Source organism: Streptomonospora alba, assembly GCF_000826685.1.
Taxonomy (GTDB): domain Bacteria; phylum Actinomycetota; class Actinomycetes; order Streptosporangiales; family Streptosporangiaceae; genus Streptomonospora; species Streptomonospora alba.
This window is the reverse complement of record NZ_JROO01000028.1, coordinates 56,630-114,300: the sequence shown is the minus strand read 5'-3', so window position 1 is coordinate 114,300 and position 57,671 is coordinate 56,630. Positions and strand designations below refer to the sequence as shown.

44 protein-coding genes (1 of these 44 cut by a window edge) are annotated in these 57,671 nt (G+C 71.5%); 16 read left to right on the top strand and 28 right to left on the bottom strand.

What is annotated here, in order from left to right; translation table 11 throughout:
- On the bottom strand, positions 1-1,696 hold the 5' portion of the coding sequence (locus LP52_RS14925; RefSeq protein ID WP_040274212.1) for a bifunctional acetate--CoA ligase family protein/GNAT family N-acetyltransferase. The gene continues 1,025 nt to the left of window position 1, outside the view; only the first 1,696 of its 2,721 coding nucleotides appear in the window; its start codon is at positions 1,694-1,696; its stop codon lies beyond the left edge, outside the window.
- 247 nt (positions 1,697-1,943) lie between these two features.
- Between LP52_RS14925 and LP52_RS14920 the strand changes: the two genes are divergently transcribed.
- Positions 1,944-2,834 (top strand): carbohydrate kinase family protein, encoded by an 891-nt coding sequence (locus LP52_RS14920; protein WP_052809865.1) that lies wholly within the window; start codon positions 1,944-1,946, stop codon positions 2,832-2,834.
- Between the two features lie 8 nt (positions 2,835-2,842).
- Here LP52_RS14920 and LP52_RS14915 read toward each other — a convergent pair whose 3' ends face one another.
- From LP52_RS14915 to mbhE, 9 genes are all read right to left on the bottom strand, one after another.
- Positions 2,843-3,754, bottom strand: a complete 912-nt coding sequence (locus LP52_RS14915; protein ID WP_040274209.1) for a MerR family transcriptional regulator — start codon at positions 3,752-3,754, stop codon at positions 2,843-2,845.
- Between the two features lie 332 nt (positions 3,755-4,086).
- Positions 4,087-6,282, bottom strand: a complete 2,196-nt coding sequence (locus LP52_RS14910; protein ID WP_040274208.1) for a RecQ family ATP-dependent DNA helicase — start codon at positions 6,280-6,282, stop codon at positions 4,087-4,089.
- Positions 6,283-6,383: 101 nt separating this feature from the next.
- Complete coding sequence (mnhG, locus tag LP52_RS14905) at positions 6,384-6,749, bottom strand: monovalent cation/H(+) antiporter subunit G (RefSeq protein ID WP_040274207.1); 366 nt, start codon at positions 6,747-6,749, stop codon at positions 6,384-6,386.
- Positions 6,736-7,014, bottom strand: a complete 279-nt coding sequence (locus LP52_RS14900) for a monovalent cation/H+ antiporter complex subunit F (RefSeq protein WP_040274206.1) — start codon at positions 7,012-7,014, stop codon at positions 6,736-6,738. The genes mnhG and LP52_RS14900 overlap by 14 nt, the downstream gene beginning before the upstream one ends.
- Positions 7,011-7,631 carry a Na+/H+ antiporter subunit E gene (locus LP52_RS14895; RefSeq protein WP_052809864.1) on the bottom strand — a complete coding sequence of 207 codons (621 nt, stop codon included), beginning with the start codon at positions 7,629-7,631 and terminating at the stop codon, positions 7,011-7,013. The genes LP52_RS14900 and LP52_RS14895 overlap by 4 nt, the downstream gene beginning before the upstream one ends.
- Entirely contained in the window at positions 7,628-9,157 is a 1,530-nt protein-coding gene (locus tag LP52_RS14890) for a Na+/H+ antiporter subunit D (RefSeq protein WP_040274205.1), read from the bottom strand. The genes LP52_RS14895 and LP52_RS14890 overlap by 4 nt, the downstream gene beginning before the upstream one ends.
- Complete coding sequence (locus tag LP52_RS14885) at positions 9,154-9,528, bottom strand: sodium:proton antiporter (protein WP_040274204.1); 375 nt, start codon at positions 9,526-9,528, stop codon at positions 9,154-9,156. Before LP52_RS14885 ends, LP52_RS14890 begins: the two co-directional genes overlap by 4 nt.
- Positions 9,525-10,166 (bottom strand): MnhB domain-containing protein, encoded by a 642-nt coding sequence (locus tag LP52_RS14880; protein ID WP_040274202.1) that lies wholly within the window; start codon positions 10,164-10,166, stop codon positions 9,525-9,527. Before LP52_RS14880 ends, LP52_RS14885 begins: the two co-directional genes overlap by 4 nt.
- Positions 10,156-12,804, bottom strand: a complete 2,649-nt coding sequence (mbhE, locus tag LP52_RS14875; protein ID WP_238580928.1) for a hydrogen gas-evolving membrane-bound hydrogenase subunit E — start codon at positions 12,802-12,804, stop codon at positions 10,156-10,158. The genes LP52_RS14880 and mbhE overlap by 11 nt, the downstream gene beginning before the upstream one ends.
- A gap of 500 nt (positions 12,805-13,304) precedes the next feature.
- Between mbhE and LP52_RS14870 the strand changes: the two genes are divergently transcribed.
- From LP52_RS14870 to LP52_RS14855, 4 genes are all read left to right on the top strand, one after another.
- Positions 13,305-15,803, top strand: coding sequence for a DNA gyrase/topoisomerase IV subunit A (locus tag LP52_RS14870; protein WP_040274200.1), 2,499 nt, complete (start codon positions 13,305-13,307; stop codon positions 15,801-15,803).
- A gap of 129 nt (positions 15,804-15,932) precedes the next feature.
- Positions 15,933-16,436, top strand: coding sequence for a beta-class carbonic anhydrase (locus tag LP52_RS14865; RefSeq protein ID WP_040274198.1), 504 nt, complete (start codon positions 15,933-15,935; stop codon positions 16,434-16,436).
- A 68-nt stretch (positions 16,437-16,504) separates the two neighbouring features.
- Positions 16,505-16,831 carry a tetratricopeptide repeat protein gene (locus tag LP52_RS14860; RefSeq protein WP_040274196.1) on the top strand — a complete coding sequence of 109 codons (327 nt, stop codon included), beginning with the start codon at positions 16,505-16,507 and terminating at the stop codon, positions 16,829-16,831.
- Positions 16,832-16,946: 115 nt separating this feature from the next.
- Positions 16,947-18,068 (top strand): L-cysteine desulfhydrase Cds1, encoded by a 1,122-nt coding sequence (locus tag LP52_RS14855; protein WP_040274194.1) that lies wholly within the window; start codon positions 16,947-16,949, stop codon positions 18,066-18,068.
- 36 nt (positions 18,069-18,104) lie between these two features.
- Here LP52_RS14855 and LP52_RS14850 read toward each other — a convergent pair whose 3' ends face one another.
- Positions 18,105-20,210: a DNA gyrase/topoisomerase IV subunit B gene (locus LP52_RS14850; RefSeq protein ID WP_040274192.1), complete on the bottom strand. Its 2,106-nt coding sequence runs from the start codon at positions 20,208-20,210 to the stop codon at positions 18,105-18,107.
- Positions 20,211-20,928: 718 nt separating this feature from the next.
- Between LP52_RS14850 and LP52_RS14845 the strand changes: the two genes are divergently transcribed.
- Positions 20,929-21,153 carry a DUF7455 domain-containing protein gene (locus LP52_RS14845; protein ID WP_040274190.1) on the top strand — a complete coding sequence of 75 codons (225 nt, stop codon included), beginning with the start codon at positions 20,929-20,931 and terminating at the stop codon, positions 21,151-21,153.
- A 155-nt stretch (positions 21,154-21,308) separates the two neighbouring features.
- Here LP52_RS14845 and LP52_RS14840 read toward each other — a convergent pair whose 3' ends face one another.
- Positions 21,309-22,106, bottom strand: a complete 798-nt coding sequence (locus LP52_RS14840) for a GNAT family N-acetyltransferase (RefSeq protein WP_052809863.1) — start codon at positions 22,104-22,106, stop codon at positions 21,309-21,311.
- 292 nt (positions 22,107-22,398) lie between these two features.
- Between LP52_RS14840 and yaaA the strand changes: the two genes are divergently transcribed.
- Positions 22,399-23,196: a peroxide stress protein YaaA gene (yaaA, locus tag LP52_RS14835; protein WP_040274188.1), complete on the top strand. Its 798-nt coding sequence runs from the start codon at positions 22,399-22,401 to the stop codon at positions 23,194-23,196.
- A 614-nt stretch (positions 23,197-23,810) separates the two neighbouring features.
- Here yaaA and LP52_RS14830 read toward each other — a convergent pair.
- Positions 23,811-25,514 carry an RNA polymerase sigma factor gene (locus LP52_RS14830; RefSeq protein WP_040274257.1) on the bottom strand — a complete coding sequence of 568 codons (1,704 nt, stop codon included), beginning with the start codon at positions 25,512-25,514 and terminating at the stop codon, positions 23,811-23,813.
- A gap of 412 nt (positions 25,515-25,926) precedes the next feature.
- The gene (locus LP52_RS14825) at positions 25,927-27,978 is read right to left on the bottom strand and encodes a SpoIIE family protein phosphatase (RefSeq protein WP_052809862.1); all 2,052 of its coding nucleotides are present in this window, start codon (positions 27,976-27,978) and stop codon (positions 25,927-25,929) included.
- Between the two features lie 656 nt (positions 27,979-28,634).
- Here LP52_RS14825 and LP52_RS14820 point away from each other — a divergent pair.
- Both LP52_RS14820 and LP52_RS14815 read left to right on the top strand, forming a co-directional pair.
- Positions 28,635-28,892: a hypothetical protein gene (locus LP52_RS14820; protein ID WP_040274186.1), complete on the top strand. Its 258-nt coding sequence runs from the start codon at positions 28,635-28,637 to the stop codon at positions 28,890-28,892.
- Between the two features lie 237 nt (positions 28,893-29,129).
- A complete protein-coding gene (locus LP52_RS14815; protein ID WP_040274255.1) occupies positions 29,130-30,680 on the top strand; it encodes a hypothetical protein in 1,551 nt (516 codons plus the stop codon).
- Positions 30,681-30,750: 70 nt separating this feature from the next.
- On the opposite strand, the gene LP52_RS14810 is transcribed toward LP52_RS14815, so the two are convergent.
- From LP52_RS14810 to LP52_RS14795, 4 genes are all read right to left on the bottom strand, one after another.
- Positions 30,751-31,533, bottom strand: coding sequence for a tyrosine-protein phosphatase (locus LP52_RS14810; protein ID WP_040274185.1), 783 nt, complete (start codon positions 31,531-31,533; stop codon positions 30,751-30,753).
- 94 nt (positions 31,534-31,627) lie between these two features.
- Complete coding sequence (locus LP52_RS14805; RefSeq protein WP_040274182.1) at positions 31,628-32,356, bottom strand: nucleotidyltransferase family protein; 729 nt, start codon at positions 32,354-32,356, stop codon at positions 31,628-31,630.
- A 77-nt stretch (positions 32,357-32,433) separates the two neighbouring features.
- Entirely contained in the window at positions 32,434-34,872 is a 2,439-nt protein-coding gene (locus LP52_RS14800; RefSeq protein ID WP_040274176.1) for an AAA family ATPase, read from the bottom strand.
- Between the two features lie 111 nt (positions 34,873-34,983).
- A complete protein-coding gene (locus tag LP52_RS14795; RefSeq protein ID WP_238580930.1) occupies positions 34,984-35,595 on the bottom strand; it encodes a ribonuclease HII in 612 nt (203 codons plus the stop codon).
- Between the two features lie 270 nt (positions 35,596-35,865).
- On the opposite strand from LP52_RS14795, the gene LP52_RS25805 reads away from it, so the two are divergent.
- From LP52_RS25805 to LP52_RS14780, 3 genes are all read left to right on the top strand, one after another.
- On the top strand, positions 35,866-36,528 hold the full coding sequence (locus tag LP52_RS25805) for a hypothetical protein (protein WP_157036336.1): 663 nt from the start codon (positions 35,866-35,868) through the stop codon (positions 36,526-36,528).
- A 74-nt stretch (positions 36,529-36,602) separates the two neighbouring features.
- On the top strand, positions 36,603-37,244 hold the full coding sequence (locus tag LP52_RS14785) for a hypothetical protein (protein WP_040274173.1): 642 nt from the start codon (positions 36,603-36,605) through the stop codon (positions 37,242-37,244).
- Between the two features lie 181 nt (positions 37,245-37,425).
- Complete coding sequence (locus LP52_RS14780; protein ID WP_040274172.1) at positions 37,426-37,617, top strand: hypothetical protein; 192 nt, start codon at positions 37,426-37,428, stop codon at positions 37,615-37,617.
- Positions 37,618-37,785: 168 nt separating this feature from the next.
- Here the strand turns inward: LP52_RS14780 and LP52_RS14775 are convergent, their stop codons facing one another.
- Together LP52_RS14775 and LP52_RS14770 are read right to left on the bottom strand one after the other, a co-directional pair.
- Positions 37,786-39,219, bottom strand: a complete 1,434-nt coding sequence (locus tag LP52_RS14775) for an SPFH domain-containing protein (protein WP_052809860.1) — start codon at positions 39,217-39,219, stop codon at positions 37,786-37,788.
- Positions 39,216-40,931, bottom strand: coding sequence for an SPFH domain-containing protein (locus LP52_RS14770; protein ID WP_040274171.1), 1,716 nt, complete (start codon positions 40,929-40,931; stop codon positions 39,216-39,218). The genes LP52_RS14775 and LP52_RS14770 overlap by 4 nt, the downstream gene beginning before the upstream one ends.
- Positions 40,932-41,254: 323 nt before the next feature.
- Here LP52_RS14770 and LP52_RS14765 point away from each other — a divergent pair, with 323 nt between their 5' ends.
- Entirely contained in the window at positions 41,255-43,372 is a 2,118-nt protein-coding gene (locus LP52_RS14765) for a hypothetical protein (RefSeq protein ID WP_193789990.1), read from the top strand.
- 94 nt (positions 43,373-43,466) lie between these two features.
- The gene (locus tag LP52_RS14760) at positions 43,467-43,775 is read left to right on the top strand and encodes a hypothetical protein (protein WP_040274170.1); all 309 of its coding nucleotides are present in this window, start codon (positions 43,467-43,469) and stop codon (positions 43,773-43,775) included.
- Positions 43,776-43,832: 57 nt separating this feature from the next.
- On the opposite strand, the gene LP52_RS14755 is transcribed toward LP52_RS14760, so the two are convergent.
- The 5 genes from LP52_RS14755 to LP52_RS27315 form a co-directional block, all read right to left on the bottom strand.
- Entirely contained in the window at positions 43,833-44,261 is a 429-nt protein-coding gene (locus tag LP52_RS14755) for a CBS domain-containing protein (protein WP_040274169.1), read from the bottom strand.
- Between the two features lie 145 nt (positions 44,262-44,406).
- Positions 44,407-45,594 (bottom strand): beta-1,3-glucanase family protein, encoded by a 1,188-nt coding sequence (locus tag LP52_RS14750; protein ID WP_040274167.1) that lies wholly within the window; start codon positions 45,592-45,594, stop codon positions 44,407-44,409.
- A gap of 404 nt (positions 45,595-45,998) precedes the next feature.
- A complete protein-coding gene (locus LP52_RS14745) occupies positions 45,999-48,833 on the bottom strand; it encodes a vitamin B12-dependent ribonucleotide reductase (RefSeq protein ID WP_040274165.1) in 2,835 nt (944 codons plus the stop codon).
- A gap of 109 nt (positions 48,834-48,942) precedes the next feature.
- Positions 48,943-49,440, bottom strand: coding sequence for a transcriptional regulator NrdR (nrdR, locus tag LP52_RS14740; protein ID WP_040274163.1), 498 nt, complete (start codon positions 49,438-49,440; stop codon positions 48,943-48,945).
- Positions 49,441-50,321: 881 nt separating this feature from the next.
- Positions 50,322-50,981 carry a LysM peptidoglycan-binding domain-containing protein gene (locus LP52_RS27315; protein ID WP_052809859.1) on the bottom strand — a complete coding sequence of 220 codons (660 nt, stop codon included), beginning with the start codon at positions 50,979-50,981 and terminating at the stop codon, positions 50,322-50,324.
- Between the two features lie 337 nt (positions 50,982-51,318).
- Between LP52_RS27315 and lexA the strand changes: the two genes are divergently transcribed.
- A complete protein-coding gene (gene lexA, locus LP52_RS14730) occupies positions 51,319-52,086 on the top strand; it encodes a transcriptional repressor LexA (protein ID WP_040274161.1) in 768 nt (255 codons plus the stop codon).
- 297 nt (positions 52,087-52,383) lie between these two features.
- On the top strand, positions 52,384-53,463 hold the full coding sequence (locus LP52_RS14725; RefSeq protein WP_040274160.1) for an alpha/beta fold hydrolase: 1,080 nt from the start codon (positions 52,384-52,386) through the stop codon (positions 53,461-53,463).
- A 29-nt stretch (positions 53,464-53,492) separates the two neighbouring features.
- Here the strand turns inward: LP52_RS14725 and LP52_RS14720 are convergent, their stop codons facing one another.
- From LP52_RS14720 to leuS, 3 genes are all read right to left on the bottom strand, one after another.
- Entirely contained in the window at positions 53,493-54,323 is an 831-nt protein-coding gene (locus LP52_RS14720) for a hypothetical protein (RefSeq protein ID WP_052809858.1), read from the bottom strand.
- A gap of 156 nt (positions 54,324-54,479) precedes the next feature.
- Complete coding sequence (locus LP52_RS14715; RefSeq protein WP_052809857.1) at positions 54,480-55,130, bottom strand: hypothetical protein; 651 nt, start codon at positions 55,128-55,130, stop codon at positions 54,480-54,482.
- Positions 55,131-55,133: 3 nt separating this feature from the next.
- The gene (gene leuS / locus LP52_RS14710) at positions 55,134-57,629 is read right to left on the bottom strand and encodes a leucine--tRNA ligase (RefSeq protein WP_040274159.1); all 2,496 of its coding nucleotides are present in this window, start codon (positions 57,627-57,629) and stop codon (positions 55,134-55,136) included.
- Between the last annotated feature and the right edge of the window lie 42 nt (positions 57,630-57,671).

Genomic DNA, 57,671 nt, shown 5'->3' with positions numbered 1-57,671 from the left:
CACGCGCCCGCATCACCTCGGCGACGTCGTCGGAGATGGGGGTCAGGGCTGGGATGAACACCACGACCACGGAGTCGACGGAGTCGTCGGCGAGCAGCTCGGCCAGCGCCCTGTCGAAGTCCTCGGCGGTGGCGGTGGGCCCCAGCGCCATGGGGTCGCGGGGCTTGAGGCCCTGGCGCACGGAGGCGTCCTTGGCCAGCAGGCCCAGCGAGTCGGAGTTGCCGACGATGCCCATCCGCGGCCCGGCCGGCAGCGGCTGGTAGGCGAAGAGCTGTGCGACGTCGAACATCTGGGTGATGTCGTCCACGCGCACCACGCCGGCCTGCTCGAACAGCGAGGTCACCGCGTAGTCGGGCAGCGAGAGGGCGCCGGCGGCGTGGCCGCTGGGCACCCCCGCGGAGCCGCCGCTGCGCACGGCCACCACCGGCTTCTCCTTGGCGAGCCGGCGGGCCAGGCGGGTGAACTTGCGCGGGTTGCCCAGCGACTCCAGGTACTGCAGCACGACCTTGGTGGCCGAATCCTCCTGCCAGTACTGCACGAGGTCGTTGCCCGAGACGTCGGCGCGGTTGCCGGCCGAGACGAACGTCGACAGTCCCATGCCGCGTTCGGCTACGCGCTGCAGGATCGCCCGGCCCAGCGCACCGGACTGGGAGAAGAACCCGATGGGACCGCGCGGCGGCACGTAGGGGGCCAGGGTGGCGTTGAGCGAGACGGCGGGGTCGGTATTGGCGACGCCGAGGCAGTTGGGGCCGATGACCCGCATCCCGGCGGCGCGCGCGGTGCGGACGAGTTCGTCCTGGCGTTCGCGCCCCTCGGGCCCGGCCTCGCCGAAGCCGGAGCTGACGACCACGAGCCCGTGAACGCCCTTCTGCGCGCACTCCTCGACGACGTCGACGACCATGTCGGCGCGTACGGCCACCACGGCCAGGTCGACCGCGTCGGGCACGTCGATGATGCTGGCGTAGGCGCGCACGCCCGCCACGGCCTTGGCGGTGGGATGCACGGGGTAGACCGGGCCCTGGAAGTCGCCGGCGAGCAGGTTGCGCAGCACCGACTGGCCGATGGTGTGGGCGGTGCGGCTGGCGCCGATCACCGCGACCGAGCCCGGGAAGAGCAGGCGCGCGATGGAGCGCGACTCCGCGCGCTGCTCACGGGCGCGCATGACCTCTTCGGCGTCGTGCGTGGGCTCGAGGTCCAGGGTGAGGCGGATGACCCCCTCGTCGAAGGACTGCTGGGCGGTGTATCCGGCCTCGCGGAAGACGTTGATCATCCGCCGGTTCTCCGGCAGCACGTCGGCGATGAACCGCTGTACTCCGCGCTCCATGGCGGCGGCGGCGATGTGCTCCAGCAGGACCGATGCCAGCCCGCGGCCCTGGTGGGCGTCCTCGACGACGAAGGCGACCTCGGCCTCCTCTGGGCCCACCTTGTCGTAGCGCACCACCGCCACCATGACGTCGGAGATGGTGGCGATGAGCGCCACGCGGTTCTCGTAGTCGACGTTGGTGAAGCGCTCGACGTCGCGCGAGGAGAGTTTGGGATAGGGCGCGAAGAAGCGGTAGTAGATGGTCTCCGGCGACAGGCGGTCGTGGAACGCGCGCAGGAGATCGCCGTCATCGGTGGTGATGGGGCGAAGGTGCGCGGTGCCGCCGTCGGTGAGGACCACGTCGGCTTCCCATTGGTTCGGGTATGACTGCACGGTTTGAGCCTATTCGAGTCGTCGGCGGGCGTGGCGCAGGTCACGTCGCCCGGCCCGATACCGCTTCGCGGTCGGGCTCGCGAACGAGTTTCGGGCAGCAGGTCCGATATCACGCAGCTCTGCCACTTCGTTACCCGACGTCTCCCTCTAACCTGTTAACGTCTGTCAGCACACAGGCTCTTCGGGCATGGTCGCGCATAGTCCCCCATATCGGGACCGCAAGGTGGTGGGCAAGGCAATGGCACGAGTGGTCGTGATCGGCGATCTCATGACCGACAGCGTCGCACGGGCGTTCTACCCTCTCGCGCGTGGGAGCGACACACCTTCCTCCGTGCAGACCTACGGCGGCGGTTCCGGCGCCAACGTGGCCGCGTGGCTGGCCATGGAGGGCATCGACACCATCTTCGTCGGTCGTCGCGGATCCGACATCACCGGCCGCACCCGCGAAATGGAACTCATGGGCTACGGGATCGACTCCCGGCTGGTCATGGACCCCGAGCGGCCGACCGGGACCTGCGTCGTCATGATCACCCACAAGGGCGACCGCACGATGCTCAGCGACCCCGGCGCCAACGCCCGCCTGCAGCCCGAGGACCTGCCCCGCGACGTTTTCGGTCCGGACGGCCACCTGCACGTCTCCGGCTTCACCCTGATCAACCCCGACTCCCGCCGCGCCGGCCGGATGGCTCTGCGGATGGCCCGCGAGTCCGGGATGTCGATCTCGGTGGACGGCGGCTCGCACGCCCCGCTGGAGCGCGCGGGCGCGGAGAACTTCCTGGACTGGACCAACGGGGCCCGGCTGCTGTTCGCCAACCCCCACCAGGCCAAGGTGCTGACGGGCAGGGAGGATCCCGAAGCCGCCGCCAAGGTGCTCACCGCCTGGTTCCCCAACGTCGTGATCAAGCTGGGCGACGAGGGCGCGCTCTGGGGTTCCAAGACACGCGACGACACCGAGCAGGTGCCGGCCGAGCCGGTGGAGCCCTCCCCCGGGTCGATCGGCGCCGGCGACGCGTTCATCGCGGGGTTCCTGCCGCCCTGGCTGGTCGGCAAGCACCCCAAGGACGCCCTCGCCCGCGCCCAGAACCTCGCCGCCCGAGCCCTCCACCAGCCGGGCGCGCGCCCCGACCTGGGCGACTAGGCCGTGTTCTAGGTAGCGGGTGAGTCGTGGGCGGATAGTTCTATGGCCAGTTCCATACAGCGCCGTCGGGCTGGGGAGGCGTCGTAGGGCATCGTGCCGACGGCTTCGAACGCGCTCATGGAGTCAGCCTCCCGCCTGCCAGAGCCGAGGTCGGCCTCGTCCGCGCCGTCATCGGCGGGAGCGGGGTGCAAAGTGTCCCAGGCGTCGAAGAGGGCATCGTCGTCATTATCCAGGCCGGACTCCTCGATGACGGCCTGCAGGGCGCTTTCGAAGGCGTGCCGCTCGACGGCCACGTGAGCCACCCGTGGATCATCGACGGCGACACTGTCATCGAGTGCCTCCTCGGCGTCGTCGATGCGGTCGGAATCCTCCCGCAGAGTGGGATGCGTGGCCAAGGCGATGAAGCGGGTGGCCTGCACGGCCGCGCCGAGCGGGCCGAAGATCCGCTCAGTGACCAGCAGAGTGTCCAGGTCGGCCTGACGCAGGGAGCCCTCGGGCAGGCCCTTGAGACGGTCGGTGACGAAGTCGGAGAGCAGGCCCATCCGGCTGCCTTCGGTGCGCATCCGCTGCACGGCGGTCCGTTTCCGCCCCGATTCCGCCTCCTGCTCGGCGAGGGTTTCCTCCAACCGCTCCAGGATGCCCGCGATACCGTCTCCGCTGTCCGCACCGGCGGAAGCCGTGCCGGTGGTAAAGGCGTCACGGATTTCGTCGAGGGCGATCCCGGCGTCGGCCATCTTGCGAATCCACAGCAGTCGGATCATGTCCTCGTAGCCGTAGCGGCGGCGGTCATCGCCGCCCCGCTCAGGCTCGGGGAGCAGGCCGATCTCGTGGTAATGGCGAATCGCCCGTGGCGTGGTGCCGGCGAAGGCCGCCGCGTCACCGATCTTGACCTGGCGGGGTGGCATGAAAGACGAATGCATGAGCAGGGACCTTTCCTCAAAGGATCGGGACGTACGTCCACCGGACCACATGCCGCTACGGAAGGTGCAACCCCATACACTCCGCCCCGCGCCGATGCCAGGCAATGCGCCCTTTCCCCGTGATGACCGTAGGGCGGTCGCTTCCTGCCGGGGCATCCGCACGACGGCAGACTGAGGGTTCACAGCCACTGATGAATCGCCGCGGCCTGAACCGTCGCCTCGAACCGAACCGCAAGCTTATCGAACCGGGTCGCCACGGCCCGGTGCTGCTTGAGACGGCTGATCCCGCAGTCGACCGCGTGCCGGGCTTTGTAGTCCTCGCGGTCGAGGCTCTAACTCTTCGCCGCCAGGACCAGCGGCAGGACCTCCTCCGCGCCGACTTCTTTCAGCAGCCGGGTCGCCGCCGCCAGGGTCCAGCCGGTGTCGGTCTGGTCGTCGACCAGCAGCACCGGACCGCCCAGCTCCGCCACCGCCGCGGCGGTCGCCGGCGGAAGCGTGAGTGCGCCGTACACGTGGGCCAGGCGCTGGGCACTGTTGTGGCGGCGCGGACCGGCCCCGTTCTCGGGGTCGGTGTAGGCGAGGCCGCCCACCGGCTCCAGACGGCCCACCTCGCACAGGCGCCGGGCCAGATCGGCGATCAAGCGGGGCCGGGTCAGCGACGGCAGGGCGACGACGCCCGCCGGACGGCGGTTCCAGGACCACGAGGCGAGCACGTCGACGACCCCCTGGAACACGCGGTCGCCCACGGGCTCGTCGGCGGACTCGGGGTTGAGCAGCCGCCGCAGCTCGGTGCCCCAGCCGATGTCGGTAAGCCGGGCCAGCGCGCGGCCCTGTGCCGCCTGGCGTTCCGGGCGGATCTTCCCGGAGAGGTCGATCCCCAGCGCAGCCATGCCCGAGGGCCACTGCTTGCGCGGCGCCACCGCGACCCCGGGGCGGTCCAGGTGGCGGGCGGCGGCCGCACGGTCCTCGTCGTCGACCGACGCGGCGAGCGGGGACCCGGCGCAGTTGTCGCACCGCCCGCAGGGCGCGGCCTCGGGGTCGTCGAGCTGTCCTCGCAGGAACTCCATGCGGCAGGAGCCGGTGGCGATGTAGTCGAGCATCGCTTGCTGCTCGTGCTCGCGTGCCGCCGCGACGGCGGCGTAGCGCTCGGCGTCGTAGCTCCAGGGCTCGCCTGTTGCGGTCCAGCCGCCGCGCACCCGGCACACCGCCCCGTCGACGTCGAGCACCTTCAGCATCTGCTCCAGCCTGCTGCGCCCCAGATCGACCCGGGTCTCCAGGCGCGGCAGCGACAGCGGCTCACCGGCCTCGGCCAGCACGTCCAGCGCGTGGCGCACCGTCTCCTCGGCGGGGAACGCCATCGAGGCGAAGTACGACCAGATCTCGCGGTCCTCCCGGCCGGGCAGCAGCACGGCCTCGGCGCGTTCGAGTCCGCGTCCGGCACGGCCGACCTGCTGGTAGTAGGAGATCGGCGACTGCGGGGCGCCCAGGTGCACCACGAAGCCGAGGTCGGGCTTGTCGAAGCCCATGCCCAGCGCGCTGGTGGCCACCAGCGCCTTGGTGCGGTTGGCCAGCAGGTCGTCCTCGGCGCGGCGGCGCTCCTCGGGGTCGGTCTGGCCCGTGTAGGAGCGCACGTCGTAGCCGCGTTCGGCCAGGAAGGCGGCGGTGTCGTCGGCGGCGGCGACGGTGAGGGCGTAGACGATTCCCGACCCGGGCAGCTCCTCCAGGCGTCGGGCCAGCCAGCTCCACCGCGCCGGGGTGTCGGCCAGCTCGACCACCGACAGCCGCAGGCTCGCCCGGTCCAGCCCGCCGCGCAGCACCAGGGTGGAGGCGCCGTCGCCGGTTTCGAGCTGCTCGGCGACATCGCGGGTGACGCGGCCGTTGGCGGTGGCGGTGGTCGCCAGTACCGGGGTGTCGGGCGGAAGCCCGTGCAGCAGAGTGCGGATGCGGCGGTAGTCGGGCCGGAAGTCGTGGCCCCAGTCGGAGATGCAGTGGGCCTCGTCGACGACCAGCAGGCCGGCGCCCGCGGCGAGTTCGGGCAGGGCCCGGTCGCGGAAGTCGGGGTTGTTCAGCCGCTCGGGGCTGACCAGCAGCACGTCGACCTGTCCGGCGGTGATCTCGGCGTAGATCGCGTCCCAGTCGTCCAGATTGGCGCTGTTGATGGTGCGGGCGCGGATGCCGGCGCGCTCGGCTGCGGCGATCTGGTTGCGCATCAGGGCCAGCAGCGGGGAGACGATGACCGTGGGACCCGCGCCGGCGGCGCGCAGCAGCGCCGTGGCGACGAAGTAGACCGCCGACTTGCCCCACCCGGTGCGCTGGACGACAAGGGCGCGGCGGCGCTCGGCCACCAGGGCCCGCACAGCGCTCCACTGGTCCTCGCGCAGCCGCGCGGACTCGCCGGCCAGCGCGCGCAGCCGCTCCTCGGCGGCTTCGCGCAGCGCTGCCTCGTCGCCGGGGCCCGCTGCGGACGCGTCGGACGCATAGGAGGGCGTGGGTGCGTGTTCCGCCCCGAAGGGCGCAGGGGTCGCCATGGCCCCTTGCTATCAGAACCGCGCCTCGCGGTGCGGCGGCCGTCCACATGCCGGTGCCGCCGGGTCCGCACCTGCGAGGGGCGGCAGGCTCCTCGGTTCCCTCAGCCGCCGTCGCCGTCGTCGTCCTCCCGCGAGCGTTCCACCGCGTCGGCGAGCTCGTCGGTGATCAGGTGCCCGGTGCTGATCTCGCCGCGGCTGTAGGCCACGCGCCCGAAGGTCTGGGCCAGCACCGGTGCCGTCAGGAACTGGAACAGCGCCGCCAGCCCCAGCCAGGCGGCGACGCGCGGGTCGGGCAGCTGGAAGGCCGCGCCCGCCAGAACCAGCACCAGTGCGACGGTGTCGGGCTTGGTCGCGGCGTGCACCCGCCCCAGCAGCGTGGGAAAGCGCACCAGCCCGACCGTTCCGGTGAAGGCGAAGGCCGCACCCAGCGGCAGCAGGACGGCGGTGGCGATGTCACCCGCGGTCATGGGCCCTCCTCTCCGCGAAGCGGGCCGCGGTCAGCGAGCCGATGAACCCCAGCAGCGCGAAGGTGATCACCAGGCCGATGTAGGCGTGATCGCCGCGCAGCGCCACCTCGACCGCGATGAAGGTCACCAGCAGCACCGAGACGGCGTTCAGGCACACGAGCCGGTCCATCACCGACGGGCCGCGCACCAGCCGGTACAGGGTCAGCAGCACGGCCGCCCCCAGCAGCACGAAGGTCACCGTGTAGGCGTAGTCCAGCGGATTCATCGGGTCTCCTCCTCGGAGTTCTCCTCGTCGGCCCGGAGCAGCTCCTGCTCCTCGCGCTCGAACTCGTCGATGTCGCGCTGGGTGCCGAACGCGCGGACGAACCGCTCCTCGGTGCGCCGGACTTGGCGGCGCAGATGGCGCACCGAGCGCTCCGAGGAGACGGGGGTGCCGTGGACGTAGAGCACGCCCTCCTCGCGGTTGAGCTCGATCACCAGGCTGCCGGTGATCAGCGAAAGCCCGGCGCTGACCATTACCAGCAGCAGGTCGGAGTCGGTGCGCATGGGCACCGCCACGATGGCGCCGCGCATCTGCGCGGGCCGCCAGAGCGCATGGAACGCCACCCGCACGCTGGAGACGAGCATGTCCACGGCGATATGGCCGATCAGCAGCACGATACGCAGAGGGCGGAAGCGCAGCCGCACGGGCAGGTGCGGCAGCCGCGCGGCGTAGTAGCAGCCCGCCGCGACACCGGCTCCGGCCACGACAGTGCCCGGGCTCGCGTCGCCCCACAGGATCACCCACATGAGGGTCAGCCACACGGCCATGACCAGCCGGCCGAGCAGCTGCCTGCGGACAGGGCGCCCCGGTTCGGCGCCGGCGTCCGACGGTGCGCTCATCGGGCGGCCCCCTCCCCCAGTACGGCTTCGATGTAGGCGGTGCCGTTCATCAGGTCGTGCCCTGCGATGAAGGCGATCTCCGACAGCGGGCCCGCCGCGCCGGCCACCACCAGCCCGATCGCGACCATGACACCGGTCATGGCCGCCATGAACCGCAGGCCCGCCAGGTGGGAGCCGCGCTTGAGGCGCTCTCGGGCCTCGACCATGTCGGGCATCGGCGTCCCCCAGAATCCGCGCACCCAGATGCGGAAGACGGCCATGACGGTCAGCAGGCTGGTGGCCACCCCGGCCGCGAGGGCGGTGTAGACGAGCCAGCCGCCGACGCCCACTCCGGCCTGGAACAGGGCGGCCTTGGCGACGAAACCCGACAGCGGCGGCAGCCCGGCCAGGCTCATCGCGGGGATGAAGAAGTAGAAGGACATCACGGGCGAGACGGTGTTGAGCCCGCGCATGGCGCGCAGCGAGCTGTGCCCGGCGTACTGCCGGATCAGCCCGTTGACCAGGAACAGGTTGGCCTGGACGACGATGTGGTGCACCAGGTAGACGACCACGGCGGCCAGACCCGCCACGGAGTTCAGCCCCAGCCCGAAGATCATGAACCCGATGTGGCTGACCAGCGCGAAGGACATCAGCCGGTTGATGTCGTCCTGTACGAGGGCGCCGAAGATGCCCACGAGCATGGTCGCGATCGCCACGCACAGCAGCACCGCGGAGATGTCGTCGCGCCCGAAGAGCAGGGTCTGGCTGCGGATGATGGCATAGACAGCGACCTTGGTGAGCAGCGCGGCGAAGATGGCCGAGATCCGGGTGATGGCCACGGGGTAGCTGTCGGGCAGCCAGAAGTGCATGGGCACCAGCGCGGCCTTGATGCCGAAGACGACGAGGAACAGCAGCGCGAGAACCATGCGCAGCTCTTCGGGGGCGCCGCCCAGCTTCACGGCGATGTCGGCCAGGTTGACGGTGCCGGTCAGCCCGTAGATCAGCGCGATACCGGTCAGGAACAGGATCGAGGAGGTCAGGCTGACCACGGTGTAGATCATGCTGGCGCGCACCCGGGCGCGCGTGGGCGCCTGGGTGATCAGCGCGTAGCTGGCCGTCAGCATGATCTCGAAGCCGACGAACAGGTTGAACAGGTCGCCGGCCAGGAAGCACAGGCACACCCCGGCGGTCAGCACCAGGTAGATGGGGTGGAACACCTGCGGCATGGCGCGGCTGAGCCCGGCGATGTCCTGGCCGATGGCGAACAGCTGCACCACCAGCAGCACGACCGCCGAGACCGCCAGCATCAGCGACGAGAGCGGGTCGGCGACGACGGTGACGCCCAGCGGCGCCTCCCAGGCGCCGGCCTGGCTGGTGATCACGGACCCGTCGGCTGTGACGCGCAGCAGCAGCACGGTGTCCACCACCACCGCGGTCAGCGCGGCCACGGCGACGCCCTGCTGCAGCCGCGGGGCGCGGCGCATCAGCAGCGAGGCGGCGGCTCCCAGCAGCGGCACCAGGACCGGCACGGCCAGCAGTGTGTTCACGACGAGTCCTCCGGCTCCGAGAGCCGCCCGATGCGGCGGTCCTCCAGGTCGGCGGGGACCTCGTCGTTGTCGTCGCCCAGCCATACCCGGTAGGCCAGCGCGAGCAGGAACGTGGTCACACCGAAGGTGATGACGATCGCCGTCAGCGCCATGGCTTGGGGCAGCGGGTCGGAGATGGGCCCGTCCTTACCCGTCAGCAGCGGCGGCAGGGTGATGGCGTGGTCGGTGAGCATCAGCGAGAGGTTGGCCGCGTGCCCCAGGATGACGATGCCGAAGACCACCCGCATCAGGGAGCGCTGGAGCAGCAGGTAGAAGCCGGTGGAGTAGAGGACGGCCACGGCGAAGATGAGCACGAGTCCCGGAGCGTTCACGGCCTCTCCCCCTTCGCGGCGCCCGCGCCGCCGCTCCTGCGGCGGCCCCGGATCTCCTCTTCCTCGGCCTCCATGCGCGCACCCAGGGCGGCGACGACGGAGAGCACCAGGCCGACGACGATGAGGAACACCCCCGATTCGAAGAGCAGGTAGCTGGCGAACTTCACTTCGCCGAAGAGGGGCAGGTGGTGGGCGGTGTAGCTGTAGACCTCCAGCATCGGGTGGCCGGCCAGCAGCGGGGCGGCGGCGGTGCCGCAGACCAGCAGCATGCCCAGTGCGAGCAGGCCGTTGGGGCGCATCGGTATACCGGCCGCGAGCTCGCGGCGGCCGCCGGCGATGTAGCGCAGCACGTAGGCCATGCTGGCCACCAGGCCGCCGGCGAACCCGCCGCCGGGCCGGTCGTGGCCGGAGACCAGCAGGAACACCGAGAACACGAGGATGGCGGGGGTCAGCAGCCGCGCGGCGACCTCCAGCAGCACCGAGCGCGGGCCGAACGCAGGCCGCACCGCGGTGCTCAGCCACCGCTCGCGGGGCGCTTCCCAGTTCTCCGGCGGTGCGCCGCTGCGGTCGGCGCGTCCCCATTCGCCCGCGGCGCGCCCCGGGCTGGGCCCTGCGCGGGCCGGTTCGTCACCGCTCATCGTCGCTGTCCTCCCCCTGCTCGCTGTCGCCGCGCCGGCCCCCGGCCGGCCCTTCCGACTCGTCCGGCGCTTCCGGCGCTTCCGGCGCTTCCGGCGCCTCCGCGTCAGCGTCGGCCGCATCCGACTCCGGCCCCCGCCGGGGATCGCGCTCGGCGGGCTCGCCACCCACCGCCTCCGCACCCGCCGTGTGTACCGGCAGCGCGAGCGCGCCGGTACCGGGCGGCCCGGGGTCCTCGCCGGTACCGCCGGCATTCCCGGGTGCCGGAACCGCGGGCTCGGCCGAGGACTCGTCGACCACCCTGTCGCGCCGGTTCAGCAGCACCAGCGAGGACACCGCCACCGCTGCGGTGACCAGGACGACGACCTCGCCCAGCGTGTCCAGCGCGCGGAAGTCGGCGAGGATCATGTTCACGAGGTTGGTACCGCCGGCCTCGCCGGCGCGGTCGGCGTAGCCCGTGGAGACGGGATCGCCGGACCGCGCCGCGGTCATCAGCCACAGCGCGAGAGCGATGAAGCTGCCCGCGGCCGTGCACAGCAGTACGGTCAGCCGCTTTCCCCACCCGTCGGGCCGCACGCTGAAGGTCGTGGGCAGCCGGCGCAGGACGAAGACGAGGATGATCGTGGTCAGCGTCTCGACCAGGACCAGGGTGAGCGCGAGGTCGGGCGCGCCGTGCAGCACGAACAGCCCGGCGGTGCCGAACCCGACCACGTTGAGCAGGATCAGCGAGGGGAAGCGCCGGTGCTCGCGCACGGTGGCGATGGAGGTGACGACGATGACCGTCGCCACCAGCAGCTCCAGGGGACTGTCCCAGATCCGCAGCCCGTCCTCGGGACCGGGCACGGCGATGCCGCCCGTGATGAGCCCGGCCACCAGCCGCACGCCCGGCAGGGCCAGGATCGTGGCGAGGATGATGCCCAGGTACACGGGCAGGGACCCGCTCTGGGAGCGCCGGGTGACGCTCAACGCGACGGTGTAGACCCCGTGCAGGAACAGGTGGTAGCCGTACTCGGCGTCGGGCCAGCGCGGCATCGCGTTCTGCAGCCGCCCCACGGCCCGGCGCTTGAGGAACAGCGCCACGCCGGCGGCCACCACGAGCACGGTCAGCAGCAGCGTCGGCGTCAGGCCGTGCCACAGCGCCAGATGGTAGGGCTTGTGCCCGGCCGGCAGCGCGTGGGCGTAGCCCTGGGCGAGGTGATCGACGAGTGCGGGTGCGATCCCCAGGACGAGGCTCAGGGCGGCCAGCACGACGGGGGCGGCGGCGAAGAGCGGCGAGGGCGCCCCCGCTCGGTTCTCGGCCACGGTGGGTTTGACGGCGAAGGCACCCCAGACGAACCGCGCGCTGTAGGCGAAGGTGAGGACGGAGGCCAGCGCGACCCCGGCCAGCATCGCCCCGGCCGCCACGGGCGGCGGCGAGGGGGCCGCCCCAGGCACGAACGCCTCCAGGGCCGCCTCCTTGGCGGCGAACCCGATCAGTGGCGGCAGCCCGGCCATCGACGCCGCGGCCAGGGTGGCGACCGCCGCCAGGAGGGGCATGCGCCGTCCCAGCCCGCTGAGCCGGCTGATGCTGCGGGAGCCGGTCTCGTGATCGATGACGCCCACACTCAGAAACAGCGCCGACTTGAACAGGCCGTGGGCGATGAGCGTGCCGATCATGGCCGTGGCGGCCACCTGGGTGCCGGCGCCGCCGAGCAGGGTCAGAAACCCCAACTGGCTGACGGTGCCGTAGGCCAGCAGCAGCTTCAGGTCGTCCTGGCGCAGGGCCCGCCATCCGCCCACGATCATGGTGGCCAGGCCCACCGACAGCACCAGGGCCTGCCACACGCCGGCCTCGGCGAAGCCCGGGGCCAGGCGGGCGACGAGGTAGACCCCGCCCTTGACCATGGCGGCGGCGTGCAGATAAGCGCTGACCGGAGTGGGGGCGACCATCGCGGCCGGCAGCCAGAAGTGCAGCGGCACCTGTGCGGACTTGGCGAAGGCGCCCACAAGCACCAGGACGAGGGCCCCCGTCAGCCACGGACCGCCCTCCGGAGGGTCGGCCACCAGGCCCGAGATGCTGTAGTCGCCGGCGGCCGTGCCGAGCATGATGAACCCGATGAGCATCAGCAGCCCGGTACCGGTGGTGGTGACCAGCGCCTGGGTGGCCGCGCGCCGCGCCTGCTCCTTGTGGTCCTCGTGGCCCACCAGCAGGAAGGAGGTGATCGAGGTCAGCTCCCAGAAGACGTACAGCGCGAAGAGGTTGTCGGTGGTGACCACGCCGAGCATGGACCCGGCGAACAGCACCATGATCGCGGCCAGCCGGCCCAGGCCGCGCTCATCCGCACGGAAGTAGGCGGCGCAGTAGCCGAAGATGATCGCGCCCACCCCGCTGACCAGCAGCGTCATCGCCAGGGAGAGTCCGTCGACGCGGAAGTCCAGGCCGATCTTCAGCGCGGGCGCCCAGGCGATGCCGGCCGTCACCGGGGCGCCGGAGAGGATTCCGGAGGCGTTGGCCAGCGCCCACACAGCCGCAGCGGCGGGCGGCAGCCCGGCGAGCAGGAAGATCCGGGCGCCGAAGCGGTCGGCGAGCAGCGGCAGCAGCGCCGCCACGGCGGCGTGCAGCGCGAGGATGGCAGGCAGCAGCATGGGCGTGTCGCTCATCGTCGATCGGACCGGCGGTGGCACAGGGCCGCCGGGCGGCGGTCGGAGGGGGCCGGCAGGGTGCGCTGGACGAACGGGGCCGCGGCGAGGCCGGAATCCGCCGGGAACGCGCGAAACGCCACATACGCCGGTCGCAGCCACCGCCCCCGCTTTGACTGCCCCCGGAACGGATGTAGCATTCGCCGCCTCCCATCGCCCTCACCGGCTGCACACACTGCGTAGCGCACCTCGACCCGCCTGCGCAGGCACATCCGTGGGCGGGTCGCCTCCGTGCGTCGCCCCTTCGGAGGCGTGACTCATCTCACCCGCGTTCGCTGTACGGGACTGTCGCCGTGGTCCTCCCCGTCACGCACCGTGGGCATCGTCGCGACAGCGTCGGCGTCGAAGCCCGCGGGCGCCCCAAATTACCGGCATTTTGACGGAATCCTAACGCGACGCGGCGGGCCGGGCGCGGGCGCCCCGGTTCGCGATGGTCGGCGCGGCGGGCCAGAATTGCCGACATGGCCCGTACAACCTCTCCACCACCTCCCGAGGAACTCGCTGAGAAGATCATCGACATCGACGTGTCCGAGGAGATGCGCGGCAGCTTCCTCGAATACGCCTATTCGGTGATCTATCAGCGGGCGCTTCCCGACGCCCGCGACGGGATGAAGCCGGTCCAGCGGCGCATCCTCTACCAGATGAACGAGATGGGGCTGCGCCCCGACCGCGCCCACGTCAAGTGCGCCCGCGTGGTCGGCGAGGTGATGGGCAAGCTGCACCCGCACGGCGACAGCGCCATCTACGACGCCATGGTGCGGATGAGCCAGCCCTTCTCGATGCGGGTGCCGCTCGTCGACGGGCACGGCAACTTCGGCTCCCTGGGCGGCGACGACGCGCCGGCGGCCATGCGCTACACCGAGGCCCGACTGGGCCGGGCCGCCCAACTGCTGGTGTCCTCGCTGGACGAGAACGTCGTCGACTTCCAGCCCAACTACGACGGCCAGGAGAACGAGCCCGAGGTCCTGCCCGCCGCCTTCCCCAACCTGCTCGTCAACGGGGCCTCGGGGATCGCCGTCGGCATGGCCACCAACATGGTTCCGCACAACCTGGGCGAGGTCATCACGGCGGCGCGCCACCTGATCGCGCACCCCGACGCCTCGCTCGAGGACCTGATGGAGTACGTGCCGGGCCCCGACCTGCCCACGGGCGGCACGATCGTCGGGCTCGACGGCGTCCGCGACGCCTACCGCACGGGGCGGGGCACCTTCCGCACACGCGCCACCGTCAGCGTCGAGAAGGTCTCGCCGCGCCGCACGGGACTCGTGATCACCGAGCTGCCCTACAACGTGGGTCCGGAGAAGGTCGTCAGCCGCATCAAGGAGCTGGTGCAGAACAAGAAGCTGCAGGGCATCAGCGACCTGAAGGACCTCACCGACCGCAATCAGGGCTTGCGCCTGGTCATCGAGCTCAAGAACGGCTTCAACCCCGAGGCCGTACTGGAGGAGCTCTACCGCCTGACGCCGATGGAGGAGAGCTTCGGCGTCAACAACGTCGCCCTGGTCGACGGCCAGCCGCACACGATGGGGCTGCTCGACCTGCTGCAGGTGTTCGTCGACCACCGCCTCGACGTCGTCCGGCGCCGCTGCGAGCACCGCCGCGCCAAGCGCGAGGAGCGGCTGCACCTCGTCGGGGGCCTGCTGGTCGCGCTGCTGAACATCGACGAGGTCATCGCGCTGATCCGCGATTCCGAGGACACCGCCCAGGCGCGCCAGCGGCTGATGACGACCTTCGAGCTGTCCGACACCCAGGCGCGCTACATCCTCGACACCCCGCTGCGCCGCCTGACCAAGTACGACCGGCTGGAGCTGGAGAACGAGCGCGACCAGCTGCGCAAGGACATCGAGGAGCTGACCGCCGTCCTGGAGTCCGACTCCAAGCTGCGCCGGCTGGTCTCCAAGGAACTGGGCGAGGTCGCCAAGGACTACGTCACGCCGCGGCGCACCGTGCTGCAGGAGAGCTCGGGCGAGACCCGCAACGCCTCGATCCCCCTGGAGATGGCCGACCGGCCCTGCCACGTCCTACTCAGCTCCACGGGCCTGCTGGGCCGCAGCTCCGGGCAGCACGTGCCGCCGATGCACGACGGGTTGCGCACCCAGCACGACGCCGTTGCGGCCTCGGTGCCCACCACCTCGCGCGGCGACATCGGGCTGATCACCGACTTGGGACGGGCGATCCGCGTGCCGGTGGTGGAGCTGCCCGAACTGCCCGACGACGCCTCCGACTCCCCGTCACAGGCCCATGGCCTGCCCGTCGAGGAGTTCGTCCAGCTGGAGGAGGGTGAGCGCGTCGTCTCGGTGGCGGCCCTGGACGACGACGGCCCCGGCATCGCCGTAGGCACCGCCCAGGGCGTGGTCAAACGGGTGGCCTCGGAATCGCCGCCCAACAAGGACGACTTCGAGATCATCGGCCTGCGCGACGGCGACCGGGTCATCGGCGCTTCGCAACTGGCCACCGGCGACGAGGACCTGGTCTTCGTCACCACCGAGGCGCAGCTGCTGCGCTTCCCCGCCGAGGCCGTCCGTCCGCAGGGCCGGCCCGCCGCCGGCGTGGTCGGCGTGCGCCTGCCCGAGGACGGTCGGGCGCTGTGGTTCGGCGCCGTGCCGGTACCCGAGGACACCGTGGTGCTCACGGTGGCCGGAAGCACCGAGGAGTTGCCCGACACCGGCGGCGGATCGGCCAAGGTCACCCCGTTCGAGGCATTCCCGACCAAGGGGCGGGCCACCGGCGGTGTACGCTGCCAGCGCTTCCTCAAGGGTGAGGACCGGCTGGTCCTGGCGTGGATCGGCCGGTCGCCGGCCCGTGCGAGCCGGGCCGACGGCGGCCCGATCCGGCTGCCCGACCTCGACGAGCGCCGCGACGGCTCCGGCGAGCCGCTGCCGCGGCCCATCGCCGTGGTCGGAACCGGCCGCACCGACACCGGCCTGGCCTCGGCCGCCGGCTCCGGTACGACCGGCTGAGCACGGCCTCCGGTGCACCGCGGGCGCACCGGAGGCCGCCATCGACGTCCTCGGCGCGGCCACGCGGCGCGTGCGCCCACGCGCAGCGCTCCGGGACCGCGCCGGCCCGACTTTCCAGAGGAGCCTCTCGTGAACAGCGCCTTCGACGACCTCTTCACCGCCAACGCCGAGTACGCCGCCGACTTCCGCCTGGGCGGCCTGGCCCCGGTCGCGGCACGCGGTCTAGCCGTGGTGACCTGCATGGACTCGCGGATCGAACCGCTGCAGACACTGGGACTCACGCCGGGGGACGCCAAGATCCTGCGCAACGCCGGCGCCCGGGTCACCGACGACACCCTGCGCACGCTGGTGCTGGCCGTCTACCTGCTGGAGGTCGACCGGGTCCTGGTCATGCCGCACACCCGGTGCAAGATGGCGTCGGTCTCCGGCGACGACGAGGTGCACGACCTCATCGAGCGCAACCACGGGGTCGACACCCGCAGCCTGGAGTTCCACACCGACAGCGACCAGATCGGCGCGCTGCGCCACGACCTGGAGCGCGTCCGCCACCATCCGCTGCTGCCGCGCGACCTGCCGGTGGCCGGGGGGCGCTACGACGTCGACACCGGCCGGGTCGAGCCCATCGAGGTGTAAGGCCCCCGTGTTGCGGGAATAGGGCATTCCGCTTCGGGGTTGTGCTAACCCGACGAAGGGAGTGCCTGGTGCAGGAGACGACCTACGAGACGTTCAGCCGCGGCCAAATGTACTTCGACCTGGGCGACTACATCGAGGCCGCCCGCATCCTGAAGCCCATCGCCGAGGTCGAGCCCGGCAGCCGCTCCATCCTGGAGCTGCTGGGCCGCGCCTACTTCCACTCCGCCCAACTCACCAAGGCCGAGAAGACGTTCCGGCGCATCATCGATCTCGACCCCTGCGACAGCTGGGCCCACATCGCTCTGGCTCGCTCGCTGGAGCGCCAGAGCCGCATCGACGAGGCCGCTCCCTACCGGCGGATGCACGCGGTCATGTCGGGCGGCTCACTGGACTGACCGCCCGTCCCCCGCGCCCGCCGCAGGGCGGTGCCGCCGACGCGCATCGAGGGGCTCTCCGCCCGTGGAGAGCCCCTCGGCGCGTTCTGGCGGCGAGCAGCGGTAAGGTCGCCGCATGACCGCACAGGATGACGAGGACGGCCCCTGTGTGGAGCGCTCCTCCACCCGCACGCGCGCCTGGGTCGACGAGGCGGTCCGCCGGGTCGTCGCCGACGCCAACCGCTCCGCCGACACCCACCTGCACGTCTTCCCGCTGCCGCCGGAGTGGGGCATCGACCTCTACCTCAAGGACGAGTCGGTCCATCCCACCGGCAGCCTCAAGCACCGATTGGCGCGGTCGCTGTTCCTCTACGCTCTGGCCAGCGGCTGGATCGGCGAACACACCACGATCGTGGAGGCCAGTTCGGGTTCCACCGCGGTCTCCGAGGCCTATTTCGCCCGGCTGATCGGGCTGGAATTCGTCACGGTGGTTCCGCGCACCACCAGCCCGGAGAAGATCGCACTCATCGAGCGCTACGGCGGCCGGTGCCACTTCGTCGACGTACCCTCCGAGATGTACTCCGAGGCCGAGCGGCTGGCCGCCGAGAGCGGCGGCCACTACCTCGACCAGTTCACCTACGCCGAGCGGGCCACCGACTGGCGCGGCAACAACAACATCGCCGAGTCGATCTTCGAGCAGTTGGCCATGGAGCGCCACCCGGTGCCCGAGTGGATCGTCGTGGGCGCCGGGACCGGCGGGACCTCGGCCACCATCGGGCGCTACGTGCGCTACCGCAGGCACCACACCCGGCTGGCCGTCGTCGATCCCGAGAACTCCGCGTTCTTCCCCGGCTGGGTCACCGGCGCCTCCGACTACGCCACCGGGATGCCCTCGCGCATCGAGGGAATCGGCAGGCCGCGGATGGAGCCCAGCTTCGTGCCGTCGGTCATCGACCTGATGGTGCCTGTGCCCGACGCGGCCAGCATCGCGGCGATGCGCCACCTCAACGCGGTGACGGGACTGAGCGCGGGCGGCTCCACCGGAACCAACATGTGGGGCGTGTGGCACCTGATCGACAGGATGCTGCGCGAGGGCCGGCGCGGCAGCGTGGTCACGCTCATCTGCGACGGCGGCGAGCGCTACCGGCACAGCTACTACGACGACGCCTGGCTGGACGAGCGCGGCATGGACCCGGCCCCCTATACCGCAGCGGTGGAGCGCTTCCTGGCCACAGGCGTGTGGCGCCCGCCCGAGTGAACGGCCGCGGGAGGAGGAGCCGGGAGGGCGGGCCGGTCACATGTCGATGCGGCTGGTGTCGAGTTCCTGGGCTCCCTGGGAGATGAACTCGCGGCGGGGAGCCACCTGGTTGCCCATGAGCAGGTCGAACACCGACGCGGCCTCCTCGGCGTGCTCGACGCGGATGCGGCGCAGCGTGCGGTGGCGGGGGTCCATGGTGGTCTCCGCGAGCTGGTCGGCGTCCATCTCGCCCAGGCCCTTGTAGCGCTGCACCGGCTCCTTCCAGGTCAGGCCCTTCTTCTCCAGCTCAAGCAGCCGCCGCTGAAGCTCGGCGTCGGTGTAGGTGTAGATGTAGCGGTCCTCGGGCTTGGCGCCCCGCTTCTTGCGCACGTTGGTCAGCTCGACGCGGTGCAGCGGCGGCACGGCGGCGTAGACCCGGCCCGCCTCCAGCATCGGGCGCATGTAGCGGTAGAACAGCGTCAGCAGCAGGCAGCGGATGTGCGCGCCGTCGACGTCGGCGTCGGCCATGATGATGACCCGGCCGTAGCGGGCCGCGTCGATGTCGAAGGTGCGTCCCGATCCGGCTCCGATGACCTGCAGCATCGCGGCGCACTCGGCGTTTTTGAGCATGTCCGAGACCGAGGACTTCTGCACGTTGAGGATCTTGCCGCGGATCGGCAGCAGCGCCTGGAACTCCGAGTCGCGTGCGAGCTTGGCGGTACCCAGCGCGGAATCGCCCTCGACGATGAACAGCTCGCTGCGGTCCAGCCCTTCGCTGCGGCAGTCGACCAGTTTGGCCGGCAGCGCGGAGCTCTCCAGCGCGTTCTTGCGCCGCTGGGTCTCGCGCTGCTGGCGGGCGGCGATGCGCGCCTTGGCGGCGTTGACCACCTTGTCCAGCACGGCGCGGGCCTGCTGCTTCTCACCGCGGCGGGTGGAGGCCAGGAAGGCGCGCAGCTCCTTGCCCACGACCTGGGAGACGATGCGCGAGGCCGCCGAGGTGCCCAGGATCTCCTTGGTCTGGCCCTCGAACTGCGGCTCGGGCAGCCGCACGGTGATGACGGCGGTCAGCCCTTCGAGGATGTCCTCTTTGGTGACCGGGTCGTCCTTGTCCTTGAGCAGCTTGCTGGCCCGCAGTTGGTCGTTGACCACCCGCACCAGCGCCCGCTCGAAGCCGGTGATGTGCGTGCCGCCCTTGGGGGTGGCGATGACGTTGACGAAGGAGCGCGTGGTGCTCTCGTAGCCGGTGCCCCAGCGCAGGGCGATGTCGACCTCCAGGTGGCGGTCGACGTCGGTGGGGGTCATGTGGCCCTGGTCGTCGAGCACCGGAACGGTCTCGGTGAACTGGCCCGAGCCCTGGATGCGCAGGACGTCGTTGACGGCCTCGTCGGGGGCCAGGTACGTGCAGAACTCCCCGATCCCGCCGTCGTAGCGGAACTCCTCCTCGTAGGGGCCCTCCTCGGGGAAGCGCTCGTCGCGCACCGCGATGGTCAGCCCGGGGATCAAGAACGCGGTCTGGCGCGCACGGTCCAGCAGAGACTCGCGGGTGACGTCGGCGTCCTTGAGGAAGATCTGGCGGTCGGCCCAGAAGCGGATGCGCGTGCCGGTGACCTTCTTCGAGACCCGGCGGACCTGCTCGAGACCGGATCCGGGGGTGAAGGCGGCGTCGGGCCCGTCTCCGTCGAATCGGCCGGGGATGCCCCGGCGGAAGCTGATCGCATGGGTGTGGCCCTGCCGGTCGACCTCGACGTCCAGGCGACCCGAAAGCGCGTTGACGACCGAGGCGCCGACGCCGTGCAGGCCGCCGGAGGCGTTGTAGGAGCCCGATCCGAACTTGCCGCCGGCGTGCAGCTTGGTCATGACCAGCTCGACGCCCGACAGGCCGGAACGGGGCTCGACGTCGACGGGGATGCCGCGGCCGTTGTCCCGGACCTCGACCGATCCGTCGCCGTAGAGCACGACGTCGATGCGCGTGCAGTATCCGCCCAGGGCCTCGTCGACGGAGTTGTCGATGACCTCCCACATGCAATGGGTCAGGCCGCGGCTGTCCGTGGACCCGATGTACATGCCGGGGCGCTTACGGACCGCCTCGAGTCCTTCCAGGACCGAAAGATGCCGCGCGGAGTAGTCTTCGGGCTCGTCGACGGCTGCGGTTAGGGCGGTCACGTGGGGCTCTCCTGCGTTGGACGGAACAGGGCCGGCGCATGCGGGGCGCTGGCGTGCGCCAGCGTGCGCTGGACGTTGGCGGACAGGGGGCAGATGCGTTGCCGCTAGCTTGACGCACCGGTGTGACAGGAATGCGGCGCCGTCACCCGTACCGGGCGGTCGGTCCCCCTGCCGGGGGCGGCCGCAGGGCCGCGGGCGGCGCCGGGCGGATCCGCTCCATCGCGGGTGAGGCTCGCCGGTGGCGTGCGGTTCACCCGACCGCATCGGGACGGTCGCCTGATCATCACGAGCACACCACGCGCGAGATTACCACCTCGGTTTCCGCGGGCCCCGCCGCCTCACCGGCGTTCCGCGGCTCCTGGGGGGCGCGCGGGGCCGACCCTGACGCCCTGTTCGGACTCCGTACGCCGTCGCCGGCGTCTCCGCGACGGCGACGGTCGGCCGCCATCCACGGACCGAGACCGGGTAGGTCCGGATAGTCCGCCCCGCTTCGGCAAGCCGAGGTCTCCCGCAAGTAGGGTGATGACCATCACCATCGACCACTATGCGAGGACATATCGCCGTCCTGCAAGCGGGGCCGACGCCCCGGACCGGGCCTCCTGGCGCGGTGCCGGAGGGGGCGATTCCGCTGACGGCGTACAAAGGGGCTGGTTGGGAAGCTCTTGGTCCGGTTAGATGTTGTGCGGAGTGACTAACGCCGAGTATTGAGGAAGGCGAAGTGACTGGAACCCTTGCCCCCACCCAGCCGCTAACGGCTGCAGACCGTTGCGACCGTTGTGGTGCGCAGGCGTACGTCCGAGTGGTTCTCAACTCCGGTGGCGAACTGCTGTTCTGCGCGCATCACATGCGTGAACACGACGCATCGATTCGCAAGATCGCCTCGGAGGTCCAGGACGAAACCAGCCGACTGCAGGAGTCGCCGGCCGCGTCCGCCGAAGAGTAGCGTTAGTTCAACCGACAGACGTGCGGCGGCGGCCCTCCTCGAGGGCCGCCGCCGAACTCTTTCGGGGGCCGGTGGCACCGCGGCTCGACGCCGGCGCCCCTGGCTCCCACCCCGCGGATTCCCGGATACCGGGGCCGTGCGTGCACCGGGAGGGTTCACTCCGCGGCGCGCGGGGCGCGGTCCTCGGCCGACCGCCCGCCGGACACGGCCGCGGAGCCGGCTTCGCCCGCCTGCGTCCGGCCCGCGCCGGGCGCCACCCGGTAGTGGTAGACGCACTCCGATACGAAGCCCGCCCGCTCGTAGACCCGCAGGGCCGCCGCGTTGTCCTCCTCCACCAGCAGGTAGGAGCGCTCGGCCCCCTGGGCGCGGGCCCATTCCAGCAGCGCCTCCAGCACCGCGCCGGCGAGCCCGCGGCCGCGCTGGCCCGAACGCGTGACCATGGCGTACACCCCCGCCCACACGCCGTCCAGAACCACGCATCCGCGTGCGTCGCCCCCGCTGTCGAGGGCATAACCGACCGTCGGCGCCCGGTCCAGGATGCGGTGCAACGCCGGCATGCGGTCGGCCGACTGGCCCGCCTCCTCCCACAGCGCCCGCCACGCCGCATCCGGGCGGGAATCCACCGCGACCTCGGCGCCGTGCGCGGCGGGCGGGTGCTCGCTCAGGTCGCGCACCAGCGCTCGCGTGGCGCCCTGCGCGCCGTAGCCCCGCCGGGCCAGGCGCCCGTCGAGTTCCTCGTCGCCCGGCCAGATCTGGACGCACGGCGCCGTCCCGCGCCCGCGGTAGAACTCCTCGACGGCCTCGACGGGAGCCACGGCCTCCAAGCGCACCGCCGAGTTCGCCCGCCGAGTCACGCCCTCGCTCCAGGCCAGCCGCCATCCCGAGCGCGTCTCGACCTCGGCGGCGGGCCAGTCCGCCGCCACCCGCCGCGCCCACCACGCACCCGACCGCACTCGCACTCCTCCCGACAGTCCCCGCCGCCCGCCTGCGTCGGGGCGGCGAACGTCCAACGTAGGGGGCCGCACGTCCAGCGGGCCACCGGAATACGGCGGTGTGCCGGTGGGACCGCACCGGTTCGGCCGCCCACATGTGCGCAAAGCGGACCGTTGTTCGGAAGACGGCCACGTGGGCCGCACCGTCGTCGTATCCTTGGGGGCCGGGCAGCGCCCCCGGACGCGGTGCGCCCCTCCGCAGGCCGCCGCTTGCCCTGCCCGCTCCCCGCCCGCGAATCCCGGAAGGGTCCGCATGCTGATCCTGCTGCCGCCGTCCGAGGGAAAAGCCGTACACGGCGACGGCCACCCGGTCGACCCCGCGAGACTGGCCCTGCCGGAGGTCGCCCAGGCGCGGGACGAGGTCCTGGCCCGGCTGCAGGAGCTGTGCCGCCGGCCCGAGGAGACCGCGCGGGAGGTGCTGGGGTTGTCGGCGGCCCAGGGAGAGGCCGTGCGGCGCAACCGGTCGCTCTCCGAGGCGCCGACGCTGCGCGCCGCCGACCTCTACACCGGCGTCCTCTACGACCGCCTGGCCCTACCGGACCTGCTCGGCTCCGCGTCCGCGGACCGGACCGCCGAGTCGGTACTGATCTTCTCCGGGCTGTGGGGCGTACTCGCTCCGGGCGACCGGGTGCCGCCCTACCGCTTGTCGATGGGTGTGCGGCTGCCTGGCGTCGGTCCGCTCGGCGCGTTCTGGCGCGAGCGCCTGGGCGACCTGCTGGAGAAGCGCGCCGAGGACCGCGTGGTCGTCGACTGCCGCTCCTCGACCTACGCCGCCGCTTGGCGCCCCGGCGCTACCACAGCCGAGCGCACGGTGTCGGTGCGAGTGCTGCGCGAGACCGGCACCGGCGCGGCCGCCAAGCGCAGTGTGGTCAGCCACATGGCCAAGGCCGCCCGCGGCGCGATCGCGCACAGCCTGCTCTCCGAGGGAGTCCACCCGCGCACCCCCGCCGAGGTCGCCGAGGCCCTCGACGCCGTCGGCTGCACCGTGGAACTCCACGAGCCCGCCCGCCGCGGCCGCCCATGGACCCTGGACGTCATCGAACGCGACTGAGCACCGCACATGTCTCCGCTGAAGCCGCCGATGCGGTGACCCGAATACGCCGGCGGCGGCACCTCCGCCGCAGGTCCGAACCACCTGATAACGAACAGGTCTCGGCGCTTTATCTCGGCCATACACGACATCCGGCATGCTCGTCGGTGTCGGATGAGGAAGTCGTACGCATGCGAGCGCATGACCGCGGCCGGACCCGGGAAGTCGCCACGGGAACGGGGATCCGATCGCGGGTCGGCTTCGCGGACGCGTAACGGGCCGGTCCCCTGGTCAGGGGGGACCGGCCCGGTCGATCACCCGATCTGCGCGCTCCGTGCCGGCACGCACCTCTCGGCGTTCAGCACGACCCCTCGACGCCGAACGGCCGCTGGGAGGACCGCATCGGCGAACAGCACGCACCTTGCGAAGTACAGACCATGGACCGCACCACTCCACGCCGCCCTTCGGCACACCGGCCGGGGCCCACCGGATCGAACGGCCGGGGGCTCCATGCGCGGGGCGCCGCCGGGCGGCGCGCACCGGTCTCGGGGTTCCGATGCGCGTGCCGGGCCGGTCTTGGGCGTCCTCGCTGCGACGCCGCCACACACGCCAACGGGGGCGTGGCGGCGTCCGCCTCAGTCCAGGTAGTCGCGCAGCACCTGGGAACGGGACGGGTGGCGCAGCTTCGACATGGTCTTGCTCTCTATCTGTCGTATACGCTCGCGCGTCACACCGTAGACCTTCCCGATCTCGTCGAGGGTCTTGGGCTGGCCGTCGGTGAGGCCGAAGCGCATCGAGACCACGCCGGCCTCACGCTCGGAAAGCGTGTCGAGCACCGAGTGCAGCTGCTCCTGCAGCAGGGTGAAGCTGACCGCCTCGCCCGGCTGGATCGCTTCGGAGTCCTCGATGAGGTCGCCGAACTCGGAGTCGCCGTCCTCGCCCAGCGGGGTGTGCAGCGAGATCGGCTCGCGGCCGTACTTCTGGACCTCGACGACCTTCTCGGGGGTCATGTCGAGTTCCTTGGCCAGCTCCTCGGGCGTGGGCTCGCGGCCCAGGTCCTGCAGCATCTGCCGCTGCACCCGCGCCAGCTTGTTGATGACCTCGACCATGTGCACCGGAATGCGGATGGTGCGGGCCTGGTCGGCCATCGCCCGGGTGATCGCCTGCCGGATCCACCAGGTGGCGTACGTGGAGAACTTGAAGCCCTTGGTGTAGTCGAACTTCTCGACCGCGCGGATCAGACCGAGGTTGCCTTCCTGGATCAGGTCCAGGAACAGCATGCCGCGGCCGGTGTAGCGCTTGGCCAGCGAGACGACCAGGCGGAGGTTGGCCTCAAGCAGGTGCTTCTTGGCCCGGCCGCCGTCGTCGGCGATCCACTCCAGCTCGTCGCGGAAGTCCGAGGTAAGCGTGCCGCTCTCCTCGGCGAGCTTCTCTTCGGCGAACAGGCCCGCCTCGATGCGCTTGGCGAGCTCGACCTCCTGCTCGGCGTTGAGCAGCGCGACATTCCCTATCTGCTTGAGATAGTCCTTGACCGGGTCGGCGGTAGCGCCGGCGGCCACGACCTGAGCAGCGGGAGCGTCGTCGTCATCCTGGTAGAGGACGAAGGCCTCGTCCTCGGAGGTGTTGGCCGCGGCCTTCTCCGGGATGCCCACGGATTCGGGCTTGACCCCCGAGCCGGCGACCGGCCCCTCGGCGGGCGCGAGGCTGTCGTCGGGGTCCTCGACGAGCTCCAGCTCAGCGCCGGTCTCCTCGAACACCTCGTCGGTCGCCTCAAGCTCCAGGTCCTGGTTCTGGTCCTCGGCGACCTCCAGGCCCGTGTCCTCGTCCTGGCCGTCCTTCCGGTCGGCCTGGGCGGGATCGGCCGCGGGAGCGGCGGCGGCCCCCTCGGCGGTCTCGGCGCTGGACTTGGTCTTGGCCGTCTTCTTGGTGCCGGCGGCGGACTTGGCCGTCGACTTGGCGGCGCTCTTGCGGGCCGGCTTGGCAGCCTGCTCGTCACTCGCCGCGGTGTCCTGCTCCGACTGCTCGGCCTCCGGGACCGGGGCCGGGGCTGCCGCGGCACGCTTCTTCGGCGCGGTGGCGGTGGCGGCCGGGGATGCGGAGTCGACGACCGCGGTGACAGTGTCGGTCTGCTCCTGGGCGGCTGCCGCGCGCTTGGCCTTGGGAGCGGACTCCTCGGGCTTCTTGGCGGTATCGCGCTTGCGCTTCGACCCGGACTTGCGGCGCGACGGCGCGGACTCCTCGGCGCCCACGACCAGGGTCACACCCTCTTTGGTCAGGCTGCGAAGCACGGCCTGCGCCTGCGACATCGGAATGTCGGCCTCTTCGAAGGCACGGCGCACGTCCTCGGGCTCAAGGTACCCCTGGGACCGCCCACGCTCGATCAACTGCTGGATGACTGGCTCGTGCAGCGAGTCCGGCTGCTTTGAGCGGGTCGAACTGGCAGGTGACACAAACACCTCTCGAACGGACGTGTGGCGAGATTGCTGGACCCGGCGGCCCTATGAACCGCGAGGGGAGAGACCCGCCCTCTCCTCGCTCTTGCCCGGGATCATCCCCGCCTGGCCGACGGGGACACCGACTTCTTTCAGCGTATGCGCCCTCTCTAGCGTTTGGGCACATCCGCCCAGTAGGATTTTCCCGCTCTGCATGCGGGCCCAACCCCACCGTCGGGTCCTCGAACCCACCCCCCGCCGCAGCGGGTCTGATGGCTCCTCCACCTTAGGCAAAGTGTCGGACTTCTTCGTACGGTTCCTACTCCGGTGCGCTGTCCATCACCGGTAGGTGCACGGCGAGCAGCGTGACGTCGTCGTCTTGCTCATACCCTGCGAGCATGCCCTCCACAAGGTACTGGAGCATGTGCTGTGGATCGCCCACCACCTCCGGCCGTGCTTGGGACGCTACGGTGACCAGCTCGTCGAGACCGGAGGCGACTGCACGCTTTCGGTTCTCAACAAGTCCATCGGAATAGAGCACCACGGTGTTACCGGGTTGGACGAAAAACTTGTGGTGGCCGCGTTCGGAGCTGACGCCCAGCGGGGTGTCGGGCTCGGTCTCCAGCAGCCAGGGCCCGGCGTTCTCGGTGACCACCAGCGGCGGCAGATGCCCGGCGTTGCTCAGCTCGACCTGCCCGGTCTCGGAGTCGAGCACGAAGTAGACGAGTGTGGTCACCTGGTCGACGCCCTCGGTGGCGTCGAACATCCGGTCGAGGCCGGTGAGCACATCAGCGGGCTCGGGCATGCTGAACGCCAGCGCACGCAGCGCGTTGCGCACACGGCTCATCCCTGTGGCGGCCTTGATGCCCTTGCCCATGACGTCGCCCAGCACACCGGCGACGCGGCCGTCGGGCAGCGGGAACGCGTCGTACCAGTCGCCGCCGACCTGCACGTGCTGGGTGCCCGACCGGTAGAACGCCTGCATCCGGATGCCCTTGACCTTGGGGAGGTCCTCGGGCAGCAGGCTGGTCTGCAGCGCCTCGGCCGTGCGGTGCTCGCGCTCGAAGAGCTTGGCGCGTTCCAGGGCGAGCGCGCACTGCCCGGCCAAGGCCTCCAGGAAGACCTTCTCCTCGTCGGAGACCTCGCGGGAGGCGGAGAAGGTGAAGCGCAGTGCGCCGATTGGCTGGCCGGCGCTGAGCAGCGGCAGCGCCACCCACGCCCGCTCCTCGGTGGTGCGCAGGAACTCCACGATCTCGGGCTCGTCCTCGTCCTCCAGCAGCGCACGCATCTCGGCGGGATTGCCCGCGATGAAGGGCCGACGCTCGCGGACCGCGTACTCCATGGTGGCCGACCGGTCCGGGCCGGCGCGGGAGGCGGTGCGGTGGCCGGGCTCGTCGCCGAGCATGTGCAGCCGCAGGTCGTCGCGGTCGAGCTCGGCCAGGGTGGTGGAGTCGGCGCCTACGGCGGACTGGCCGATCTCCGCCATGGCCTGCACGACCTCGCCCACCGTCAGCGCTTCGGCGAGATCGGCGGTGGCCTTCTGCAGCCGCACGGTGCGCAGCGCCGCCTCGCCCAGCTGCTGCGTGAGGCGCTGGCGCATGTCGTCGGCCTCGTGCTGGGTGGTGATGTCGCTGTGGGCACCCACCCACTCCATCAGCGAGTCGCCGCGCATGATGGGCACGGCCCGCGAGCGGTAGTAGCGGAAGTCGCCCGACTGCGTGCGCACCCGGAAGATCTCGTCGAAGGTGGCGCGGTCGGCGACGGCGTCGTTCCAGGCCCGCTCGACCTGGTCGCGGTCGTCGGGGTGGGCGGCGTCGAGCCAGCCGCGGCCCAGGTACTGCTCGGCGGTCTGGCCGGTGATGGTGCGCCACTCCGGACAGTCCTCGCGCACCTCTCCGTCGGCGTCGGCCGTCCACACGACCTGGTTGGTGGCGGTGAGCAGGGAGCGGTAGCGCTCCTCGGTGCGCCGCAGCGCCACCTCGGCCCGGTAGCGGTCGGACAGGTCGACGGCGATCAGCACCGCGCCGTGGACGCCGTCGTCGCTTTGGGCGGGGTACCAGTCCAGCGACCATCGGCGCCGCTCGCCGGTGTCGTCGGGCTCGCCGTCGCTGAGGCGGCGTTCGCTGCTGACCGGGCCCTCGCCCGCCAGCACCGCCGCGATCGCGGCTTCGTGGACGGCGGCGTCCTCGGGGTCGAGGACCTCCGAGGGCGTGCGGCCGCGGCAGCCGGAGTCCCCGACGCCGTAAATCGCGGCCAGCGCCCGGTTCACCCGCTGATAGCGGCCCGACTCGTCGAAGAAGGCGAACCCGATCGGGGCCTCCCTCAGCAGCGAATCCAGGAGGGCTGCGTCGATGGGGCCCAATCCGGACATGCGAGGGGGCGGGACGGACGTCTCGGTGCTCAACAATGACACCTCCGGGGTCCTTTCCCCCGTTCGAGGGGACTCGCCTGGGCGAGCGCCAAAAACCTAACCAACGCGGGCCGGGCACCTGTGGAGGCGGAAGCCGATTCGTCAACGGCTCACCGGTGGCCGCGCCGCCGATCACTCCCTATCGTCCATGACGTACCGGCGACATGCGATCCCCGCCGCACGACTGCGCGCACGGCCGGGCGGGAACGCCGCCGCATCAGCATAGGCCACAACCGCATCGACTCGCCGAGACGGGGGACAGCGGAAAGTCAGCGGCCATAGCGGATGGTAAATAATACGCCGTCGTATCCACCCTAGGCGCCCGCTCGCCGTTTCGGACAGCCTTTTCCAAATCCGATCAGGTTTCCGCAGGAGAGAGCCTCAGAATCCACGCCAACCGCACTAACGCGGCCTGTCCGAAACAGAGCCGCAACCACCGCGAACAGGCAAGTAGCCCCGCACCGGCCGCAGTGGCGGACGGCGCGGCCGTGTCGGCCCAGCAGCACGCAAAACCTCGTTAAGGCCCCCCGTTGCAGGGGTTGACACCCCGGCATAACGAAGTGAAATGGATTGTGGTCGCCGTCGAAGACCAAGCCAGCGAGGGGGCGTGAGCGAGGATGCTGCAAACGTATCCAGTGGGTGATCTGCAACGTATCGCCGGTCGACTCCAGGACGAGTTCGCCGGTCTGTCCCACCGATGCGTCGAGCGCTGTGTCAACGACACATGGAAGTGCGCCGAGCACCTCGGCTACACGGCCACCCCGGGCCTCGTGGAACGCGTGGCGCGCGAACACCTGCAGGCCATGGTCAAGTCCGCTCCGCCCTCAGGGCTCATCGTGCCTCCGCGGACCCACGGCCACGACCGGCTGTCCTGAACGGCTCGGATCCCGCCTCGCCCCGGCCCCGCCCCGCGCCCGGCGCGGGGCGGGCGCCTTCGTCCGCCCGCCGTTGCGACCCGGCGACGTGCGCACCGGCCGCGCGCCGCGGGCCGGCCTGATCGCAGGCTGCGCCCAGGCCGCTGCCCCTGGTGCCCTAGGCTCTGTGGGGTGTCCGTACCTCCCCAGCCCGACCAGCCGGACCCGGGCTCCATGCCCGATGCCGTATTCACCGAGATGCTGCGCGCCGCGCGCACGATGCTCGCCACCCGCGAGCCCCTCGACGCCGAGATCGGCGTCAGCGAGATGCTCGGCTCGTGGTGGGGCAAACGCGTGCCGGGCCTCGACGTCGAGCGGCTGCTGGGCGACGGTCTGGTCGCCCACGCCCAGGCCTCCGGATCGGCGGCCGGCTTGGCGCTGCTTACCGGCGTCTCTGTTCTGGGCACCACTGTGCACCAGCGCGAACTGGCCGAAAAGGGCTCCGCGGCGCTCATCGAACGCGGAGTCGCCCGTCCGGCCTGGGCCGACCTGCTCGGACGCGTCCGCCCCATCGCCGCTTACGCCTTCGGCACCCGTTTCGGCGACACCGACGACATCATCTGCACCTTCCGCTACGACGACGGGGACTCCGAGGAGTACACCGGCGCCCACGCGCTGATCGCCGTCGTCGACCACAACAGCGGCGGTGTGCTGCGCGACGCCTGGGTCACCACCAAGGTCGACAGGCTGCTGGAGAGCTGCCGCTCTCAGGCCGAGGGCGGCGACCCGCTGGCGACGTTCTCCCAGATCCGGCTGGAGCGCGCCCGCCTGCTGCTGGAGGACGCCGTCGAGCAGACCGACAGGGCCATCGCCGCCAACGCGGTCGGGCCCGAAGTCACCGACGGATCGCCGGCCGCCCACCACGCCCTGATCCGCTCCCGCGTCCGCGCGCTGCCGCGCCGCCCCCGCGACCAGGTGCACTCGGCGCGCAGCCGCGATCGGCGCGCGACACTCGCCGCGCGGTTCCTGGCCTCCGACGCCGCCGCCGAACTCTCCGACTCGGGCGCCGCGAGCCGCTGCGTCGACCACATCATCGCCTTCGGCTGCGACGTCGACGCCGACCGCCCCCTGCGGGTCAGCCCCCGCAAGATCGAGGCGCTCCTGCTCAGATGGCTGCCGCGGCGGGTCATCCTGCTGCCCGAGGAAGGCGAGGCCATGCCGCATGTGCTGGCCGCCTGGATCCGCTGGGCGGGGCCGCGCCACGGCCTGCCCGAGGTCGCGGTCAACGCCACGCTCGACGCCCTGTGGGAGGCCACGTCGGCCTTCACGACCTCCTACCTGGACGTCTCCGCGTCCTTCGGACTGCCGCCCGAGGTGGTGCGGCGCCTGCTGCCCGACGGCGACCTGTCGGCGCTGCCGCGCCGGATGTTCGCCTTCCCGCTGCTGACCAGCGACCTGCTCGCCGAGTCCGAGGACGAGTTCGACCCCTCCACACGCGCGGGCAGGCGCGCGCTGCTGCGGCTGGACCACTTCGGCGAGTACGACTCCCCCGTCAAGCACAAGGGCAAGCACTCCACGGGGACCCCTGCGGGCCCCTCCGCCGACACGGCCGCCACCGAAGAGGCGCTCGACGCCCACGAGCGCCTGGCCGAGCGGCTGTGGGAGGGCGCCCCGCCCCAGCTGTGGAGCGCGGCCGAGCGCCTGCTGGACCACGGCTACGAGCGCCCGGTGGTCCTGCGCATGCTGATGGAGGTCGTCGAAGGCGCCGAACCGGGCGACGACATCGCCACCCGCCTGGACGAGCTGTAGCACCGCTACGAGCACGGCAGCCGGCGCCCGGCACGCGCATGGCACCGGGCCCCGACCGGCGCGCCGGCTCCTATGCCAGCATGCGTCCGCGCAGGGCCTCGACGGTGGGCTCCTCCAGTCCCAGCCCGTCGTGGACGTAGGCGTCGAAGGACCCGTAGGTGCGTTCCACCTCTCCGTAGGCCTCGTCCAGGTAGGCAAGGCGGCACTCGGTCATGGGCTCGATGACGGCGGGGTCGATGCCGGAGCGCTCGCAGGCGGCGCGCATGGTCCCCTGCAACCGGGACAGCCTTTCGTTGCTGGCCAGGTAGTCGGCGGAGATCGTCTCGCGCGGCACGCCCAGGATCCCCAGCACCAGCGCCGCCGCCCAGCCGGTGCGGTCCTTGCCGGCGCTGCAGTGGACGACCGTCGCACCGGCGCCTGCAGCGATGCGGCGCACCATCTCCGCGTAGCCGGCGCAGGCGTCCTCGGCGGTGACCAGGGTCCGGCTGACCTCGTGCATGAAACGGGTGGCGCCGCCGTCACCGAAGACGGCTTCGGCGCGGCCGGGGTCGCTCAGCACTTGGACCAGGTCGGCGCCGGTGGAGTGGTCGCCCTGCAGGTCCAGCACCGTGTGGTCGATGCCCTCGGGCAGTGCGTCGGGCCTGCTCTCGCGCTCGAAGGCGGTGCGCAGGTCAATGACCTGGCGGACGCCGAGCTCGCCCAGCGTACGGACGTCCGCCGCGTCCAGCCGGTCCAGCGCGTCGGAGCGGAAGGCGACGCCCGTGCGGACGCGGCCGCCGTCGCTGGTGGCGTGGCCGCCGAGGTCGCGGAAATTGGGTGCTGTCGCCAGCGGGTACGCGGCTTGGTTCGTCACGGGCGCGACGATACCGGTCGGCCCCGCACCGGATCGCGCTGCCCTGGCCGGACCGCGAAGCACCGGGCTCCCGCCTCTGCGCGCCGGACCGGCCTCAGCCGGCCTGCCGGGAGGCGCGCAGCGCAGGGATCTCCTCGCTGGCCTCCTTTACGTCCTTGACCGTGTCCACGCCGCGCCAGAACCCGTCGATCCGGTAGCCGAAAAGCCGGCCCTCGGCGGCCAGGTCGGGGAAGGTTGTGGACTCGTGGTCGCCCTTGGCCGGCAGCAGCTCGGTGGCGGGGTGCTCGAAGAGGTAGACGCCGGCGTTGATCCAGAACGGCAGCATCGGGCTCTGGGTGAAGCCCTCGATCGCGCCGTCGTCGGTGACGTCGACGATGCCCCAGCTGGTCTGGTACTGGGCCAGCGCCAGGGTGGCCATGCCGCCCTTGCCGCGGTGGAAGGCGGTGAACTCGTCGAGCGGGAACCAGGTCAGCACGTCGCCGTTGAGCGCGTAGTAGGGCTCGGCCGACTCCCGCAGCCCCGAGGCCGCATACCGCAGCGCGCCGCCGCGGCCCAGCGGCTCGTCCTCCACCAGCAGGGTCGTCTCCACACCGGTCGAGCGGCCCTCCAGGTGCTCGCGCAGGACCTCGGCCTTGTAGCCGCACGAGACCACGACGTGCTCGACGCCGTAGTCGGCGAGCCACTCCAGCTGGTAGTCGATGATGGGGCGGTCGGCCACCTCGACCATCGCCTTGGGGCGGGTGTCGGTGTACGGGCGAAGCCGTGTCGCCTGGCCTCCAGCGAGGATGACGGCCTGGTTGACGGGGGCGTTGGGTCCACTCATGGGGCGGACACTAGCAGCAGGACCGGGCTTCCCGGCCCGGCTGTGCGGTCGTCTCCGGACGGGGTCCGCGCCCGCCCTCAGCCCTGGGTGACCTCGGCGTAGGCCTGGCGCACGTCGGCGCTGGTGATCCGGGTCAGCTCCGCGGCGGTGGCGTTGTCGCCCAGCTCCTCGGCGACCCGCACGTCGCGGTGGGAGCACGCCTTCTCGAACAGCGAGCGGGCGAAGCGGCCGTTGCCCAGCTCGTCGATCCACGCCGACTCGCACACGTAGCCGAAGATGCGCCGCAGGTCCTCGCGGGCGGAGTCGTCGAAGGTGTCGCCGGTGTCCTGGGCCACCGATTCGGCGATCTCGGTCAGCTCGTCGGGGGTGTAACTGGGGAAGGCGACCCGGACGTTGAAGCGCGAGGCCAGCCCGGCGTTGCTGGACAGGAACCGGTCCATCTCCGCGGGGTAGCCGGCCAGCACGACCACCAGCCGGTCGCGGTCGTCCTCGGCGCGTTTGAGCAGCGTCTGCACCGCCTCGGCGCCGAAGGCGTCGCCCCCGCTGTATCCGGGATTGTGCAGCGCGTAGGCCTCGTCGACGAACAGCACCCCGCCCAGTGCCCGGTCGACCAGTTTGCCGGTCTTGATGGCCGTCGCGCCCAGGTGCTCGCCCACCAGGTCGGCGCGCTGGGCCTCGACCACGTCGGGGCGGCTGAGCAGCCCCAGCGCGGCGAAGACCCGGCCGAGGATCCGTGCGACCGAGGTCTTGCCGGTGCCCGGCGGTCCGGAGAAGACGAAGTGGCGCATCGGCGGGTGGTTGCGCAGCCCCTGCTCCTCACGCAGCTTGGCCATCTGCAGCTGGGCCACCAGCGAGCGCACCTGCCGCTTGACCGGCTCCAGCCCGATCATGGTGTCCAGCTCGGCCAGCGCCTCGTCGATGTCGGGCGCCTCGCCGAAGCCGGAAAGCCGCTCGGTGAGCCCGTCGAAGGCGGTGGCGATGTCGGGGGCGCGAACTGTCACCAGTTCCTCGCCTTCGGGCGGGTGCTCCTGGTGCCCGGAGGTCACCACCCGCACGTCGCGCGCCTCGGCGGCCTTCTCCACCAGCGAGCGCACGAAGCGGCCGTTGCCCAGGTCGTCGATCGCGCCGCGCTGCACGATCCTGTCGAAGCGCCGGCGCAGGGCGGGGGCGGCCTCGGCGTCGAGCAGGTCGCCGCGCTGGTCGAACAGGAACTCGGCGATGCGCTGCAGCTCGTCGGGGCTATAGCTGGGGAAGGTGATGCGGGTGGCGAAACGCGACGCCAGGCCGGTGTTGGAGGCCAGGAACCGGTCCATCTCGGCCTCGTAGCCGGCGAGGATGATCACCACGCGGTCGCGGTCGTCCTCGGCGCGCTTGAGCAGTGTCTGCACGGCTTCGTTGCCGAACCTGTCGGACTGCCCGTCGCCGTCGTTGACCAGCGAGTACGCCTCGTCGACGAACAGCACCCCGCCCAACGCCCGGTCGACGAGCTCGTTGGTCTTGATGGCGGTGGCGCCCAGGTACTCCCCCACCAGGTCGGCGCGCTGGGCCTCGACGACCCGCGGAGTGGGCAGCAGCCCGAACGAGTGCAGGATCGTCGCCAGGGTGCGGGCGACGCTCGTCTTGCCGGTGCCGGGCGGACCGGAGAAGACCAGGTGACGCAGCGGCCGCTCGACCGCATAACCGGCGTCGGCACGCAACCGGGCGGCCTCGATGGAGGCGGCGATGGCGCGGACCTGCTGCTTGACCGGGTCCAGCCCGATCATGTTCTCCAGCTCGGCCAGCGCCTCGTCGACGGGCACGGGGGCGGTGTCGTCGCCGCTGTCCTGGCCCGCGCGGCCGCGCCCGCCCTCGGTGGCGCGCTGGCGCGCCTGGGCACCGGCCGGCGGCGGGGGCGGGGTGCCGCGGATGCCGCCTTCGCGGTCGGGCGGGGGCGCGCCGAGGTCGCTCATCGTGCGGCGCAGCCGGTAGGCGGCCAGCACCCGCCACAGCAGCGCCAGTCCCGCGCCCCCGAATGCGCACAGCACCCCGAGCGCGCCCGGGGCCGAACCGGCGAGCATGCCGGCCAGTGCCGTGCCCAACCCGATGATGAGGGCCACCAGCAGCGCGACCAGGGTCGTGTGCCAGACGGGGAAGGCGGTGATGCGGGTGGCGGCCAGCGAAACCAGCAGCGGAAGCAGCGGCAGGAGCAGCAGCACCCCGGAGTCGGCGACGCTGACGGGGATGAGGAACAGGGTGTAGGCCAGCACGAGCCAGACGATGCTGATCAGCGCGGTGGCCACGGCGTCACCGGAGCGCATCAGGGCCGCGAAGACCAGCAGGGCCGCGACGGCGGCCGCGACGGTGGTCAGCAGCGGCAGGCTCGACAGCAGCGCCGCAACCACCAGGAGGGTGACCACGCCCAGTCCGGCGATCAGGCGGGTGCGCAGCGGATAGCCGTAGTAGGCGGCGCGTACGCGGGTCAGGGCGGAGGCGCGGTGGGGCGGCTCCGAGGTGCGGGAGCGTTCGTCGCGCGGCATCCGTGTCCCTTCCTTGCGTCGCGGGTCCCATATTGAAGCACTGTCGCGCGTCGCGATTTCGCCCCCAGGAGCCGTGCCCAGCAGGGATGCGGCGTGTCGCACCCGGATCGGCTACAGCAGGGGTATCTGGCCGTCGGGCTCCGGACGCGCTTTGCGCAGGTGCCGCCACTTGGGCAGGCCGTCCAGATACGACCAGGTCATCCGGTGGTAGGAGGTGGGACCGTGCTCGGCCAAGGCCGCACGGTGGATGGGCGAGGGGTAGCCGACACAGGTGTCGAAGCCGTAGTCGGGGTACTCGGGGTGCAGCCCGGCCATGAAGGAGTCGCGGTGCACCTTGGCCAGGACCGAGGCCGCGGCCACGGCCACGCTGGACAGGTCGGCCTGGATGCGGGTCCGTACCCGCCAGGGGGCACCCAGGTAGTCGTGCTTGCCGTCGAGGATGACGGCGTCGGGCGTGCGGGACAGCCCTTCCAGCGCGCGGTTGGCGGCCAGGCGCAGGGCGCGCGTCATGCCCAGTGCGTCGATCTCGGCGGGCTCGGCGCTGCCGATGGCGTGGTCGCCGACCCACTCCCGCAGGTGTCCGGCCATTCCGGTGCGCCGCTGCGGGGTGAGTTTCTTGGAGTCGGTGAGCCCTTCGGGCGGTTCGGTGCCGTCGGTCACGGCGGCGCACACCACCACCGGTCCCGCCCACGCGCCGCGCCCGACCTCGTCGACGCCGGCCACGCAGGTGGAGCCGCCGTCCTGGAGTTCGCGCTCAAGCTCGTAGGTGGGTACGGGGTCGCGCCCGTCGGCGACCGCGGTCGCGGAGCCCGGGGCGGCGGGGGTCGAGGAGGTCTCAGCCACGAGGCCAAGCCTAGAGGTTCGCCCGCCGCCACCACACCTTTGCGGCCGGATGCCGCAGGGGTTTTCGGGGGGCCACCGCGTGTTACGCACTGCAACACCCGGTCGCCGTCGGTAGTTTCCGCATGACTCCGGTCGGCCGAGGAAGGACGCATGGGGCTGAGCAGACCACACGGTGCGGTGCCGCCGCGGATCGTGGCCGAGAACGCGGGCCGGGACGGCCTGACGGCCCCGCGGCCGGAGCCGAGAGGCGGCGCGGGTCCGGGCGGCGCGGGGTCGTGGGTGCGCCGCGGCCGCGGCGCACTGCGGGCCGCGGTGCTGGATGCCGCGGCTCTGGGCGGGCGGCTCGCCGCGGGCTGGATCGCCGCCTCCTGGGCGTGGGAGGCGCTGGGAAACGGGACGCGCGCCGATCTCGCGGCCGGGGCGGTACTGGTGTGCGCCGCAGCGTTCGCCGCCGGGCTGGCGTCGCGGCCGGCCGGAGCGGCGCTGGCCGCGGCGGTCCTGCTGAGCGTGTCCGCACCGGGCGCGCTCGCGGCGGTGGGCCTGGAGGCCGAGCCGACCGCGCTGACGGCGGCGGGCGCCTCGACTCCGTGGCGGGTCGCGCTGGGGGCGGTGTGCCTTCTGGGGGCGCTGCTTCCGGGACGGCTCTCGGTGGATGCGCTACTGGTGCGGCGGCGCGGGCGGCGGCGAAGCGCGCGACGGGGCGAGCACGGGGCCGGAGCGGACCGGACGCGAATCGGGCGACGGCCTGAGGAAGCTCCGCCGCTCCCCTATCCTGGAGGTAGGGACCGCTTCACGCGGCCCTCCCGCATCTGACCCGGTGTCGCCGGAGGCCCCACATCCAGCCCTCCGGTCGGCCTGTGTCACGTACCGAAGGGGAAGATCCACACATGTCCGCCGCCGAAGAGGGCTCGGTCGCGAAGCTCATCGAGATCGCTCATCCGCCGACTCCTCGACAACGGCTCGCATCGTGGGCTTCCCGCCCGCCGGGCCGGCTCTACATCCCGGCCTGCACGCTCATAGCGCTCGTGCTGCTCTACGAGGACAGCGTGCCCGGCGGGCACCTGGCCGCCTTCGTGCTCGGCATGGGCGGCGGCGCGTTCCTCGCCGCCATGGGCGCCCTGCGGCTGGGCATCGCGGTAAGCATCGCCCGGCCCATGATCGCGCGGTACTGGCTGCGCTGGATCACGGCGCCGCTGATCGCCGCCGCCGCGATCGTGCTGTCGGTCACCGACGTCCCGCTGCAAGCACGCCTGGACACCTCGGCCGAGGCCCTGCGGGCCGCCGGCGACACCGCCCGGCCGGCCACCACCGCTCCCGATGAGACCTGGGCCGGGCTGTACCCGCTGTCGTCGGTCGCGGTGACCGGCGACGGTGTAACGCGTTTCACTGTGCAGGGTGCAGGGCTGCTCAATCCCTCCGGACTGGCCTACAGCAGCGAGCCGCTGCCCACCGACGTGTTCGTCAAGGGGCACGGCGGCACCGTCTACGAGCACATCCGAGGGCCCTGGTACTCCTGGACCGAGTACTGAGCGCGTTGCGGCGCGGCAGGTCACCGGGCCGGGACGACGCCCCGAGCCGGGTTCCCCGCTCGGCCGTGTCCCTCCTCACCCCCGGGTTTAGGGGTTTCCCTCCCCGAGTCTCACTCTGCTTTTATCCGCGATCGATAGACAGGGATGCGACACGGATTCTCCTCAGGGACGGGAGAGCACCATGAACGAGTTCATGACCGCGCTGCATCTGCGCATCTACGACGCCGTCAGCGCGCTGCAGAAGGCGCGCGAACAGGGCGACGAGGACCTGTGCCTGCTGCAGGCGGGCGAGCTCGAAGACCTCGTGGAGATCGCGGCGCGGCACGGCGTCGACATCGACTGCGGCTACGGCGACCTGGCCCACGCCGCCTGAGGCGGGGCGCCGGGCGGCGCGGGCGCGGGGCCTTGCCTACGGGGGCGGCTCCGCGCCCCGCCCGGGGCGCTGATCGGGCGGGACAGGGCGCGTTCGGCAGAGCACAGTACGAAGGGGGAGGCGGAGATCCGCCTCCCCCTTCGTCGTGCTCGGGGCCCGTTGCCGTGCCTAGCGGTTGCGGCCGCCGCCTCCGCCCTGGTTCTGCTGAGGAGGCTGCTGACCCCGTTCGGCCGCCGCGGCCATCGAACCCTGCACCTGCTGGAAGGCGCCGGAGGCCGCCTCGGCGGCCTCGCCCGCCTCGGTGGAGCCCACGGTCCGCCGTGTGCTGCCGGCGCCGCTGCGGCCGCCCTGCCTGCCCAGCTCGGGCAGCATCTGGGCCAGCATCAGCGTAGAAAGCGCCGAGGACTCGCCTCCCTGGCCGTCGGTGCGCACCACCACCGGCTGCGGCGCGTGCTCGGCCAGCGTGGCTCCCACGTCCAGGCGGCGCCGGGCCAGCTCGTACTGCAGCACCGCGCGGTTGTCGCGGTAGGAGGTCGCCAGGCGGCGCTGGGCCTTGGCCTCGTTCTCCGCCGCCACCAGGTCCGACCTGCCGCGCGTCTCGATCTCGAAGCGGACGCGCTGGGCCTCGGTCTCCTGCTCCTCCAGCATCTGCGCGACGTCCTTGCGGGCCTTGTTCAGCGCCGCGTTGACCTCGACGATCTTGGCGTCGCGGGTCTTCTTGGAGCGCTCGATGTCCATCAGCAGGGTGTCGATGCGCCGCTTGCGGGTCAGCTCCCACTCCTGCTCGTAGGCCACCAGTTCCTTGGCGACGCGCTCGCGCGTGGCCAGGTGCTGCTGGTACTGGCTGGGCAGCTGCACGTCGGGGATGTTGCAGCCCATGATGCGCACGCCGTAGCGGCTGAGCTGGCGGTTGAGCAGCTCCTGCATGTCGGCGACGTCGGAGCCGCGCAGGTCGTAGGCGCCCTCGGTGCGCACCTGGCGGCTGCGCTGGCGGATGGCGTCCTGCACGGCGTTGGACAGCACCAGATCGAAGTTGCTGGCGCCGATGGTGCGCACGAAGGCGACCGCGTCGGTGATGCGGAACTTCAGGAAGAACTCGATCGACTTCAGCGGCACGTTCTCGTGCGTGGGGCAGGCCAGCACGGGGGCGGTGTAGGGGATCTCCGTGGAGATGTCGACCACGAAGTCCACCCGCGACCAGGGGTGCCACAGGTAGTGGCGGCCCGGGTCGAGCTGGCCCGCGACGGCGCCGTACTTGGTCAGGACGCCGACGGTGCCCTGCTCGATCTCCACGATCGAGGAGCGCCACCACCACAGCAGTCCCAGCATCAGCGAGCCCAGCGCCAGCACGAACGCCGGGATCGCCGCCCACGACAGCAGGAGCCCGCCGACCACCGCGAGCAGCAGTGCGCTGAGCAGCAGGTAGAGGGACAGCCACACGAGGACGGTCCACTTCAGGCCGCGGCCGTCGCGCGGGATGACCACGGGCACCAGAGCGCCCTGGTCGCCGCCGCGCAGCAGGCGCGCGATGTCGCTCCAGGAGGCGAGCGCCTCCTTGATGCTGGAGCCGCCGGTACCCGGTTCGGGTTGCTGCTGGCTCATCGGTTGCCTCCCTCATCGGTGCCGGGCCGCTGCGACCGCGGCGGTGCAGGCGGGGAGCCGGGCGCGGGAGATCCGTCCTGGTCCTCGTCCTCGCCCGTGACCGAGCTGATCCGCTCGTCGATGGTCTCGTCGCTGACCGACTGGCGGATCTGCTCGATCTTGTCTGCGTTGGGGACGTCGTCGGGCGGCGGGGGTTCGACGGTGTCCTCTTCGTCGTCCGCCAGCACCCGGTTGATCTCGGCTTCGCGCTCGGAGATGCGCTCGGAGATCTCGTTGAGGCGGCCGCGGATGGCACCCATGTCCTCCTCGGAGAACAGCGAGGCCTCGGCCTCGCCGATGATGCCCTGGGCCACGCGCAGGAAGTCGACGCCGGTCTCGTCGCCGGCGCCCACGTGCAGCACCTGGGGAAGGCTGTCGGCGACGCTCTCCAGCTTGTCCAGCAGATGCTGCTGGTAGCGGTAGTTGAGGATCTCGGGCGCCTCGGCGGCACTGACCGCGCGGATGTCCAGCGCCTGGGCCTCCAACAGCGCGGCGTTGGCGTTGGCGGTGCTCTCGGCCTCGACGAAGCGCTGCCGCGCCTGAGCGCGCGCCCGGTTGGTCTCGCGCTCCAGGGCGGTGTCCATCTGCGCCTGGTACTGGGCGATGTCGGCCTGGATCGCGGAGAGCGTCTCGTTCAGCGAGGCGAGTTCCTTGTTGAGGTCGCCCTCGTTCTGCTCCTTGCGGAGCTGAAGCTCGTACTCGTAGGTGTAGGCCTCCTTGGCCACGCGCACCATCTCGGGCGCGGCCAGGTCCATGCGGTACTCCTTGCTGGAGGGCTCCGCGTGGGTGATGTTCGCGTTGGTCAGCCGCACCGCGGGCAGGAACTGCTGGTTGAGCTGCTCCAGCAGCCGCGCGGTGTTCTCACCGACCATGTCGTAGATGTCCGAGGCCTGCTGGTCGTAGATCAGGCTGCGGGTGACCTCGCTGATGGCGTTGTTCAGCTTCTCCTGGAAGCCCTGCACCGCACCCAACACGAAGATGAACTGCTCGGGGTCCTCGATCTTGAACTGCACGAACAGGTCGATGGAGGCCTGAACGCCGCTCTTGGTGGGCGCCTCGCGGATCGGCGCGTTGAAGGGGTACTCGCGGTTGGTGTTGACGATGTAGGAGACCCGCTTCCACGGGTTGAGCAGGGTGACACGGCCGGGGCCCACGACCTGCTCCAGCTTGCCGAAGCGGGTGATCAGCGCGGCGCAGCCGTCGGGGACCATCACCATGCCCTGGCGCCACCACATGAACGCGGCGAACAGCAGCAGCACCACCCAGTAGTGCACCCCGAAGAACGGGTTGAGCACCACGCCGGTGGCGACCGAGACCGGGAAGGTGACGACCTGGCCGATGACGCCGACCACCAGCAGCAGGATCACCGGCAGCATGGTGGTGAAGGTGCGCCCCTTCGGGATCACCATCGGGCAGATCACGTGCACCGGGCCGGTGGAGCCGCGCTCGAAGGAGCTGCGGTTCAGCGCCTCGCCGGCGTTGTTCAGGGAGGAGCTCTGCTGTTCGATGCGGGTGCCCACCGAGGCACCCTGCTCACGGGCGGCCAGGAAGTCGCCCGGATCGAGGCCGAACCCCTCCGCTGCCTCGCCGAGCGCGCCGGATACCGCCTCGCGGGGATCGCCGCCTTCGGCGATGGAGGAGGCGGCTCCGCGCACTGTCTGCGCGAAGGACATAGGTATCGACTCCTTGCTGGTTGCGGAACTGCGGATTCGACGCGGGCATCACCTCTGCGGTTCCGCGGCTCCTGCTGAGAGTGCAGGCATCGTCCCACAGCGGAGGGTCTACGGCAGTGACCGAACCATAAACATCTGCCCGCCGCACCCGGATTCGGGTGTCCGGATCCGGTCAACGTCCGTGCCCGAATAGCGGGTGCGGGCGTGCGGGGCGAGAGGGGCCGAAGGCGTTCCGACCAGCCGTTGACCGGGGCCGCGGCCCTCACTAGGGTTCGGCGCACAGCCGGAACTTGAATCGTTTCAACACCACCGCCGGGAGGGGCATGACCGCCCGCAGCACACCCGCCGAGCCCAGCCCCCACGATTCGGTCGACGCCGACCCGCCCGGCGGCCGAGGCGGCATCGACCGCAAGGCCCTCGTCTCACGGCACGCGGTGGTGCGCTCCCGCGGCGACCCCCGCTCGCCGCTCCAGGTCGGCAACGGGCGGTTCGCCTTCGGCGCGGACATCACCGGACTGCAGACCTTCGCCCCCTTCGCCACCATGGCCGACTGGGGGTGGCACGAGGACCCCCTGCCCGCCGGGGCCCGCGTCGAGGACTACAGGGGGCAGGTCCGCGACACCCGCGGCCGCCCCGTCCGCTACGACATGCCCGACCCCGACCACCCCGAGATCACCCGGTGGCTGCGCGCCAGCCCGAACCGGATGAACCTCGCGCGCATCGGCCTGCACCTGGCCACGGCCGACGGCCGCGAGGCGGTCGAGGACGACCTCGCCGACCGCCGTCAGCGGCTGGACCTGTGGACCGGCGTCCTGCACAGCCGCTTCACCCTGGACGGCGAACGGGTCGAGGTCGAGACCAGTTGCGACCCCGGCCGCGACGCCCTCGCGGTACGTGTGCGCTCCCCCCTCGTGCGCAGCGGCCGACTGGCCGTCTTCATCGACTTCCCCCTCGCCCGCGGCTACGGCGAGGAGAAGTTCGCCGCGCCCTACGTGGGGATCTGGGGCGAACCCGACGCCCACACCACAACCCTGCGCCGACGCGGGTCCCTCCGCGCCGACATCGCCCACCGGATGCACCGCACCCGCTACCATGCCGCCCTTCGCTGGACCGGCGGCGAGATCGGCCGCGTCGACGGGCACCCGCACCGCTACCGGCTCACCGGCGGCGACGGCGACCGGATCGAGGCCGCCTTCCTGTTCACCCCCGAGGAACCCGGGTGGGCGCCCGAGCCCGGCGCCGTAGCGGCGGCGAGCCGGCACCGGTGGCCCCGCTTCTGGCGATCGGGCGGCGCCGTCGACCTGTCGCAGTCGGACGACGGGCGCTGGCGCGAACTGGAGCGGCGCATCGTACTGAGCCAGTACCTCACCGCCGTGAACGGCGCGGGCGACACCCCGCCCCAGGAGTCGGGACTGGTCAACAACGGCTGGTTCGGCAAGTTCCACATGGAGATGTACTGGTGGCACGCCGCCCACTTCGCGCTGTGGAACCGCCGCTCCCTGCTGGAACGCAGTCTGGGCGTCTATCGCGACCTGCTGGACTCCGCCCGCGCGCTGGCGGACGAGCAGGGCTACCGCGGTGCCCGCTGGCCCAAGATGACCGACCCGAGCGGACGCAACTCGCCGGGCGAGATCACCGCGACACTCGTCTGGCAGCAGCCGCACCCGATGTTCTTCGCCGAACTGGACTACCGTGCCCGCCCCGAGCAGGCGACCCTGGAGCGCTGGCGCGAGATCCTCTTCGCGACGGCCGAGTTCATGGCCTCCTACGCCGTCCGCGACTCAGCCACCGGCCGCTACGTCCTGGGGCCTCCCCTCTCCGCCGTCTCGGAGAACACCGCGATCGAGACCACGGTCAACCCCCTCTTCGAGCTGTCGTACTGGCGCTTCGGACTGCGCACGGCCCAGCGGTGGCGCGAACGGCTCGGGCTCGATCGCGACCCCGACTGGGACCGCGTGCTCGACGGGCTCGCTCCACTGCCCGTCCAGGACGGCCTCTACGTCCTGCACGAGGGTGTCGAGGACATGTGGACCGAGTTCAACTACGAGCACCCGGCGCTGATCGGCGCCTACGGGTGGCTGCCCGGCGACGGCGTCGACGTCGAGACCATGAGCCGCACCAAGCGCGCCGTCCGCGACACCTGGCGCTTCGACCGGGTCTGGGGCTGGGACTTCCCCATGCTGGCCATGAACGCCGCGCGACTGGGCGACGCCGAGCAGGCCGTGGACTACCTGCTCGACCCCGACTTCCGCTTCGACGACGCCGGCCTGCCCCAAGGGGGCGCGTTCGTCCCCTCCCCCTATTTCCCGGCCTCCGGCGGCCTGCTCTACGCCGTCGCGCTCATGGCCGCCGGATGGGACGGCTGCCCCGGCACTCAGGCTCCGGGCTTTCCCTCCGACGGCTGGAGGGTGCGTGCTGAGGGGCTCAGCCGGGCTCTCTAGGGGCTCCGCCGCGCCGCGGCCCCGCCGACCGGCGCGGCGAGGGAGCGGATAGCGTCGGCTGTAGAGCGAATCGGGCGAGAACAGGAGAGAGACGATGGCTTCGGTCCCCAGCAGTGTGCTGACAACCGCCGGGCTGATCGGCGGATACAGCGCGGCGCGTGCCTTCGACCGCCGACTGGGCGGCGCGGTCCTGGCCGCCTGCGGCGCGGCGGCGTTCACCAGCTGGCGCCGCAATGCCGGGCTTCCCGCGGCCGCCGCGCTCTCCGCCGTCTACACCGGCGCCTTCGGCCTTTCGCACCCGCTGTCCAAGAAGATGGGCGCCTGGCCCTCGGTCCTGGCGGTGACCGCCGCGACCGGGGTGACCGCCCACATGGTCGCGGACCGGCGCCGCGGGCGCGGCTGAACAGACGTCGCCCGCGCCCGGCGGGGCGCCGGGCGCGGGCGGCGGGCCCGGGGCTCCTCACCCCTGGGTGATGTAGGCCTCCAGCTGGCGGCGGTCCTGCTCCAGCTGGCTGATGCGGGCCTTGACCACGTCGCCGATGCTGACGATGCCCACGGGCGAATCGCCGTCGAGCACCGGCACATGGCGGACGCGGTTCTCGGTCATCAGCACGGTGAGTGTGTCGTCGGTGTCCTCGGTGGTGCACGTGACGACGCCGGCGGTCATGATCTCGGAGACCGGCGCCTCCAGCAGCGCGGGTCCGCGCTCGTCCAGCGCACGCACGACGTCGCGCTCGGATGCCACGCCGGCCAGCCTGCCGTCGTGCATCACCACCACGGCACCGATGTTGTGGCGGGCCAGCAGTGTCAGCAGCCCGGCCACCGAATCCCCGGGGTCGACGGCCACGACGTCCGACCCCTTGTTGCGCAGAATCTCAGCGATCAGCATGGCGGCCACCTTTGTGCGAAACGGGTGACCACGGGTTACCCGCCGAGCACGCCCGCCAATCCCGCGCTGCGCCGCCCGGCGGGCGAGAGAGCGCTCTCTCGCCCGCCGAGGGTGTGCCCTTTTCAGTGATGCAGGCAGGGGGTGCTTAGAAGGGGGTCAGACTGACCTCGAAGGACGCCGGAGAGTGGTCCTGGATGTAGGAGGCGAAGCCCGAGACGTCGTCGAAGGCGAACCCGTAGGCACGGCCGTCCTCGGTGACCTCGTGGAACACCGCGGCGTACTTGTTGGTGACATCGGCGTTGTAGAACGCCGACGCCTCGCTCACCGGGTGCTCGGCGGTGTCCAGCAGGGTCGAGCGGTTGAACGCCGCACCGAGGATCGCCGCGACCGGGCCGGTGATGCCGTCGTTGGGGGCCGTCAGGGCGCCGTCGCAGAAGAACACGTCGCGGGTCGAGGGCTTGGCGATGGGCGCCACCCCGCCGTCGAAGGCCAGCTGGCCCGAGCCGTCGACCCGGCCGGTGAAGGTGCCCTCGTTGGTGGTGACGCGCAGGTCGGTCCCGCTGTATCGGGACCACACCCGGTCGATGTAGGAGGCGTAGTAGTCGGCGGAGAAGCGTCCGGAGTCGATGCCGTGACCGGGTGCGATCACCCGGCGGCGGTCGCCGACCACGAGCGGGGAGTAGTCGGGGTCGGCCAGCAAGGTGTCGAAGACCCTGTCGCGCCCGCCGGGCTTGAGCCTGCCGGTCGACTGCTCGCGCTCGCCGCTGAGCGCGATCGCCAGGGGGACGCAGAACGAGTCCACCATCGTGGTGTTGCAGTACATTCCGGTTTCGTCGTGGGTGAACTCCACCGTGTCGTGCAGGACGTCGAAACTGGAGTCGGACTCCACCCACCCGGCCGGGTACTGCAGAGCGGCGTCGCCGTTGCCGTCCTCGACGGCCTTGAAGCGCAGCTTGCCCTCCAGGGCGAGGTAGATGCGCCCGGACATGAACGGCAGCGTCAGGCCGCCCGCCTCGGTCAGGGGAATGGAGTAATCGGTGTAGCCGCCGTCGGTGTTGTCGGAGAGTTGGACCGGCGCGAAGGTGCCGTCGGGGCGGACCCGGCCCTGCTTGCCGGTAGAGGTGTCGGTACCGACGATGTAGAGGCGCACGGCGCTGTCGGGGTAACCGCTCTCGTTGGCGAAGGAGACGGGGAGCGCCCCGGCCGAGGCCTCCTTGCTGCCGGAGGCGAGCTGGGCGCCGCCGGTGGAGGCGCCGCAGGCGGCCGAGCCGAGCAGCGGGGCGGCCAGCGCGGCCCCTCCGGTGGTGCGTAGGAACGAACGTCGATCGATCATCACAGGTTCCCTTCCTCGGGGTTCCGGGCGACGGGACCGAGGGCTTCCGCCCGTTCATACAGCGGAGGCGGGGGAAGCGCGCGGAGCCGCCCGCGGTTCCCGAGCGGCGCACTTCCGTCGCGCGCCGCTCGTTTTCGTAAACAACCCTTTCCGTTGAGTGACGCCCGAGCCTAGAGACGTCGGGAGCGATACGCAAGGAACGCAGGTGACAGGAGTCGCGCCCCGCAGGCCGCCCCGGCCGGCCCCGAGACAGCGAAAAGCGGGACGGCGAATCATGTCGCCGTCCCGCTTAGCGCAGTGCCTCCCGCCGGCAAGGGCCGAGTCCGGCCCGCCGTGACGGGAACCGGCGGCGGCCCGGTCTGGTTCGGGCCGCCGCCGGTCGGTCGTGCCGTGCCTAACCGGCCTCAGCTGCAGCCGCTGGTGGCGCCGCAGCCCTCGCAGGCGTAGCAGCTGCCCGACGGCCGCATCTTGGTGCCGCAGGTGACGCACAACGGAGCGTCGGCGACGAAGCCCTGGCTGCGCTCGACCGGTTCGACGGTCGAGCGCCGCCCGCCGCGCTCCTCCTCGCCGGAGTTTCCGGTGTCCTCCTCCTCGGCGGCGCGCTCGGCCGGGGTCAGCGGAGCCGACTGGGCGTAGGACTCCACCTCGGCGGCGACCTGGGCCGGGTCCTCGCCGTTGGCCTGAGCGCGGCGCTCCTCGGCCGAGAGCACGCCCAGAGCGGCGCGCTCGTCATAGGGCAGGTAGTCCAGCGCCAGGCGGCGGAAGATGTAGTCGATGACCGACTGGGCCATGCGGATGTCGGGATCGTCGGTCATCCCCGCCGGGTCGAAGCGCATGTTGGTGAACTTGTCGACGTAGGTCTCCAGCGGGACCCCGTACTGCAGCGCGATCGAGATGGCGATGGAGAACGCGTCCATGACGCCGGCGAGCGTGGAGCCCTGCTTGCCGAGCTTCATGAAGACCTCGCCGAGGCCGTCGTCGGGGTAGGAGCCCGCGGTGATGTATCCCTCCGCGCCGCCGACCGAGAAGGACACGGTCTGGCTCGGCCGCTTCTTGGGCAGGCGGCGCCGCACGGGGCGGTTGACCTCGACGACCTCCGGCTCGGGCGTGGACTGCTCCTTGCTCTCGGTGGAGGCGGTGGACAGCGGCTGGCCGACCTTGCAGTTGTCGCGGTAGACCGCCAGCGCCTTGAGCCCCAGCTTCCAGCCCTGGAAGTAGATGTGCTCGAAGTCCTCCACGGTGGCGTCCTCGGGCACGTTCACCGTCTTGGAGATCGCGCCGGAGAGGAACGGCTGCACAGCGCCCATCATCTCCACGTGGCCCATGGGCTTGATGTAGCGCTTGCCCATGGCGCAGTCGAAGACCTCGTAGTGCTCGGGGCGCAGCCCGGGGGCGTCGACGACGTGGCCGTTGTCGGCGATGTACTCGACGATCGCCTCGACCTGCTCCTCCTGGTAGCCGAGGTTGCGCAGCGCCCGCGGGATCGCCTGGTTGACGATCTGCATCGACCCGCCGCCGACCAGCTTCTTGTACTTGACCAGCGAGAAGTCGGGCTCGATGCCGGTGGTGTCGCAGTCCATCATGAAGCCGATGGTCCCCGTGGGGGCGAGCAGACTGGCCTGGGCGTTGCGCCAGCCGTTCTTCTCGCCGGTCTTGAGGCACTGCTGCCAGGCCGTGGTGGCCGCGGTGGAGATGGCGCGGTCCATGGAGCCGACGGCGCGCAGGTCGTCGTTGGCGGCGGCGTGTTTGCGCATGACCCGCTTGTGGGCCTCGGTGTTCTTGGCGTAGCCCTCGTAGGGGCCCACGACGCCGGCCATCTCGGCGCTGCGCTTGTAGGCGGTGCCGGTCATCAGCGAGGTGATGGCGCCCGCGACGGCGCGGCCGCCGTCGGAGTCGTAGGCGTGGCCGGTGGCCATCAGCAGGGCGCCGAGATTGGCGTAGCCGATGCCCAGCTGGCGGAAGGCCCGGGTCGTCTCGCCGATCTTCTCGGTGGGGAAGTCGGCGAAGCTGATGGAGATGTCCATCGCCGTGATGACCAGCTCGGTCAGCTTGACGAAGGACGCGATGTCGAACTCGTCCTTCTCGTCGAGGAACTTCAGCAGGTTGATCGAGGCCAGGTTGCAGGAGGAGTTGTCGAGGTGGACGTACTCCGAGCACGGGTTGCTCGCACTGATACGCCCGCTTTCGGGCGTGGTGTGCCAGTCGTTGATGGTGTCGTCGTACTGCAGTCCGGGGTCGGCGCACTCCCAGGCGGCCTTGGCCATCGTGCGGAACAGCTCGTTGGCGTCGACGGTGGCCACGACCTCACCGGAGGTACGCGACGTCAGCCCGAAGTCGGAGCCGGATTCCACGGCGCGCATGAAGGCGTCGGAGACCCGCACGGAGTTGTTGGCGTTCTGGTACTGGACGCTGAACATGTCGTCGCCGCCCAGGTCGACGTCGAACCCGGCGTCGCGCAGGGCGCGGATCTTGTGCTCCTCGCGCGCCTTGGTCTGGACGAACTCCCCGATGTCGGGGTGGTCGACGTCGAGCACGACCATCTTGGCGGCACGGCGGGTGGCGCCGCCGGATTTGATGGTCCCCGCCGAGGCGTCGGCGCCGCGCATGAAGGACACCGGGCCCGAGGCGGTGCCGCCGGAGGTCAGCAGCTCGCTGCTGGAGCGGATCCGCGAGAGGTTGACCCCCGCGCCGGAACCGCCCTTGAAGATGATCCCCTCTTCCTTGTACCAGTCCAGGATCGACTCCATGGTGTCGTCCACGGAGAGGATGAAGCATGCCGAGACCTGCTGGCTGGAGGAGGTGCCGACGTTGAACCAGACGGGGGAGTTGAAGCTGAAGTACTGGTTGACCAGAGCGTGCTTGAGCTCGTGGTCGAAGATCTCGGCGTCTTCGTCGGTGGCGAAGTAGCCGTAGGCCTTGCCGGTCTCGGTGTAGGTGCCGGCCACCCTGTCGACAAGCTGCTTGAGGCTCCACTCGCGCTCGGGGGTGCCCATCGCGCCGCGGAAGTACTTGCTCGCGACGATCTGGGTGGCGTTCATCGACCAGCCGGCGGGGAACTCCACGCCGCGCTGCTCGAAGTTGACCGTGCCGTCGCGCCAGTTGGTCATGACGACGTCGCGGCGCTCCCACTCGACCGCGTCATAGGGGTGGACGTCCGGCTGCGTGAAGATGCGCTCCATCTTCAGCCCCTTGCGCCGGTCCTTTCCCTTGCGAGCCGCCCCGCTTGCGGTCTCAGTCATCTCGCTCCCCCTGCTCCTCGTCGCGTACCCGGTTCATGCACCGCTCCACCCGGCCCGGTGCGGTGCGTCGTGCTCGCCCGGCCGCCCACTGCGGCCCTGTCCTCGTCCTTCAGTCCTCGTCCTCGGCCTCGGCCGGTTGCGCCGGAGTGGCCCCGCTTCGCTCCCGTCCCTCGCGCAGTACGGCGATCTCGGTCTCGAAGTCGGCCAGCGACTCGAATCCGCGGTAGACCGAGGCGAAGTGCAGGTAGGCGACCTCGTCGAGCTCACGCAGCGGGCCGAGTATCGCCAGTCCGATCTCGTGGGCGGGGACCTCGGCCACGCCCCGGGAGCGGATCTCCTCCTCGACCTGCTGGCCCAGCTGGGCCAGCGAGTCCTCGGTGACCGGCCGCCCCTGGCAGGCACGCCGCACACCGGCGACGATCTTGGTCCGGGAGAACGGCTCGGTCACGCCCGAGCGCTTGGCCACCATCAGCAGGACCGTCTCCTGCGTGGTGAAGCGGCGCTCGCACTGCGGACAGGACCTCCGGCGCCGGATGGCCGAGCCGTCCTCGGCGGACCGGCTGTCGATCACCCGGGTGTCCGGATGACGGCAGAACGGGCAGTGCACGCCGGCGTCCCTCCCCCGTGATCGGCTCGGCTCGTCCCGGCCCCGGCGCCGCGGCCGCACGGCGCCGCCCGCGGATGTGCGGGATGCGCCGGCACGGCGGTGGCCCGGTGGCCGGTCCCCGTCGGAATCGCCCGCGGAGCGGTGGATCGACGAGGATCAGGTACCTACTAAAGCACAATTTCTAGGCTGCGTGTTCCACGGCGAGCACTAGATGTTGTGGTTAACCTATGACCGCCCTACCCACTACGCAAGTCCCTGATGCAGACGGCGCCAGAGCGCCGCAGGTCACCGGCGCCAAAACACGTGAGGTGGCCGGGCGCGCCCTCTGCGTCCCCGCGCACACGGCCCCGCCGTGTGTGTATGGCCACAGCCGGGCGCGTCCGCTCCGGCGATCCCGGCCGCAGGACCTGGATGCGCCCGCACCTGCGGTGGCGTTTCGGCGAAGAGGAGGACCGGCGCACCGGCGGCGATCCGGACGGATGTCCGGCGACGGCCTCGGGGGCGGCCGGTCGGTACCTTACTCGTCCGCGCCGCCCGCGCCGACGGCCACACGCCGAGGCCGCGCAGGGTCCTCAGGCCGTGTGCACGGCGGGTCGGCGCATGGCACCGGCACCGCGGCGGGCGCAGTGGGAAATCTCCACGGCGGCACCGGCGCGGCTGTGCCGGCGGCTGTGGAGCTGCGCGCAGGGGCCCGGGCGCAATCGGCGGCGGGTCGACTCGGGGCGCGGGCGATCGGTGCGCCGACGCATGCTTCCGACGCTGCGCGGCGGCCCCGGCGCGGCGCCTGCACGGGTGCCGCCCGGCGCTGGAGCCGGCGCGGCTTGCGGCTCGCCGCTGGATCGACACGCCCGGGGTCCGGTGCGGCCGGTTCGGGCGTCCGGTCAGAAGTCCGGCATGACGAGCTCTTGGCCGGGTTCGAGCTCGGACTCGCCGAGGCCGTTCTCCCGGACGATCTCGTGCACGGTGCTGCGCGGGTCGTCGGCGGGCCGCACGCGCTCGGCGATCTCCCACAGCGTGTCGCCGTCGCGGACGACGACGGTGGAGGGGGCTTCCTCGCGGATCGCGCTCTCGGCGGGCGCGCCCGAGGCGGAGGCGCCCCCGGTGGTGGCGGCCATGACGAGCGAGGCGAGCACGGCGGTGGCCAGGACCGAGGCGGCAGCGCCCACGACCATGCGCCCGCGGCGGGTAAGGCGGTCGTTCCAGACCTGGACCGCGGCGGTGAGCACCGGAGCCGCGGCAGCGGTGAACGCCGGGACCGCGGCGCGAGCGGCGGCGGCCGACTCGGGAGCCGGATACGCCGTGCGCGAGCGGTGCGCGGTCCGCGGGGCGGCCGCGGCGCGGCTCCACTCCGGGAGCTGCTCGGCCCAGTCGAACAGCGCGCCGTTGTGCGCGCCCGGCATCGCTGTGGTGGCAGCCGACGCGCTCTCGCTCCCGCGGGCGGGTGCCGCGGCCGACGGCGCCTGCGCCGGAACCACCGACAGCCGCGCGCGTCGGCGGCGCCGGTCGGGCCCCTCGGGAGCCGGTGTGTCGGGCCAGGTCACGGGGGATTCGAATGCAGCGGCGGATTGAGACGCAGACAGAGTCATGGCCACACAGCCCTCACCTTCGTACGCCAGTCCATTAGAACTAACGTTCGATTCCTACCGCATCCGGGCGAAATTTTCAGCACCATCTCGAACGTTTGTTTGATATTGCCGTGTGCACGCAGTAACGTTGGACATGTTTCGCTGCGGTATCGGCGACGCCACTCCAGGTGGCGATACGCGCGTTACCGCTGTCGAAGATCGATCGACTGGCTGGTCCCACACGTCGGGGGGACCGCCTGACGCCTGCACCGATAGCCGCACCCAGAACAACCGACCCCCGAGGAGGCCGGCCGTGCCGGAGGAGAACCACGGAACCCAGGAACCTCACGCGGGCGGGGGGTCCGTCACCGCGCTCCGGTCCACTGCCGCTCCACCCGCGGATCCGCAGGATTCCACCGACGGTGCCGAGAGTGCACCGAAGCTTACCGCCCGGCAGCAGAGCGTATTGAACTGCATCCACCGATACGTGCGGCGGCGCGGGTATCCGCCGTCGATCCGGGAGATCGGCGACGCGGTGGGGCTATCGAGCCCGTCCAGTGTGGCGCACCAATTGAAGGTGTTGCAACGCAAGGGCTATCTCTATCGCGATCAGAACCGCCCACGCGCGGTCGAAATTCGCATTCCGGGACAGCCTCCGGTCCGTTCGTGGGACCAGTTGGAGGAGACTCCCGAGGCCGACGAATCCCGGGCCACGGCGGTCCCGGTGGTCGGGCGCATCGCCGCGGGCGGCCCGATCCTGGCCGAGGAGTCCATCGAGGACGTGCTCACCCTGCCCAAGCAGCTCGTGGGCGAGGGGCGGCTGTTCATGCTGAACGTGGTCGGCGATTCGATGGTCGACGCGGCCATCACCGACGGCGACCTGGTCGTGGTCCGCCAGCAGCCCGACGCCAACAACGGCGACATCGTGGCTGCGCTGCTCGATGACGAGGCCACGGTGAAGACCTTCAAGCGCGACGCCGACCACGTGTGGCTGCTGCCGCGGAACGACGACTACAAGCCCATTCTCGGCGACGAGGCCACCATTCTCGGCAAGGTCGTCACCGTTCTGCGCCGCGTATGACACCCCCGCTATAACGACTTCGACTCGCTTCGGCACGGGTCCGTGATCTCGACGGGAGATTACGGACCCGTCGCGTTTTCGGAATTCAACGGTTATCCCGCCTCCTGCGGTTCGCCGCAGTGACCGCTGCGGCCCTACACCACTGCGCCGCCCCGACGCCAGGGGCCGAAGACCGTGCTGCGTGCCGAGAACCCGCCACGGAGCGTGCGGCGTTCGGCGCCTCCCGGCTTCCGCACGGGACTCCCGGTTCGCGCCGAGCATGTCGGCTGATGCCGGGCGGGCACTACGGTAGGAGCCATGCCCGTCCGCTCCCCTCTGCGCGTCGCCGCCCCGTCCGTGCTTCTGGCAGCGCTGCTCGCCGCCGGCTGCTCCCCCGGCGGCGGAGACTCCGGCACCGCCCCCGAGCCGCCCGGCGTCCGCCCGCAGCAGCGCCAGGTGACCTTCGAAAGCGGCCCCGACACCCTCCACGGCACCTTCGCGCTGCCGCCCGGCGGCGGCGCGGACCTGCCCGCCGCGCTGATCGTCTCCGGCAGCGGCCCCACCGACCGCAACGGCGACAACCCGGGGCGGCCCGACGCCGGCACCAACAAGAACTTCGCGCGCGTACTGGCCTCGGCGGGGGTCGCCTCCCTGCGCTACGACAAGCTCGGCAGCGGCGAGACGGGCATGGCCTCGCGCGAGGACGACGAGACCATCGGCTACGGCGTCTTCGCCCAGGAGTTCGCCGACGCCTACGCCCACCTGGCCGCCCAGCCCGAGGTCGACCCGTCCCGGCTGATCGTGCTGGGACACAGCGAAGGCGCGCTGTTCGCGCTGAACGCCCACGAGATCGTCGAGGAGCACCCGCCCAGCGCCCTCGTCCTCGCCGCCCCGCCCGGCCGGCGCTACCTCGACACCGTCGACCGCCAGCTCACCGAGCAGGTCCGCCGGGCCGAGGCCGCCGGTTCCCTGGACTTCGCCCAGGCCGAGGAGACACTGTCCGACGTGCGCTACGCCGTCGCCCGGATCCGTGACGGCGAAGGCGTGGACGAGCTGAACCTCGCTCCTGAGGTGGAGAGGATCTTCACTCCCGAGTTCGTGCCCTTCCTGCGCAGGATCGACACCATGGACCCGCGCGAGCTGGCCGGTGGCCTGCCCGACGGCACCGGCACCCTGGTGCTGCACGGCACCGCCGATTCCCAGATCACCGGCGACGACGTCGACCGCCTCATGGACGGCCTGTCCGGCGCCGAACGCGTCGACATCGAGGGCGCCGACCACGTGTTCCGGATGTACAGCGACGCCCCTGGCGCGGCGGTCCTCGACGCCGACCGCCGCTTCTCCCCCGACGTGGGACCCGCTCTCCGCGAATTCCTGGAGTCGGAGGCGGGGCTCTAGGGGACCGCCGGAGGGGTGCCGGGCACCGTTCAGTAGTCGCCCTGCTCGATCTCGTCGGCGACAGCGCGCGCAAGCGACTCGGCGTTGGACAGCGCCACGTCGCCGGGGATGGACGCGTCGGCCTGGTAGCTGACAGCGGCGGTGTGGCAGGCCATGGTGTACAGGTTCGACATCCGCACCCCGACGCAGCCCCAGTCGAATCCCCGCAGCGTCTCGTTCCAGGCCTCGGCCTCATCGCCGACGTCGGAGATGGTGTGGGCGTCCTTGTCCTGCGCCGCGGCCCGCAGTGCGGTGGAAGCGGCCTCGGTCCCCGGGGTGCCGGTGCGGTCGGCGTAGCGGACGAGCGCCAAGCGGGCGACGGCGGGGACGCGGGCGGCGGTCTGCGGGGTGGCCCAGCGGCACTCGTAGCCGTCGCGGAGCTCAGGGTCGAAGTTCTCGATCCGCCGGTTCAGCTCGGTCTCGCGGGCAGGCACCAAGGCGTCGAGCACCTCCTCGGGGGCCACGGAGCAGTCGGGCGCCGCGCCGTATTCGCCGCTCGGGGCCGAGCCGAGCGCCACGATCGCCCACACTCCGGCGCCGACCAGGGCCAGCACCACGACGGCCAGCGCGGCGATGGCCGCGGTCGCGCATCCGCGACTCTGCGACGGTGCCGTCGAGATGGGTTCGGGCTGCGGAGGGGCGCCGAGCGGCGGACCGGCGGGCTCGCGCCCGCTGTTGGGCGCGGAAGCGTCCTCATGCCCCGCTTGGTGCTCCTGCGGCTCGCCGGGCCCGTCCCCGTGCTCCCCCGGAGGCCGGGCCGCCGAGCCGCCGGGCGGATCGTGCGCCCCGGGTCCCGGACCGCCCGAAGGTGGCTGGGGCATCGGTGCCTCCCCTGTCCTGGTGGTGATCGCCTGGTGTTGCTCGGCGCCTGTGAGGCACACGGCGCGCAAAGCGCGGTCGGCCACGCTACTACCCCGCCTCGGCCCGGCATCGCCCACGGGTACGCCTGTGCGCGGCCGCGCGGGTGGGGCTCGCGGCTACAGCGACGCGGCCACCTGCTCGGCGAGGCCGATGGCGCTGTCTCTGGCCGCGTCGTAGCCCATGCCGCCGCCACCGTCGGCGTCGCCGCCGTAGAAGACCTGGATGAGCATGTTGTCGCGGCGGAAGGCGACTTCGGCCGACGTGCCGTCGGAGGTGCCCGGCCAGACCAGTGCCCCCTCGCCCAGCTCGGGCACGGGTTCGGCGCCCTCGAGCCCGCCGATGGGGGCCAGCTGCTCCAGCCTGCGGTCAGCGGCGCGGGCGCCGCTGACATCGCCGGCCTTGTCGGTGAAGTGGGCCGTGAAGTCGACGTGCAGCGAGCGCGGCGGACCCTCGGTGCCGACGGAGGTCCACACGCAGGTGGAGCTGTCGGCGTTGTCCATCGGGCCGTGCGCGCTGGTCTCCAGCGCCGCGTCGGGCACGAGTTCGCGGACCTCCTGGCGGGGCACCGAGGAGCACGCGGGGGCGGCGGCGTGGGTGTCGGCCTCGTCGGCGCCGACGGCCGGGGAACCGCGCCCCCACAGCAGACCCGCGGTGACCGCGACGACCACCAGCAGAAGCGCTCCTGCACCCGCGGCGATCCACAGCCGCCGCGGTGAACCCTCCTGGCCGCCGCCGGGGAAGCCCAGTGCGCGCCCGATCCGGTTCATTCGTCAGGCCACCACGACGTTGACCAGCTTGGGCGCCTTGACCACGACCCTGCGGACCTCCTTGCCGCCGATGAAGCTCTGGACCTTCTCCGAGGCGAGTGCGAGCCGCTCCAGCTCATCGGGCTCGATGTCGGGAGCGACTTCCAGCTTGTCACGGACCTTGCTGGAGACCTGCACGACACACGTGACCGACTCCTGGGTCAGCAGCTCGGGCACGGGGGTGCGCCAATTGCCGATGGCGACCGAGCCGGCGTGGCCGAGGCGCTCCCAGCCCTCCTCGGCTGCGTAGGGAGCGAACAGCGACAGGGTGACCGCGATGACCTCGGCGGCCTCTCGCACAGCGGGGTCCTGCGCGCCGGGGCCGGAGTCGATTGCCTTGCGCGCGGCGGTGACCAGCTCCATCAGCCGCGCGACGGCGACGTTGAACCTGTGGGCCTCCACGGCGACGGTGATCTTGTCCAGCGCCTGGTGGGTGGCCTTGCGCAGCGCCACGTCGCCCTGGGAGGGGTCGGCGCCGGGCGCGGTGGCGGCACCGGCCTCGACCATGACCCGGAAGGCGCGGTTCAGGAACTTCAGGGAGGCCGCCGGGGAGACGTCGGCCCAGTCGATGTCGTCCTCGGGCGGGCCGGAGAAGAGGACGGTCAGCCGTACGGCGTCCACACCGTACTTCTCGATCTCCTCGCCCAGGTCGACGCCGTTGCCCAGGGACTTGGACATGGCCTTGCCCTGGTTGATGACCTGGCCCTGGTTCAGCAGGCGGCGGAAGGGCTCGGTGAAGGACACCAGGCCCATGTCGTAGAGCACCTTGGTGAAGAAGCGGCTGTAGAGCAGGTGCAGGATCGCGTGCTCCACACCCCCCACGTACTGGTCGATCGGCCCCCACTCGGCGACCTTGTCGACGTCGAAAGGCGCGTCACCGGTGTGCGGGGAGCAGTAGCGCAGGTAGTACCACGACGAGTCGACGAAGGTGTCCATCGTGTCGGTGTCGCGCTCGGCGGCGCCGCCGCACGCGGGGCACTCGACGTTGACCCAGTCGGCGGCCGCGGCCAGCGGGGAAACGCCCTTGGGGGCCAGGTCGGCGCCCCTGAGGTTGTCGGGCAGCTTCACCGGCAGCTGGTCGTCGGGGACGGGGACCTCACCGCAGTCGGGGCAGTGGATGATCGGGATCGGCGTGCCCCAGAACCGCTGGCGCGACAGCAGCCAGTCGCGCAGCCGGTAGTTGACCGAGGCGGTGCCGGTGCCGCGCTCCTGAAGGACCTCGATGATGCGGTCGATCGCCTCGCCCTTGGCCAGGCCGTCCAGCGGCCCGGAGTTCATCAGGCGGCCTTCGCCGGGGGTGGCCGTTCCGGTTTCGGCGGGATCGCCCTCGCCGGTCTCGACGACCTCGCGCACGGGCAGGTCGAATGTGAGCGCGAAGTCGAGGTCGCGTTGATCGTGGGCGGGCACGGCCATGATGGCCCCGTGCCCGTACTCGGCGAGCACGTAGTCGGCGGCCCACACGGGGATGCGCTCGCCGTTGACCGGGTTGATCGCGTAGCGGCCGAGGAAGACGCCGGACTTCTCACGCTCGATCGACTGGCGGTCGATGTCGCTGAGCCGGGCCACCTGCTCTTTGTAGGCGTCGAGGTCGGCGCGGTGCTCGGGCGTGCACAGCTCGTCGGCCAGCGGGGCGTCGGCCGCGACCACGAAGAAGGTCGCACCGTAGAGGGTGTCGGGCCGGGTGGTGAAGACGGTGACCGGCTCGGCGCGGCCCTCGATCGTGAAGTCGACGTCGGCGCCGGTGGAGCGGCCGATCCAGTTTCGCTGCATCAGCAGCACACGCTCGGGCCAGTTGCCTTCCAGCTGCTCCATGTCCTCGAGCAGGCGGTCGGCGTATTCGGTGATGCGGAAGTACCACTGGTTCAGGCTGCGGCGCGCGACCTCGCTGCCGCAGCGCTCGCAGCGGCCCTGCACGACCTGCTCGTTGGCGAGCACGGTCTGGTCCTGGGGGCACCAGTTGACCAGCCCTTCCTTCCGGTAGGCCAGGCTGCGCTCGAAGAAGCGCAGGAACAGCCACTGGTTCCACCGGTAGTACTCGGGGTCGCTGGTGTGCAGGCGGCGCGTCCAGTCCAGCGATACGCCGTAGCGCTTGAAGGACTCCGCCTGGGTCTCGATGTTGGCGTAGGTCCATTCGGCGGGGTGGGTGCCGTTCTTGATGGCGGCGTTCTCGGCGGGCAGGCCGAAGGAGTCCCAGCCGATGGGGTGCAGGACGTTCTCGCCGAGCTGGAAGCGGTAGCGGGCGACGACGTCGCCGATGGCGAACGCCTCGGCGTGGCCCATGTGCAAGTCGCCGGAGGGATAAGGGAACATGTCGAGGACGTAGGAGCGCGGACGGTCGTCGGCCGGGTCCTCACTGGCCGTGAAGGGGTTCTCCTTGGCCCATCGCGCCTGCCACTTGTCCTGGAGCGCGCGAGCGTCGTAGGAGTCGCTCGCCACCTGGTCTCCGTCTACCGCTGTCATCGCTGGTTCGTCCTCTAACCGGTCGCACTTGAGGGCACGTGG

What these genes read in the sequence shown, in the direction of transcription:
- LP52_RS14915 (WP_040274209.1), bottom strand. Translation starts at nt 3,754, where the DNA reads ATGCATTCGTCTTTCATGCCACCCCGCCAGGTCAAGATCGGTGACGCG.
- LP52_RS14910 (WP_040274208.1), bottom strand. Translation starts at nt 6,282, where the DNA reads ATGGCGACCCCTGCGCCCTTCGGGGCGGAACACGCACCCACGCCCTCC.
- mnhG (WP_040274207.1), bottom strand. Translation starts at nt 6,749, where the DNA reads ATGACCGCGGGTGACATCGCCACCGCCGTCCTGCTGCCGCTGGGTGCG.
- LP52_RS14900 (WP_040274206.1), bottom strand. Translation starts at nt 7,014, where the DNA reads ATGAATCCGCTGGACTACGCCTACACGGTGACCTTCGTGCTGCTGGGG.
- LP52_RS14895 (WP_052809864.1), bottom strand. Translation starts at nt 7,631, where the DNA reads ATGAGCGCACCGTCGGACGCCGGCGCCGAACCGGGGCGCCCTGTCCGC.
- LP52_RS14880 (WP_040274202.1), bottom strand. Translation starts at nt 10,166, where the DNA reads ATGAGCGGTGACGAACCGGCCCGCGCAGGGCCCAGCCCGGGGCGCGCC.
- mbhE (WP_238580928.1), bottom strand. Translation starts at nt 12,804, where the DNA reads ATGAGCGACACGCCCATGCTGCTGCCTGCCATCCTCGCGCTGCACGCC.
- LP52_RS14870 (WP_040274200.1), top strand. Translation starts at nt 13,305, where the DNA reads ATGGCCCGTACAACCTCTCCACCACCTCCCGAGGAACTCGCTGAGAAG.
- LP52_RS14855 (WP_040274194.1), top strand. Translation starts at nt 16,947, where the DNA reads ATGACCGCACAGGATGACGAGGACGGCCCCTGTGTGGAGCGCTCCTCC.
- yaaA (WP_040274188.1), top strand. Translation starts at nt 22,399, where the DNA reads ATGCTGATCCTGCTGCCGCCGTCCGAGGGAAAAGCCGTACACGGCGAC.
- LP52_RS14825 (WP_052809862.1), bottom strand. Translation starts at nt 27,978, where the DNA reads ATGTCCGGATTGGGCCCCATCGACGCAGCCCTCCTGGATTCGCTGCTG.
- LP52_RS14820 (WP_040274186.1), top strand. Translation starts at nt 28,635, where the DNA reads ATGCTGCAAACGTATCCAGTGGGTGATCTGCAACGTATCGCCGGTCGA.
- LP52_RS14815 (WP_040274255.1), top strand. Translation starts at nt 29,130, where the DNA reads ATGCTGCGCGCCGCGCGCACGATGCTCGCCACCCGCGAGCCCCTCGAC.
- LP52_RS14805 (WP_040274182.1), bottom strand. Translation starts at nt 32,356, where the DNA reads ATGAGTGGACCCAACGCCCCCGTCAACCAGGCCGTCATCCTCGCTGGA.
- LP52_RS14800 (WP_040274176.1), bottom strand. Translation starts at nt 34,872, where the DNA reads ATGCCGCGCGACGAACGCTCCCGCACCTCGGAGCCGCCCCACCGCGCC.
- LP52_RS25805 (WP_157036336.1), top strand. Translation starts at nt 35,866, where the DNA reads ATGGGGCTGAGCAGACCACACGGTGCGGTGCCGCCGCGGATCGTGGCC.
- LP52_RS14785 (WP_040274173.1), top strand. Translation starts at nt 36,603, where the DNA reads ATGTCCGCCGCCGAAGAGGGCTCGGTCGCGAAGCTCATCGAGATCGCT.
- LP52_RS14780 (WP_040274172.1), top strand. Translation starts at nt 37,426, where the DNA reads ATGAACGAGTTCATGACCGCGCTGCATCTGCGCATCTACGACGCCGTC.
- LP52_RS14775 (WP_052809860.1), bottom strand. Translation starts at nt 39,219, where the DNA reads ATGAGCCAGCAGCAACCCGAACCGGGTACCGGCGGCTCCAGCATCAAG.
- LP52_RS14770 (WP_040274171.1), bottom strand. Translation starts at nt 40,931, where the DNA reads ATGTCCTTCGCGCAGACAGTGCGCGGAGCCGCCTCCTCCATCGCCGAA.
- LP52_RS14765 (WP_193789990.1), top strand. Translation starts at nt 41,255, where the DNA reads ATGACCGCCCGCAGCACACCCGCCGAGCCCAGCCCCCACGATTCGGTC.
- LP52_RS14760 (WP_040274170.1), top strand. Translation starts at nt 43,467, where the DNA reads ATGGCTTCGGTCCCCAGCAGTGTGCTGACAACCGCCGGGCTGATCGGC.
- LP52_RS14755 (WP_040274169.1), bottom strand. Translation starts at nt 44,261, where the DNA reads ATGCTGATCGCTGAGATTCTGCGCAACAAGGGGTCGGACGTCGTGGCC.
- LP52_RS14750 (WP_040274167.1), bottom strand. Translation starts at nt 45,594, where the DNA reads ATGATCGATCGACGTTCGTTCCTACGCACCACCGGAGGGGCCGCGCTG.
- LP52_RS14745 (WP_040274165.1), bottom strand. Translation starts at nt 48,833, where the DNA reads ATGACTGAGACCGCAAGCGGGGCGGCTCGCAAGGGAAAGGACCGGCGC.
- LP52_RS14725 (WP_040274160.1), top strand. Translation starts at nt 52,384, where the DNA reads ATGCCCGTCCGCTCCCCTCTGCGCGTCGCCGCCCCGTCCGTGCTTCTG.
- LP52_RS14720 (WP_052809858.1), bottom strand. Translation starts at nt 54,323, where the DNA reads ATGCCCCAGCCACCTTCGGGCGGTCCGGGACCCGGGGCGCACGATCCG.
- LP52_RS14715 (WP_052809857.1), bottom strand. Translation starts at nt 55,130, where the DNA reads ATGAACCGGATCGGGCGCGCACTGGGCTTCCCCGGCGGCGGCCAGGAG.
- leuS (WP_040274159.1), bottom strand. Translation starts at nt 57,629, where the DNA reads ATGACAGCGGTAGACGGAGACCAGGTGGCGAGCGACTCCTACGACGCT.